Here is a 57,499-nt window from a genome sequence, read left to right as displayed (position 1 = left end):
CATCGCGCCGAAAACCACGAGCGGCAGAATGCCCGCGCGCAAGGTGACGAAACGATCCCGCCAGGTGATTTTATCCAGTTCTTCCTGCGGTAATGTCGGGCCGAGTTCGGGCTGGATACGGCAGCGAATATAGATATAGATCGCAAAAAGCGCGGCCATGAGAAGGCCGGGGCCGATACCGGCCAGCCAAAGCTGCAAAACGGGTTGCCGCGCAATCATCGCATAAAGCACCAGCACGACGCTGGGCGGGATCAGGATGCCGAGCGAACTGCCCGCCTGGATGACGCCCGTGACCATGACCTTGTTGTAGCGGCGCTTGAGAAGCTCCGGCATCGCCACGGTTGCGCCGATGGCCATGCCTGCGACGCTGAGGCCGTTCATGCAGGAAATGATGACCATCAGGCCGATCGTGCCGAGCGCGAGGCCGCCGCGAATGCCGCCGAACCAGACATGAAACATGCGATAAAGATTGCTGGCGATCCCCGATTCCGAAAGCATGTAGCCCATGAACACGAAGAAGGGCACGGTGATGAGCGGATACCAGTTCAACACCGCGAAGGTGGCGTTATACGGCATCTCGAATGAGCCCTTGCCCCAAAGCAGGAGCGCGGCAAGGGAACCCACAAAACCGATCACGCCGAAGACGCGCTGCCCCGTCATCAGCAGCACCATCATGGTTGCGAACATGAAGAGCGTAATGAATTCCGAGCTCATATGTGATGTCCTTCCTCAATGGCAGGACCCGCAAGGGTGCTGATCGGCTTTCCACGCAGGGAGGCCCAGTCCTTGAAGAAATTGGAGATGCATTGCAGCAGCAGCAGGAAGATGCCGACCGTCATGATGAGCTTGATCGGCCAGAGCAGCGGCGCCCAGGCGGTATAATTCTTCTGGTTGTAGGCAATGGCGTAATTGGTCGATGAAATCCCGCCTGCGACCATCACACCGAGATAGAAGATAATGAACAGGATGGTAATCATGTCCGTGATCATCTTCCGGCGTGGCGAAAGACGGTCGAAGAACAGGTCCATGCGCACATGCGCGCCCTGCTGCATGGCATAGGCCCCGCCGAGCAGGTAATAGGCGGAGAGCAGAAACTGGGACATTTCCAGGACCCAGTTCACCGGAATGCCCAGCACCACGCGCGAAAAGGTGGAATAGAGAAGGCAGCCGCCCAGCACGAAGAAAAGATACATCGCGAAGCGCCCGACATAATAGTTCAGCGCATCGACATATTTGACGAACAGTCTGATCGGCTTCGGCATTTCCGGCTCCTTCAGGCTTTCGGTTCGGTGTTGTGAGGGTCGATTGCTTTCGCAATCTCCTTCAATATCGCGGCCAGCCTTTTGGCCCAGATTGCCTGTGTCCGACTGTCGGTGATTTCATTGTTGCGGATTTCGATCATCACGCAGGGCGTATTGCGCGGACGGGCGTGCCGCTCCAGCGTGTAATAGACACGATCCGCTGGCGAATAAGGTTCGTTCACACCCACATCGAGGCCTTTATCCTGCCGGAGTGCGGCGATCAGCGGGCGGGCAATGCGGTCATCCTCGTCATGGATGATGCCGATCTGCCATGGCCGCGAAATACCGCGATAGACCGGCGTGAAGGAATGGATCGTCACGATCCAGGATGGCAGGCCGCGCGCTGTGCGCATCGCGATCATCTGCTCGACGGCGGTGTGGAATGGACGATGCGACAGATCGATGCGCGCCATGCGTTCGACCGTGTTAAGCCCGTGATTTCCGGGAACTGCGGTTGTTTCGCTGATTTCCGGGATGAGGTCGGGTGCGTCGAGCGGGCGGTTGCAATCGATCAAAAGGCGCGACAGCCCGGCTTCCACAAGGGGGGCATCCATCGCGGCACTCAATCCCCGCGCCACCTCGACAGCGCCGGGGTCCCAGGCAATATGCGCCTTCAGCGCTTCAGCATCGAGCCCAAGCCCGGCGAAGCTTTCCGGCATGTGATTGGAGGCATGTTCGCAAACGAGGAGATAGGGGCTTTCCCCTCCCTCGTTGACGATAAAAACCGGCTCGCACGAAGCCGTGCGATCTTCTCGCTCGTCCGCCATTCCCTCGGTTCCCCGCGCTGTAACTTATGTTACGTTTTTTCAGTTTATGCGCTATTGCGGATTATTTGATACGTCCTATGATGTTTTGTCAAACACAATTTCGCCAAAATTGGAAAAGAGCCGCCGGGATGGAAACTGCCGCATCGATGAGCGCGAGCGTCGCGGAACTGATCAATGAACGCATTGATGCCATGCCGCCGGGCGAGCGCAGCGCAGCCCAGACGCTGATTGCCAATTATCCGATGCTGGGCCTGAAGACGGTGGCGGAATTTTCCATGCAGGCGGGCGTCAGTTCGCCGACGATCCTGCGTTTCGTGAACCGTCTCGGTTTCCAGAACTATCCGGATTTTCAGGCCCGTTTACAGGATGAGCTGGCCGCGCAGCTTCAATCGCCGCATCATCGCAACGAGCAGCCGGACAAACGGCCCGACGCTGCCTATCCGGGCGTCGAACACACGTTGGAAAATATCTGCGAAACCTTCCGGCATCTGGGCGAAAGGCAGCTTCGGCAGGTGGTGACCGCACTGTCGCAGGCAAAGGGCAATGTCTATCTGATCGGCGGGCGTTTCACCGATCCGATCGCGCAATATATGACGGCGCATATGAGCATCGTGCGTCCGCGTGTGTTTCACCTCGGCGGGCAGGAAAGCATGTGGCGCGACCGCCTGCTCGACATGGGAAAACGCGACATTCTCGTGGTTTTCGACATCCGGCGCTATCAGGACAGCCTGTTGGCGCTGGCGGAAAAGGCGAGGGGCCGGGGCGTCGAGGTGGTGCTGGTGACGGACCAGTGGCTTTCGCCCATTGCGCGGGTGGCGCGCCATGTGCTGGCCGGCCGTATTGCGGTGCCTTCGGCCTGGGATTCCTCGGCTGCTCTCTTCGTGCTGGCCGAAACCATCATCCGCGAGATGACCCTTATGCTGGAAAAGGACAGCGCCGCACGCATCGCGGAACTGGAAGCCTTGCGATAGATCGTTGATTGCTTGCTTCCAGATATGTCTATTCGAGACCGCAGGCGCGCAAGAACAGCGTCGCGACTTCCCTTTCGATGCGCTCGATATCGAGCGGCTCCTCGGGGCCGACATCCATCATGCTGCGAACCTGCGCTTCAAAGTCGGCATAATGCTGTGTGACCGCCCAGATATGCATCTGGAAGAGCAGGGGATCGACGGGTTTGATGCGACCGTCATCCACCCATGACTGGATGAGCTTCACCGCATTATGCGTCGCCGAGACGTGTTTTTTCCAATGGCGGCTGAGATATGGCGCGCCATTGGCGATTTCCGTGGTGAAAAGACGCGAAGCCTTCGGGTTTTTCTGGCTATAGTCCAGCTTCGCCCGGATATAGTGCCGGATCACCCTGGCTGGATCGTCCTCGGTGTTCGCATCGAGGAAAATCTTTTCCCATTCGTCGAGAATGAAGACGATGATGTCCTCGTAAAGCTCTTCCTTGCTTGAAATATAATAGTGAAGCTGCGGCTTGGTGAGGCCCGCGCGCTGCGCAATGCCTTGCGTGGACGCACCCGCAAGGCCCTTTTCAGCAAATTCATCGATCGCGGCAGCGCGGATTGCGCCGAGAATGCGCCGCCTTCGGTCGAGAACCTTGTCCCGTCCGGTCGGCTCCGTATTGTCATTCTCGTCGTTTTTCATCCATACCTGCCGCGATTGAGGTGGCTTACTGGCCAAGCTTCTTCTTGATGTCGAGGCCCACGCCCTTGTTCACGAAGGTATCGGTCGCGACCTTGCTCATGTCCAGTTCGTCACCGCTGACGATGCCGGAGTTGCGCGCCAGATCGTAGAACGCCTTCACGCGGTTCATATCGATGGCGCCGATGCCCTTTTCGGCCGCGTCGCCGCTGTCGATGAGCTGCAACTGCTTGATGCGGGCAAGCTCGGCATCCAGCGTTTCCTTGCTCATATCCGGGTTGTCTTTGAGGATGAGGTCATAAGCCTTGGCATGGTCGCCATAGAGGAAATTCGTCCAGCCCTCAATAGAGGCGCTGACGAAGCGCTGCACCAGATCGGGGTTTTTCTCGATCAGATCCTGGCGCGTTTCGATGGTATTGCCGTAAGTGCTGTAGCCATAATCGGCCAGAAGATAGGTCGTAACCTTGGCGCCTTCCTTTTCGGCATAGAGCGGCTCTGCGGTGGCATAGGCCTGCTGCACCACCTTCTTGTCGTTCAGGAATTGCGCCAGGCTGTAGCCATAGGGGCGAAGCTGCTCTTCCTTGAAGCCGAACTCCTTCACCAGCCATGGCCAGAACGAAAACTGCGCGTCCTTGGAAAGCAGGATCGTTTCGGCATTGGTCAGATCCTTGAAGTCCTTGTATTCACCTTCATGGACCATCAGCGCCTGCGGATCTTTCTGATAGAAAGCGGCGACAACCGTGGTCGGCACGCCATTGGCCACATTGTTGAAGGAAAGAAGGAGATTGCCGGCCAGCAGGAAGTCGAGGCGGCCGGCCGCCAGCATGGGACGGTTATTGACTTGCGGACCGCCCATCTCGATTGCGACGTCGAGGCCGTATTTTTCATAGGTGCCGTCGGCCACCGCCTGATAGAAGCCGCCATGACCGGCTTGCGCCAGCCAATTGGTGCCAAGCGTCACCTTGTCGAGCGCATGGGCCATTTGCGCGGAAAGGCTGAGAGAAAGAACGGCAAGCGTTGCGGTCAGTGTCTTTTTCATGTTTTTGTTCCCCTTGGTTTTAATCGGTCAAAGCCATATCGGCGGTCCAGCCGCGCGTCTTGCCCGGATTGAGCAGGCCGTATGGGTCGGCCAGTTTCTTGAACGCGATCTGCACGCTGTCGATCTCCTTCATGCCGCCATCCTCGATGGTGTAGGCATGGGGATCATAGATGTCGCAGCCGTCAACCGTCTCCAGCTCCTCGATCAGCCGGTACATTGCCTCCCTGTCCGTGAAACGGACAAGGGGAAGCGCGAAAATCTGCACTTCGCCTTCAAGGCGGGCCATTTCGTGGTGCATATATTGCGTATCGCCATAGCGTTGCATCTGCCGGGCAACGAGTGCCGGATCGAAGGGGCGGGGATAGGCAACCTGTAGATAGGTCCAGCCTTCTTCCGCCTTCAGCGCCTGCAAGGTGGTGTGGTTCCAGCCGCATTCATAGGCGGGCTGGAGGCCGTTCTTGTGCAGTTCCTCCATCGTCATCGCGAAGGAGACACGGCCTGAAAATTCGGCTGCCAGTGCCGCGAACCGCTCCTGTTCCTCCGGCGCGATCATGGCGAAAACCGCATCCTTGTCGGACGGGAACAGATCGCCGAACTTGGTGTAGAAGCGCGCGAAGCGACGGTCCACCGTGGTCAGCAGATAGCAGTCGAGATTTTCTTCCAGCGCCTTGAGGCAGAAGTTGAGCGTTGCCTCGTAACTATCGAACAAGGCTGCGGTATGTATCCAGTCGGTCGCTCTGGTCAGCCCGATTTCCAGCTCCAGGATGATGCCGTTGGTGCCATAGGCATGCTGAACCTTGTGGATGTCGCGGCCCGTCAGTTCGATGATTTTCGGTTCCGGTTCGACCGTCAGAACCTTGACCGAATAGACATTGCCATCATCGCGCAGCATGCCGTGGCGCAGCGAGCCAATGCCGCCCGAACCGCCGGAGAAAAACCCGCCAATCGTGGCTATGCGGCGGGTGGACGGATACATGAGCAGTTCCTGTCCGGTCTCGCGCACCGCATCGTCCAGACGCGAAATGCGCGCGCCGCCTTCCACGCGAACCTTGCCCGGTTCGATGGAAATGATGCGGTCGAGCTTGGTCATGTCGAGGATGATGCCGCCCTCAAGCGGCACACACTGGCCGTAATTGCCGGTGCCGCCGCCGCGCACGGTGATGGGGATGCGCAGCTTCGCGGCGGCAGCGGCCACACGGCGCACTTCGTCCTGATCCTTGGGAATGACGACGAGATCGCCGACATAATGGCCGATATCTTGGGTGAGGATCGGGCTGTACCAGAAATAATCGCGCGAGCGCAGCTCGACCTGTTTGGGGTCGTCATAGATGCGGATGCCGTCGATTTCGGCGCGGAACGCGGCCCAGTCATGGATGCGCTGCGGAGCGGCAGAATTCATGGGTTTCTCCCGTTGTCTTGGGGCAAGGCGACACCGTCGCGCCAGATGGTGCGTGGGGCCTGCGGACGGCTGATGAGGTCGTTGAGGTCTTCGGCGTCATGCCAGATGAAATTTGCGGCACCGCCCGCCGACGGCACCTGCACACGCTCGCTTTTGATGAGGCGGGCGGGCAGGGTGGTGATGCTGTCCAGCCATTCCTGCGGCTCGAGATGGCAGACAGGTGCCGCAAGGCGCAGGATCGCGAACGGATCATAGTCGCCATAGGGGTAAAAGGCATCGCGCACATTGTCGGAGCCGAGCATGACATTCATGCCCGCGGCGCGCGCCTCTTTCAGCGGCGCGATGCCGCGCAGGCGCGGTGATTTTCCGCCAAGCCGGTCTTGCAGATAGAGGTTTGTCGTGGGCAGCGCGACGAGCGCGACATCCGCTGCGGCTGCGGCATCGAGAATGCGTGCGAGCTCATCAGGCCCGCGCAAGGATAGCGAACAGGCGTGGCCGCACAGCACTTTGCCGCCCATGGAATGGCGGCGGGTCGCATCCACGATCAAGGAGAAACCATCGGCTTCGACATCCAGACCTTCATCGACGTGAAAGTCGAGGTCGAGCCCGTGTGAAGCTGCAAGCCGGACGGTTTCCTCGATCTTCGCCGCAATGTCCACATTGCGATAGAAGAATGCGCCCAATACGCCGCCATCCCGCGCCACGCGGGCCGCAATCGGCTGGCCCGCTTCGGGTACCAGGTCGCCACGAACAAGGGCTGCAAGCTGAAGATCGATCCGGCCCTCCCATTCCTCGCGCAGTTCGTTCAGAACAGGCCACGCCGTCGGCACTTTCGGCGTTATCCAGTCCACATGGCTGCGCATCGCGCCGACCCCTTGTGCAAATGCTGCCGCAAGGCCGCGTGTGGCGCGGGCGCGAATATCATCCGCGGTCCAGTTTCGCCGGTCGGTATTCATCAGGTCGATGGCATCGAACAGGCATTCGACCTTTGCCGGACCGTTTTGCGCAATGCGCGGTATGGTGAACGTCTTGTCGAGATGCACATGCACATCGGCGAAAAGCGGTGTCACCAACCCGCCGCCGGTGGCACGGGACGGTGTGATCGAGGCGATGCGGTTTGCCTCGATGCGCATGTCGTGGTGGCCGGGAAGCCCGGTTACGGCGACGCCGTTCAGCATGTCAGCGCTCCCGGCGGATTTCGCTTTCGTGCCAGCGCCCGAGGACAAGGCGCGACAGCCAGCTTGTGATGAGAAAGATCACGATGCCGAGCAGCGAGACGAGAAAAAGTGCCGCGAACATGCGCGGAATTTCGTTGCGGAAGCTCGATTCCAGAATGCGCGAGGCAAGGCCGGTGCTTTGGCCGGCCGTGCCGGCGACAAACTCCGCCACCACCGCGCCGATGAGCGACAGGCCGCCCGCGATTTTCAGCGCCGCCATGAAATAGGGCAATGCACTTGGCGCCAGCAGATAGCGCAGCCGCTGCCATGGCGAGGCACGGTAGAGCTTGAATAGGTCGCGCAGATTGTGATCGGCGCTGCGAAGCCCGATCACCGTATTGGAAAGGATCGGGAAGAAGGCGACGATCCACGCGCAGATCAGAAGGGCCGAGAAGGTATCGCGCACATAGATCAGGATCAGCGGTGCGATGGCGATCACCGGCGTCACCTGAAGGATGACGGCAAAGGGGAAGAAAGCCATTTCAACCGGCCGCGACAGGGCAAACACCATGCCGAGCAGCACGCCGCCGACAATGGCGCAGGCAAGCGAGATCAGCGTCAGCTTTACCGTGAACCACATGGAGGCCATCAGGGAAGGGCCGTCCTTGACCAGCGTTTCCGCAACCAGCGAGGGGGCGGGGATCAGGTAATGCGGCACCTGATAATAGCGCACCAGACCTTCCCATATGCCAAGTGCGATGACGATCGCGAGTGTCGGCATGAGGATGCGCAAAGTGCGTTCACGCCGGGCAAGGCGCATCTGTTCGACATTCAGGACCGGCAACTCGTTTTGAACCTGGTTCATTGGCATGTCCTCAGTGATCTATATCTTCAGAGGAAAGCGTCGCGGTCAGCGCGTCGGAAACCTTGGCGCAATATTTCGCGTAAGACTCCGTCGTTCTGTAATTTTGCGCGCGCGGATAAGGTCCGATGATGGGAATATCGCCCACCACGCGACCGGGCCGTGCGGCCATCACGATCACGCGGTTGGAGAGATAAACGGACTCATAGACGCTATGGGTGACGAAGATCACCGTCAGCCCATGTTCCTGCCACAGCCGCAACACGTCATTATTGAGCTTGAAGCGCGTCATCTCGTCGAGCGCGGCAAAGGGTTCATCCATCAGCAGGAGACGCGGGCGTGTGACCAAGGCGCGGGCGATGGAAACACGCATCTTCATGCCGCCGGACAATTCACGCGGGAATGCCCTGGCGAAACGCGAAAGACCGACCTGCGCCAGCACTTCCTCGACGCGCGGTGTCGCTTGCCCGCGCGACAGGCCGGAAAGGCGCAGCGGCAGATAGACATTGTCGAAGACGCTCGCCCAGGGCATCAGCGTCGGTTCCTGAAACACGAAACCGATATCCTGCGCGCCGACAGGGCCTTTGCCGGGAGCATGACCGTTGACGCGGATTTCTCCGGCGGAAATGGATTCAAGCCCCGCGATCATGCGCAGCGCCGTGCTTTTGCCGCATCCCGAAGGGCCGAGAAAGCTGACGAACTGGCCTTGCTCAATTCTGAGCGACATGTCGCTCACGGCCATGACGCCGGTGCCGTACTGTTTGTAGACACGGTCTATTTCGATGAGGGAGGAAGGGGAAGAGTGCGAGTTGGGGGCCACGCTCATTGTCCTTTCCTACCAGCCCGGCCTGTTGTCGAGCCAGGCGAGCGGCGCTCGCTCGATTTCCGCCAGCACCTCGACCAGCCGGTCTGCGGCAAAGTCGATGGTCTTGCGGCCCTTTTCGGCGGTCGCAAGCGTTGCATTGCCTGCCGCGCCGTGCGGGTTGATATCCTGTATCTGCCAGGCGGGCTTGGCACCGCCGCTCAGCGAAAGATGTTTGAAATCGCTTGCGAAAGTTTCCGTAAGGGTGCGGAAATCCTGCGCTTTCGACATGTCCACCAGATCGGGATGCATTTCCAGCATCACGGAGGTTTCCATATCGCCCGCGTGGATGCCGTGCTTCAGGTCGTGCGCGCTGTAAACGCCTTCCGGCATTCCAAGGCCGAACCAGTTGATGCTGACCACCATCATATTGTGGCGGATGCGCAATTCGCGCGCCACGATATCCATGACGCTGATCTGTCCGCCATGGCTGTTGAGCAGCGCCATCTTGCGGACGCCGCTTGCTGCCACGCAAGCGCCGATTTCGCACCACATGCGGATTATGGTTTCCGCCGAAAAGGTCAGTGTGCCGGGGTAGAGGCTGTGTTCATTGCTCTTGCCGATGGCCTGCGTCGGGAGAAAAAGCGCATGGCTGGTTTCCGGCAGGCGGGCGATGGTTTCCTTTACCATCCCTTCGACAATGGCGGCATCGACCGCAAGCGGCAGGTGGGGTCCGTGCTGCTCGATCGCACCGACCGGCAGAACCGCCACGATCTTCTCGCGATCGAGGCGTGAAAACGCTTCGCTCGTATAATCGGACCAATATCGTTTCAAGATTGCAACTCCTACACGCTCGGGCCAAGGGCGTTGGGGCCATCCTACTAAACAATCTGACCGATCGGTCAAACTAAATGTTTAAAATATGCCGATTGCGTGCAATTAAGATGTGAATCCGTGACCGATAGGCCACGCGATGGGCCGCGACGCGTCTATGATGCGCGGAAATTTCGGAGGTCCTATGGACGACAGATGCATTATCATTGGGGCCGGCCATGCCGGTTCGCAGGCCGCGATCAGCCTTCGCCAGGAAGGTTATGCAGGCGACATCATTCTCATCAATGACGAAACGGATATTCCCTACCACAAGCCGCCGCTTTCCAAATCCTATCTGAAAGCACCGGAAGGGGGCGGCCTGGTCCTGCGGCCGGAAGCGACCTATCGCGACAATAATATCGAGATGCTTTTTGGCGCGCATGTCGATGCGGTGTCCATTGCGGAGCGGACGGTAACGCTTGCCGATGGCCGTGTGCTGCCCTGGTCCGAACTTGTCTTCGCAACGGGTGCGCGGGCGCGCATTCCCGATGTGCCCGGCATCGGGCTTGAAGGCGTCGTGACACTGCGGCGCATGGCGGATGCGCGCCGGATCGCGGCCATGATGCCGGACGTGCGCAACATCGTGATTATCGGCGGCGGCTTCATCGGGCTCGAAATGGCGCATAGCGCCATAGCGCTCGGCAAGAAGACGGTGTTGATCGAGGCCGCTCCCCGCGTCCTTGGCCGTTCGGTCGCGATGCCGGTTTCTGCCCATATGGAAGCGCGAAGCCGCGCCGCGGATATCACCCTTTTGACGGGGCTCGGCGTTGCCGCCATCGAAGGCGAGAACGGGCGTGCAACGGGCGTGACGGCTTCCGACGGCACATTTTTCCCGGCTGATCTCGTGGTGATCGGCACCGGCGCGGTTCCGAATGTCGAGCTGGCGGCGGAAGCTGGTCTTGGTATTGATAACGGGATTGTGGTGGACGAACATATGCGCACCTCCGCGCCCCACGTCTATGCGATCGGCGATTGCGCGAGCTACGATCATTTTCATGCGGGGCGTCGGGTGCGCCTGGAATCGGTGCAGAACGCCACCGATCAGGCAAAACATGTGGCGCGCACTATTGTCGGACGGGAAGCGCCCTATCGCGAGATTGCCTGGTTCTGGTCCGATCAGGGCGACATGAAGCTCCAGACCGCTGGTCTTTCCTTCGATGCCGACCGGCATATCCTGTCCGGCAAGCCGGAAGAAAACGCCTTCTCGGTGTTTCATTTCAAGGGCGACAGGCTGGTCGCGGTCGATTCCATCAACCGCCCGGCGGATCATATGATTGCGCGACGCCTGCTTGCGGCGGGGATCAATCCGGGCGAGGCCGATATTGCGGCCGGTGCGGCGCGCCTGAAAGAATTGCTGGCTGCTGCGCCGAAACCATGAGGATTCACGATGAACACTTTGAAACATCTTCTGCCACAGGACATGGCGGCTCCCTTCGCCGCCTATAGTCATGGCGTGAAAGTGAAGGCCGGGGCGGAAATGATCTTTTGCTCGGGCCAGTTGGGCATGGCGCCGGATACCAGTGTTCCGCAGGATGCGGGGGCACAGGCCGAGCTTTGCTTCGAGAATATCCGGCGCATCCTGCGTGATGGCGGCATGGACTTGGGTGACGTGGTGCGCATCAACGCCTATGTGACGGACCGCGCCCACATGCGGCCTTATATGGACGTGCGCGACAGGCTGTTTCCGCAGCCGGCACCGGCCTCGACGCTGATGATCGTTTCCGGTTTCACGCGGGAGGAGTTCAAGGTCGAGATCGAGGTGGTCGCGGCGCGGTAGGGCGCTTTCAAGGGGCGCGTGCGGCGGGTTTGCATGGCCTAAAAACAAAACACCTGTCGCGGGAGGAGGGCGACGGGTGTTTTATGGGAAAGACCGGATTGGGAGGAGGATATCCGGTCTTTGATCGCCGAGGGAACGGGAGGAGGAGAAAACCCCACGGCGATATTCTGGAAACTGTAGGATCGCGCGGTTGATGGGGTCGCGATCCTGAAAGAAGGCTGGAGGGCCTTCTTTAGGGTCTTAGGGGGCAGCGCTATTAGCGAGCAGCGGCCTTGCGTGCGACGAACGGGATTTCCGAAGGCAGGATGCCGAGGTCGTTCAGTTCACGTGGGCTCAGGCGGCTCAGTTCGTTTACGGTGTTGCGGTAACGGCGCCAATTGTTGTACGAGCGGATCAGGTTCATTTCTCTCACCAAGTCAAAATCTTATCTCTTTGTTGCAAACAGCATATAGGCTCGAAGCATTTCGAATTGGAGAGACAGATTTGCATAGCTGCAATGCGTTAAAGCTTGTCGATTGCACGGCTTTTGCGCCAGTCCGTCATCGTAAAATCACAATCATCTGTCCAAGTGGGGAAATCGCCGCAATTTAGTTGCTTGGGCGGCTGACTGGTTAAAACTTCTTTAAAAATTTGCTTGCCGAAAAACATCTCCACAAAAAATGGCGAATACATATGCATATAGGGGCTATGCGGGGGGAATTGCGTGGTCTCGCCCGCGCCGCAATATGCATATATGATCAGGTATGAATCTGAACCTCCCATCCGCTTTCAATCTTGTCGCAAAAGTCCGGGAAATCGTCGGTTAAAGACAACAATTCCACATGACTTGTGAGCCGGATTGGGTTAAGGGAGTTCCGTCGGGTGCCGGGACGTCATATCGTATGGTGTTCTTGCACTGTCTGTCTGCGGGAGAGAGCCGTCAAGGCCGCCGAAGGGGAAATCGCCCGAAATCTCTCAGGTACAAGGAACCGCAGACGGGTAAGACAACTCTGGAAAGTCGGGGGAAACCCCGCGCCGAAGGTGTAAGTGTGGCTTTATATAGCCATGCGAGTCTCTCAGGCCTGAGACAGAGGGGCACGAAGCAACCGCATTTTGCGGAGGCACACGTGCGACTCTGGAGTTGTTATGGGCGATACCGCACATCTGAATACCCTGCCTTTGCAGGACCTGCATGAAAAGGCTGGCGCGCGCTTCGGCGGCTTTGCCGGCTGGAACATGCCAATCACCTATCCCCTGGGCGTGATGAAGGAACATCTTCATACGCGCGACCATGCGGGCCTCTTCGATATTTCCCACATGAAGCTGGTGGAAGTTTCCGGCGCGGATGCCGCAGCACTCCTGGCCGAGACCTGCCCGCTCGATCCGACGATCCTGAAGACGGGCCAGTCGAAATATACGTTCTTCCTCAATGATAAGGGCGGCGTGCTGGACGATCTCATCGTCACGCGCCTTGGCGAAGATCGCTTCATGGTCGTCGCCAATGCAGGCAACGCCGATGCCGATATCGAGCACCTCAACGAAGCCGCGTCGGGCAAGGACGTAAAGGTCGATCCGCTCGACCGTGTTTTCCTTGCGTTGCAGGGACCGGAAGCCGAAGCCGTCATCACCGCAGCCGGTCTGCCGGGCGCCGATCTTGCCTTCATGAGCGGTTTTGAGCCGAAGCAGGGCTGGTTCATGACCCGCTCGGGCTATACAGGCGAAGACGGTTTCGAGATCGGCCTGCCTGCCGATGAAGCCCGTACGCTGGCCGAAAAGCTTCTTGCCGACGAGCGTGTCGAATGGATCGGCCTTGCTGCCCGCGATTCCTTGCGCCTTGAAGCGGGCCTCTGCCTGCACGGCCAGGACATCACGCCGGAAACCGATCCGGTTTCGGCGGGCCTCACCTGGGCGATCACCAAGGCCGTGCGCGAAAAGGCCGCCTTCAACGGCGCGAAAGCCGTTCTCGACGCCATTGCCAGGGGCGCCAGCGCCAAGCGCGTCGGCCTCAAGCCGGAAGGCCGCCAGCCGGTACGCGCCGGTGCCGACCTTTTCGACGAAAGCGGCCGCCAGATCGGCACCGTCACCTCGGGCGGCTTTGGTCCTTCCGCCGGTTTCCCGGTCGCCATGGGCTATGTCGAGGCAAGCCTCGCCGCCCCCGGCACCCGTGTTTTTGCAGATGTTCGCGGCAACAAGGTTCCCGTTGACGTCCACGCACTTCCCTTCACACCGCATCGCTATCGCAAAGGATGATTTCCATGGCCAATATCCTGTTCACCGAAGATCACGAGTGGATCAACGTCGATAACGGCGTCGCCACTGTCGGCATCACGATCCACGCACAGGAACAACTGGGCGACCTCGTTTTCGTCGAACTGCCGGAAGTGGGCCGCACCGTTTCCAAGGGCGATGGCGTGGTGGTCGTGGAGTCGGTCAAGGCCGCTTCCGATGTCTATGCGCCGGTCGATGGCGAAGTGGTGGAAGTCAACGACGCCGTCGCAAGCGATCCTTCCCTTATCAATCAGGCTGCCGAAGGCGAAGGCTGGCTGTTCAAGCTGAAGCTTGCCGATGAAGGCCAGCTCACGGGCCTGCTCGACAAGGCCGGTTATGAAAAGCTGATCGGGTGATCGAATGACTGAGCTTCTTCCCTTTGTGGCCCGCCATATCGGGCCGAGACATGAAGACGAGCGCGCCATGCTGGCGGCGCTCGGCCTTCCTTCCATGGAAACCCTCATCACGCAGGCTGTTCCGGCTTCCATTCGCCTGAACCGCGCGCTGGACCTGCCTGCTCCGCTCAGCGAAGCGGATGCGCTTGCGGAGCTTGGCGCAATCATGGGCCGCAACGTGGTGAAGAAGAGCTTCATCGGCGCGGGCTATCACGGCGTTCACACGCCGCCGGTCATCCAGCGCAACCTGTTTGAAAACCCGGCCTGGTACACGGCTTACACGCCCTACCAGTCGGAAATCAGCCAGGGCCGTCTTGAGCTTCTGTTCCATTTCCAGACGCTGGTTGCGGAACTGACCGGTCTGCCGGTTGCCTGCGCCTCGCTGCTCGATGAAGCGACTGCCGTTGCCGAAGCCATCGGCGTTGCCTGCCGCCATCACCGCGACAAGCGCAGCCGCATCCTGCTTGCGGGCGAATTGCATCCGCAGACGGTCGACGTGGTGAATACCCGCGCCGAACCGCTCGGCTGGGAGATCGCCACCGGCAGCGTTGTTGACGACAACACCGCCGCAATCGTGGTTCCGTGGCCGGATACATGCGGCGTCTATGGCGATTTCGCCAAGGTCATCGCCGATGCCAAGGCCAAGGGGGCGCTGGTCATTGCCGTTGCCGATCCGCTGGCGCTCACCATCATGGAAGCACCTGCCAAGTGGGGCGCGGACATGGCCGTCGGTTCCATGCAGCGCTATGGCGTGCCGATGGGCTTTGGCGGTCCGCATGCTGCTTATCTCGCAGTGTCCGAGCCGCTTACCCGCATCATTCCGGGCCGCATCGTCGGCCAGTCGGTCGATGCGCATGGCCGTCCGGCCTATCGTCTGGCGCTCCAGACCCGTGAGCAGCACATCCGCCGCGACAAGGCGACCTCCAATATCTGCACCGCGCAGGCGCTTCTGGCCAATATGGCCGCAGCCTTCGCGATCTGGCATGGTCCGTCCGGCTTGCAGACGATTGCAACGCGCGTGGCCGCTTTGGCCGCCCGTTTCGCTGCCGCGCTCAAGGCGGCGGGTGTTGAAATCGCCGGTGAAAGCCTGTTTGACACCGTAACCGCCAAGGTGCCGGGCAAGGCTGCGGCAATCGCTGCCGAAGCCGACAAGGATGGCCGCCTGCTTCGCGTCATCGATGCGGGCACGCTCGGCGTCACCTTCGACGAAACCTCGACCGAGGACGATCTGGCGGCGCTGGCATCGCTCTTCGGTGCGAAGGCAGGCGCGGGCGACACGGTTCTCGTTCCGGGCAAGGGACGTGGTGAAGGCTTTCTCACGCAGGAAGTGTTCCATTCGCACCGTTCCGAAACGGAGATGATGCGCTTCCTGCGTCGTCTGGCCGACAAGGATCTGGCGCTCGACCGCGCGATGATCCCGCTCGGTTCCTGCACGATGAAGCTCAATGCGGCGGCAGAAATGATGCCGGTGAGCTGGAACACTGTCGCCAATCTGCATCCTTTCGCGCCTGCGGAACAGGTGCAGGGTTATGCGAAGATGACGTCCGATGTCGAAGACTGGCTTTGCGAAGTGACCGGCTTTGCGGGCGTTTCATTGCAGCCGAATGCCGGTAGCCAGGGTGAATATGCCGGCCTTCTGGCCATTCGTCACTATCATCAGGCGCGTGGCGAAGGTCATCGCAATATCTGCCTGATCCCGTCCTCGGCGCATGGCACCAATCCGGCCAGCGCCTCCATGGCGGGCATGAGCGTCGTCGTCGTTAATTGCCGTCCGGATGGCGATATCGATATTGACGACCTCAAGGCCAAGGCGGAAAAGCATCGCGATAATCTCGCCGCCTTCATGATTACCTATCCGTCCACTTATGGCGTGTTCGAGGAAGGCATCAAGGCTTTCTGCGAGATCGTGCATGAAAATGGCGGTCAGGTCTATTTCGACGGTGCGAACCTCAATGCGCTGGTCGGCCTTGCCCGTCCTTGCGATATTGGCGCCGACGTCTGCCACATGAACCTGCACAAGACCTTCTGCATCCCGCATGGCGGCGGTGGTCCGGGTGTTGGACCGATTGGCGTTGCCAAGCATCTGGTGCCTTACCTGCCGGGTCATGTGGATATCGGCTCCAAGCACGCGGTTTCGGCCGCACCGTTTGGCAGCGCATCCATTTTGGTCATCACGTGGATGTATATCCGCATGATGGGCGGAGCCGGCCTGAAGAAGGCGACGGAAGCTGCAATCCTCAATGCCAACTACATTGCGCATCGCCTGAAAGATGTTTACCCGATCCTTTATACCGGCGCGCATGATCGCGTGGCGCATGAGTGCATCGTGGATACCCGCGTGCTCAAGGACAAGGCAGGCATTACCGTTGAAGACGTGGCCAAGCGCCTGATCGACTATGGCTTCCATGCGCCGACCATGTCATGGCCGGTTGCCGGAACGCTGATGATCGAGCCGACCGAATCCGAGCCGAAGTCGGAAATCGATCGTCTTTGCGATGCAATGATTGCCATTGCGGGCGAGGCGAGGAAGGTTGCCGATGGCGTCTGGCCTGCGGACGACAATCCGCTTGCCAATGCACCGCATACGGCAGGCGATACGCTGGCAACGGAATGGACGCATCCTTACTCTCGTGAGGAAGCGGTATTCCCCGGCGGTGATTTCGATCCGACCGCGAAATATTGGCCGCCGGTCAGCCGCGTCGACAATGTCGGCGGCGACAGGAACCTCATCTGCTCCTGCCCGCCCGTCGCGGCCTATGGCTGACACAAGGGGCCGTTGAAGTGAATGGAAGCGCCGCGGAAACGCGGCGCTTTTTCGTTAACTGCAATTCAGTTAATTATTCGACGATGACGTAACTTATTACGAAAGACATGCCATTCGTTTTTTAAACAGCAGCTTATGATGCGTAACGCTTTTCAGCGAAAAGAACTAAAACCAGAAATCCGGACAAAAAAAGAGCCGGACTGGGAAGTCCGGCTTAGTTATGAAGGTGCCACATCGGGCAAACCTCCAGAGGGGAACACTTACCGCGCGCAATGGGAGGAGGCACAGCGGTAAGTGACCGTGATATGGATCAGCTGGCCCCAATCTTCAACCCCTAAACTGCAAAATTTTTGACCATTTCGGAAAATATTGAAATTTCGCACAATTCTGTGTGAAATCCGCGTCAGAAACGCGATTGTTTCGCTCCGTTCCGGGACGTGGGCGACCAGAAAAATCCCAAGTTATTTCCAATAGATAAGGCGCATAATTGAATTCTGTGGACCGGTGGTTTGCCGCCGGTACCGGGCGGTTGCGATCTAAACATATGAAATCATTAGAACAATTCTAAAACATTCCAATCAATGTCAAGTTCATTTGTCTTGCAGCGGTGGCTGTGCAGATATAAAAGGTGAGCAAATGACGAAGGCTTCGCGTCGGCGTTGAAGAGAAATGACTGGAGCCAGGCCGATTTTCCGGTCTGTTGGATGTTGGAATGCTTGTACCATTTCTAATCATGTTTCGCGAAGGCGTGGAAGCCGCGCTGATCGTCGGAATCATCGCCAGCTATCTTCATCAGACCGGCCGCAGCGCCTGGATGCCCGTCGTCTGGATCGGCATATTGCTGGCGCTGGCCATGTCGCTGGCGGTTGGTGCCATCCTGCAACTTTTGAGCGCGGAATTTCCGCAGAAGGCGCAGGAACTGTTCGAAGCCATTATCGGCCTGATTGCGGTCTTTGTTCTGACATCCATGGTGTTCTGGATGCGCAAGGCGGCCCGTTCCATCAAGGCGGAACTGCACCACTCTATCGATGCGGCCTTTCAGACGCCGACGCATAAAGGTTTTGGCCTCATTCTGATGGTCTTCTTCGCGGTTGCACGCGAGGGGCTGGAATCGGTCTTTTTCCTGCTTGCCGCATTCCAGCAGAGCGAGGGAGCGGCCGCGCCGCTCGGCGCGCTTTTGGGTGTCCTGCTCGCAGCTGCGGTCGGCTATGGCATCTACAAGGGTGGTTTGAAACTCAACCTGCGCCGCTTCTTCCGCTGGACCGGCGTTTTCATTCTCGTCATCGCGGCGGGCATTCTGGCCAATTCGGTCATGGCGCTGCATGAAGCGGGCTTGTGGAACCACTTCCAGGCAGTCGTTTTCGATACGAGCGACATTCTTCCACTCGACAGCACGCTCGGTTCGGTGCTTGCCGGTATCTTCGGTTATATCGCCACGCCGACTGTCAGCGAGGTTGTGGCCTATGTCGGCTTCCTCGTGCCTGCGCTCATTCTGTTCCTGATGCCTGCGGCAACGCCGCAAAACAGCCGGATCAAGCAAAGTGCGCAGTAAAAAAAGAGATTTTTCATGACGAGCCAAAAATCCGCAGAACCCTTTTCGCACAATCTGGTCCGCATCGGGCTGTTCTTCGCCGTGCTGTTGCTCGTCGGGGCAGGTGCGGCTTTCTATTATGCCTCGCGCGTTTCGGACAAGGCACGCCACGCGGAAGCCGGCAACAAGATACAGGTCGCAATCAACGGTAAAAGCTGTGAGCCGAACGAACTGACTGTCCCGGCGGGGCGCGCGGTTTTCGAGATCGTCAATCAATCCGATCGGACCGTGGAATGGGAAATTCTGGATGGCGTGATGGTGCTGGAGGAGCGCGAGAACATCGCTCCCGGCTTCAAGCAGACGCTTGCCGCCAGGCTTGCGCCCGGTGAATACCAGATCACCTGCGGCCTACTGTCCAATCCGCGGGGCAAGCTGATCGTTACGCCAACTGCAGCCAGCGAAGCGGAAAAGGGCAAGCTGCCGCTCACCGCCTTCATCGGCGCTCTGGCGGAATATCAGATTTATCTCGGCACCGAGGTAGCGGAGTTCCAGAAGGCGGCTTCCATCCTTTCAGACGCGATTGCAGGTGGCAATCTGGAAGCGGCCCAGGCTGCCTACGGTCCGGCGCGCAGTGCTTATGCGCGTATTGCGCCGGTTTCGGAATCGTTCTCCGATCTCGATACGGCAATCAATGCGCGGGCCGATTATTTCGAAAAGCGTGAGCAGGATCCGGATTTCGGCGGTCTGCATCGCATTGAGTACGGTCTTTTCGAACAAAAATCGGTCGATGGCCTTGCGCCAGTCGCGGCAAAACTGGTGCAGGATGCGGGCACGTTGAAGGAGCGTATTCGCAGCCTTCGCATTTCGCCCGATCGTATGATGGCCGGTACGGCCTCGGCGCTGAACCGCTTCGCCGCGACTGCTGCCGATGCGGGTGACGACCGTTATGCCCACACCGATTTGCAGGCTTTTGCCGGACTTCTGGACGGTTCGGGCAAGACCGCCGATGTGCTGCGCCCCATCGTTGCCAAGGTTGATCCAAAGGCCTTCGAGGGCATCGACAAGGATGCGGCTTCATTGAAGGCGCTTCTGGATGGCGCTGTCGCAGACGGTTCCTTCAAGGCATATGATGCCCTGTCATCCGGTGAAAAGGCGAAGATCAAGGACGGGGCTGCCGCACTTGCCGCGCAATTTACAAAACTCCGCGATCAGTTGGGGGGGGAATGATGACCAGAAAATTTTTGAAAACCGATAAGTCCATTTCGGACGAACCCCTTTCGCAGACCCGCCGTGCACTTCTGCTTGGCGCGGGCGCGACCGGCGTTGCAGGCGCTGTCGCAGGGCTGATGACGCCGCAGCCCGCCCATGCGCTTTCATCCGAAAGCGTGACCAATGCGCCCGAAAGCGACAAGATTCATGAAAGCCAGCCTTTCTATGGCAAACATCAGCCCGGTATCGTCACGCCGCGCCCTGCTGCCGGTCTGGTCGTTGCCTTCGACGTTCTGGCGAGCGATCGTGCCGGGCTTGAACGCCTGTTCAGGCTTCTGACCGAGCGCACCGCTTTCCTGATGAAGGGCGGCGAGCCGCCGCAGCTCGATCCGAAATTTCCGCCGTCGGATTCCGGCATTCTGGGGCCGGTCGTGACGCCAGACAATCTCACCATCACAGTCGGTGTTGGCCCCTCGCTTTTCGACGACCGCTTCGGCCTGAAACCGCTGAAGCCCAGACAGCTCCAGCGCATGACGGCCTTTCCGAACGACGCCTTGCAGAAGGATTTCTGCCATGGCGATCTGGTCATCCAGTTCTGCTCCAATACGCCGGACACCAATATCCACGCGCTGCGCGACATCATGAAAAACATGCCGGACCTTCTGTTCGTGCGCTGGAAGCAGGAGGGCTCGGTGCCGGTGCAGCCGCCGCATTCGCCAAAGGCGAAGGAAAGCGCGCGCAATTTCCTTGGTTTCCGCGATGGCTCGGCCAACCCGGATGCCTCCGACGCGGCGCTGATGGACCGCGTGGTCTGGGTGCAGAAGGAAAGCGACGAACCGGACTGGGCCGCGAATGGCAGCTACATGGCCGTGCGCATCATCCGCAATTTTGTGGAACGCTGGGACCGCACGCCCTTGCAGGAGCAGGAAGCGATTTTCGGACGCGTCAAGGATAGCGGCGCGCCCTTTGACGGCAAGACGGAAACCGATGTGCCGGATTATTCCAGGGACCCAGACGGCAAGGTGACGCCGCTGGATTCCCATATCCGCCTCGCCAATCCCCGCGATGCGAATGCGGAGCAGCATCTGATCCTGCGCCGCCCGTTCAACTATTCCAACGGTGTTACGAAATCCGGCCAGCTCGACATGGGATTGCTGTTTATCGCGTTCCAGGCCGATCTCGAAAAGGGGTTCATCACCGTTCAGAACCGGCTCAACGGTGAGCCTCTGGAAGAATATCTGAAGCCCATCGGCGGGGGCTATTTCTTCGCTCTGCCCGGCGTTCAGGACCAAAAGGACTATTACGCGCGTGCGCTTCTGGACGAGACAGGCCCCCAGAATGCACGTGGGTGAAAAGGCATTATCACCACGGAGAGGCTACACATGAAATATCGTCTGCCATTGTTTGCATCGGCTTGCGCCGTCGCGCTTTCGCTCAGCTTCGGTGCCGCCAAGGCTGAAGTTTCGCCGCTGGACCTCGTTCAGCCAATCGCTGACTACAAGGTCTATGTGCAGGAGAACCTCGATATTCTGGTGAAGGACACAAAGGCTTTCACCGACGCGATCAAGGCAGGCGAACTTGAAAAAGCCAAGGAATTGTATCCGTCTTCGCGCGTCGCTTATGAAAAGATCGAGCCGATTGCCGAGCTTTTTGCCGATCTGGATGCTTCCATCGACAGCCGTGCCGACGATCATGAAAATGGTGAGAAGTCGGAAGATTTCACTGGCTTCCACCGGCTCGAATATGGCCTGTTTGCGCAGAACACGACCGAAGGCCTGGCTCCCTATGCCGACAAACTCTATACGGATGTGCTGGAACTGCAAAAGCGCGTGAAAGACCTCACCGTTCCGCCAGAAAAGGTTGTCGGCGGTGCGGCAGCCCTGCTTGAAGAAGTGGCGGCAACCAAGATTTCGGGCGAGGAAGATCGTTACAGCCACACCGACCTCTGGGATTTCAAGGCCAATGTCGATGGCGCGCAGAAGATCGTCGAACTGTTCAAGCCATTGCTTGAAAAGGAAAACCCGGACCTCGTGAAGAAGGTGGAAGCCAACTTCAAGACGGTCGACGACATTCTTACCAAATACAAGAAGGGCGACGGCTACGAATCTTACGATAAGCTTTCCGAAGCCGATCGCAAGGCGCTTGCGGGTCCGGTGACGACGCTCGCCGAAGATCTTTCCACGCTGCGCGGCACGCTCGGCCTGAACTGACGAATGGAAATGAAAATGGCGGGGCAACCCGCCATTTTCATGCGCTCATGCGCAGCTTGATTTCCGCATTCAGCAAAATGCGCTGGGTCTCCGGCAGCGGGCATGTGACGGAAGATGCCGCGTGGCGGCTATGGAGGATATTTTTTGGATCGCTACCTTGCGAGCGAACCGTTATAGGAACGATCACAGCGCGCCGGGATAGACCCTGACCGGGCGGTTGTCCTTCACGGATTCCATCACCACGAAAGTCGACGTGCTTGCCACATTGGGCAGGCTCGAAATCTTCTCACCCAGCACCTCGCGGTACCTCCGGATATTGGGCGTGCGTACTTTCAGGAGATAGTCGAAGGAGCTGGCGATCATGTGGCACTCCTCGACTTCGCGTATTTTGCGCACAGCCGTATTGAATGCTTCAAGTGCCGCTTCGCGCGTGTCGGATAATTTGACCGTCGTAAAGGCGATGTGGTCGAGGCCGAGCTTTTCCGGGTCAATAGCTGCACGAAAGCCGACAATATAGCCTTCATCGACCAGCCTTTTCAGCCTCGCCTGACACGGTGTCTTGGAAAGGCCGACTTTTTTCGAAAGCTCCGTGACGGGAATGCGCCCATCTTCACTCAAGACTTCCAGTATGCGCCGGTCGAACTGATCCAGATCGTCTACAGAGTCTATCTTTCGCATTCATTAAGCCTTCATTGGAGCCTATAATAAGATCGATATTCCTTCATATGAAGCAAATGAAGGCAGAATGCAATTTGCACAAATGATAGTGTGCGCCCACATAAAGCAGAGCTAAACTGGGCACAGACGCTCTGGGCTGTTTTCATTTGCGAGCATTGCACCATGACCGACACCATACCCGCTCCCACCCATCCGGTTTTCCAGAATTTTGCGCCGCCGATCCGCGAGCAGAGCGTGCTGCGTCAGGCGATCACCGCCGCCTATCGCCGCCCCGAAGCCGAGTGCGTTTCGGCGCTTGCCGAACAGGCCAGCTTGCCGGAAGAGATGCGCAAGCAGATACGCTCAACCGCCCGCAAGCTGATCGAGGCGCTGCGCGCCAAGCACAAGGGCACCGGCGTTGAAGGTCTGGTGCACGAATATTCGCTGTCGAGCCAGGAGGGCGTGGCGCTGATGTGCCTCGCTGAAGCGTTGCTGCGCATTCCCGATATGGCCACGCGCGATGCGCTGATCCGCGACAAGATTTCGAATGGCGACTGGAAATCCCACATTGGCGGCGGGCGTTCGCTTTTCGTCAATGCTGCGACATGGGGCCTGGTCGTTACCGGCAAGCTCACCAACACCGTCAATGATCGCGGCCTTTCCGCCGCTCTCACTCGGCTCATCGCCCGCTGCGGCGAGCCGGTCATCCGTCGCGGCGTGGACATGGCCATGCGCATGATGGGCGAGCAGTTCGTCACCGGCGAAACCATCGACGAAGCGTTGAAGCGCGCCAAGGCGCTGGAAGAGCGCGGTTTCCGCTATTCCTACGACATGCTGGGCGAGGCCGCGACAACCGCCGCCGATGCGGAGCGCTACTACAAGGATTATGAAACCGCGATCCACGCTATCGGGCGCGCGTCCGCGGGGCGTGGCATTTATGATGGTCCCGGTATTTCCATCAAGCTTTCAGCGCTTCACCCGCGTTATACCCGCGCGCAGAGCGAACGTGTCATGGGCGAGCTTCTGCCGAAGGTGAAAGCGCTCGCGGCCATCGCCAAGTCCTATAATATCGGCCTCAATATCGACGCCGAGGAAGCCGACCGTCTGGAGCTGTCGCTCGATCTGTTGCAAAGCCTTTGCGAAGACCCTGATCTGGCTGGCTGGGACGGCATCGGTTTTGTGGTGCAGGCTTATGGCAAGCGCTGCCCCTTCGTGCTTGATTTCATCATCGATCTGGCCCGCCGCACCAACCGCCGTGTCATGGTGCGTCTGGTGAAGGGGGCCTATTGGGATGCGGAGATCAAGCGCGCGCAGGTGGATGGACTGGAAGATTTCCCGGTCTATACCCGCAAGGTGCACACCGACGTTTCCTATATTGCTTGCGCGCGCAAGCTTCTCGCCGCGACGGATGTGATCTTTCCGCAATTTGCGACCCACAACGCGCAGACGCTCGCCACCATTTATCATCTGGCCGGGCCGGATTTCAAAACCGGTAAGTTCGAGTTCCAATGCCTGCACGGCATGGGCGAGCCGCTTTACGATGAAGTCGTAGGCCCCGAAAAGCTCGGTCGCCCGGCTCGCATCTATGCGCCGGTCGGCACGCATGAAACGCTGCTCGCTTATCTCGTCCGCCGCCTTCTTGAAAACGGTGCGAACTCCTCCTTCGTCAATCGCATTGGCGACAAAAGCGTCTCTGTCGATGAGCTGATCGCCGATCCGGTGGAAGTCGTCCGATCGATGGCTGTTGTCGGCGCACGTCACGACCAGATTGCGCTGCCGGAAAATCTCTATGGCGCGCGCCGCAACTCCGCGGGCTTCGACCTTTCCAATGAAGTGACGCTTGCGGAACTGAGCAAGACCTTGAAGGAAACCGCAGGCCGCGCATGGACCGCCGAACCGCAGGTGGCGGGCGCAAAGGTGAAGGGTGTCGGCCGTCCGGTCCTCAATCCCGGCGACCGCAACGATATTGTCGGCACCGTCACGGAAATCGCGGAGGCCGATGTGGCGAAGGCGATGAAGACGGCACAGAAGGCGACTGCAAGCTGGTCGGCGGTTGCGCCCGGCGAGCGCGCCGCCTGTCTGGAGCGTGCAGCCGATATCATGCAGCGTGATATGCCGGTTCTGCTGGGCCTCGTCATGCGCGAGGCTGGCAAGTCCATGCCGAACGCCATTGCCGAAGTGCGCGAAGCTATCGATTTCCTGCGCTATTATGCCGAACAGACCCGCCGCACGCTCGGCGTCGGTCACAAGGCGCTCGGCCCCATAGTCTGCATCAGCCCGTGGAACTTTCCGCTGGCGATCTTCACCGGCCAGATCGCGGCTGCACTTGTCGCGGGCAATCCCGTTCTGGCGAAGCCCGCCGAGGAAACCCCGCTGATCGCCGCTGAGGGCGTGCGCATTCTGCACGAGGCAGGCATTCCGGCAGATGCGCTCCAGCTTCTGCCCGGCGATGGCCGCATTGGTGCCGCGCTGGTTGCCGCGCCTGAAACCTGCGGCGTGATGTTCACCGGCTCGACCGAGGTGGCGCGCCTCATCCAGGCACAGCTTGCCGTGCGCCTGCTGCCGAACGGCAAACCGATCCCGCTTATCGCGGAAACCGGCGGCCAGAATGCCATGATCGTGGATTCTTCCGCGCTTGCCGAACAGGTGGTGTTCGATGTCATCGCTTCGGCTTTCGATAGTGCCGGCCAGCGCTGCTCGGCGCTGCGCGTACTCTGTTTGCAGGAAGATGTGGCCGACCGCATCCTCACCATGCTCAAGGGTGCCTTGCGCGAGCTTTCCATCGGTCGAACGGACCAGCTGAAGGTTGATATCGGTCCGGTCATCACCGATGAAGCGAAGAACATCATTGAGAAGCATATTGAGGCCATGCGCGATCTTGGTCGCAAGGTGGAACAGCTTCCCCTTGGCCCGGAAACGCAGAACGGCACTTTCGTCGCGCCAACCATCATCGAGATTGAATCGCTCCGCGATCTCAAGCGCGAAGTGTTTGGCCCGGTCCTGCATGTGGTCCGCTACAGGCGCGACGACATGGAACGCCTGATCGACGATATCAACTCCACCGGCTATGGGCTTACTTTTGGTTTGCATACGCGCCTTGACGAGACAATCGCCAATGTCGCGGACCGCATCCGCGTCGGCAATATCTATATCAACCGCAACATTATCGGCGCCGTGGTGGGCGTGCAGCCATTCGGCGGTCGTGGCCTTTCCGGCACCGGCCCGAAGGCGGGCGGTCCGCTCTATCTTGGCCGTCTGGTCGAAACCGCGCCGATCCCGCCGCGCCACGCTTCAGTCCATACCGATGCGGCGCTGAAGGATTTTGCCCGCTGGCTCGGCAATCGTGGCATGAACGATCTGGCGCAGGCCGCGCGCGATACGGGTAGCGCTTCTGCGCTGGGTTTGGATCTCGAACTGCCGGGCCCGGTCGGCGAGCGCAATCTCTATGCCCTCCATCCGCGCGGGCGCGTGCTTCTGGTCCCCCAGACTGAAATCGGCCTCTATCGTCAGTTGACGGCGGTGTTGGCGACAGGCAACACGGCGGTTATTGATGAGGCTTGTGGTCTGCGCGCCGTATTGAAGGATTTACCCGAAACGGTTGCCGCCCGCGCCATCTGGACGGGCGACTGGCAGGCCGATGCGCCTTTTGCCGGGGCGCTCATCGAGGGCGACAGCGCGCGCATCAAGAAGGTGAATGCCAAGATCGCCGCGCTGCCGGGGCCAATCGTACTCACACAGGCGGCATCGCCGGAAGAACTTGCAGCCAATCAGGATGCTTATTGCCTCGACTGGCTGCTTGAGGAAGTCTCGACCTCCATCAACACCACGGCAGCAGGCGGCAATGCCAGCCTGATGGCGATCGGGTAATTTCTTCGCAAATGTGAGGCAGAGAAGGCGGCTTTCGGGCCGCCTTTTCTTTATGCCACGCAGGGTTTGCCTGGCTGTGCAGAAAAGCTGACAACAGAATGATTAGATTATTTTCTGCAAAATCGGAATAAAATTTACAACGTGATTGACAGCCCGGTTTAAAAGGCGAAGACTATACACGCGCTTGCAAAAGCGCCGGCGTGGAGGCGCTGCATAAAGGGAGGAAAACAATGCGTTCAGCATTCATGGTTGCGGCGCTGGCCGCTGGGGTATCGTCATTCGCATTCTCGGCCGAGGCCGCAGGCAATCTCAATCTCATCTGTTCGGCGGATGTCGTCATTTGCGAGCAGATGAAGAATATGTTCGAGAAAGACACCGGGATCAAGGTCAATATGGTGCGCCTTTCTTCCGGTGAAACCTATGCGAAGGTGCGCGCCGAAGCGCGCAATCCGAAGACCGATATCTGGTGGGCGGGTACGGGCGATCCCCATTTGCAGGCTGCCGCCGAAGGGCTGACGCTTGAATATAAATCGCCGATGCTCGACCAGTTGAATGACTGGGCCAAGAAACAGGCCGAAAGTTCCGGCTTCCGCACAGTCGGGGTTTATGCAGGCGCGCTCGGCTGGGGGTACAACACCGACATTCTCGCCAAGAAGAACCTGAAGGAACCGAAGTGCTGGGCCGACCTTCTGGACCCGTCCTATAAGGGCGAAATCCAGATGGCCAATCCGAACTCCTCCGGCACGGCCTATACGGCGCTTGCCACGCTGGTCCAGATCATGGGCGAAGACAAGGCCTATGATTATCTGAAGAAGCTCAACGCGAATGTCTCGCAATATACCAAGTCCGGTTCCGCGCCGGTAAAGTCGGCGGCCCGCGGCGAAACGGGCATCGGGATCGTCTTCATGCATGATGCGGTTGCGATGACGGCGGAAGGTTTCCCGATCAAGTCAGTCGCGCCATGCGAGGGCACCGGCTATGAAATCGGCTCCATGTCCATCATCAAGGGCGCGAAGAACCTTGAGAATGCCAAGAAATGGTATGACTGGGCGCTGACCGCCGAAGTGCAGTCGCATATGAAGGACGCCAAATCCTTCCAGCTTCCATCCAACAAGTCTGCCGAGGTTCCAAAGGAATCGCCGCGCTTCGAGGATATCAAGCTCATCGATTACGATTTCAAGACCTATGGCGAACCTGCCAAGCGCAAGGAATTGCTGGAGCGCTGGGACAAGGAAATCGGCGCAGCCGCCAACTGATCGATCCATTGTGAAGGCTCGCCGCACATGTGTCGTGGCGGGCTGTCCCGGATGGCGGAACGCCCGGCTTGACCGGGCGCACGCTATCCTTTTCCCGGAAATCGGCCCGGTAGAGAGGGGAAGCGGACGCACCCATGAAACAGCATAACCGCAGACTGGATGCCATTCTGGCAATCGCGCTGATCGCCTTCGCCCTGCTGCCCTGGTATCGCATCGAAGATGGTTTCCTGCATTTTGGCTGGATCGAAGGGCTGTTCAGCGAAAGCGCCGAGGCACCCGGCATCCTGCAAATCTTCGTCTTCGGACGCCCGTGGATCGGCGCGATTGCGCTTTTGATGCTGATCTGCGCCTTTGCGCGCTTTGTCCTGCCTGTCGGAAAGCGCAGTGGCGTTCTCATCGCCGCAAGCCTGATCGGGTTCGTTTTTCTGGCTTTGCAAGGCTTGGCAATTGGTTTTTCCGGCTGGAACTGGACAATCAGCGAAACGCTTTTCGGGCCGCTTTCCGATGGCCAGCCATCCTTCGGCGCAGGCGCGATCCTGACCGGCCTCTGCTTTCTCCTGATCTTTTCTTTCGGGCTTGCCGAACGCGGCGTGATGAAGGGCGACGCTTTCGTTGTTTCCTCGATCACGTTACTCGTGGCGCTCGTCGGTGTCTTTGTCTTCTATCCGGTGCTCAGCATGTTTGTTGGCTCGGTGCAGGATTTTGACGGTTCGTTCAACCCGGACGGGTTCATCGGTAATATTCAGGATTCCTCCATCTGGAGCCTAGCATGCGTGGTGGACGAGGGCCGCTGCGGTGTGGCATGGCGCACGCTTTGGCTGGCGCTGATGACGGCGACCGGCTCCACGGTTCTGGGCCTCGCTTTTGCCCTCGTCGCCACTCGCACCGGCTTTCCCTTCAAGAAGGGGCTGCGGCTTCTCACCATTCTTCCGATCATCACGCCGCCCTTCGTGGTGGGCCTTGCGCTGACGCTTCTCTTCGGGCGCGCGGGCGTGGTAACGGAACAGATTTCGAGCATTTTCGGCGTCGAGCCAGGCCGCTGGCTCTATGGCCTTACCGGCATCTGGATTGCGCAGGTTCTCTCCTTCACGCCCATCTCTTTCCTCGTGCTGATCGGGGTTGTCGAAGGCGTCTCTCCCTCGATGGAGGAGGCATCGCAAACGCTTCGCGCCGACCGCTGGCGCACTTTCAAACGCGTTTCGCTGCCATTGATGGCACCGGGCCTTGCCAATGCCTTTCTGATCGCCTTCATCGAGAGCATGGCCGATTTCGGCAATCCCATGGTGCTGGGCGGAAGCCATGGCGTTCTCTCGACCGAGATTTTCTTCGCTGTCGTCGGCGCGCAGAACGACCCATCGCGCGCGGCTGTTCTCGCCATTGTGCTGCTCTGCTTCACCCTGTCGGCCTTCCTCGTCCAGCGGATTTGGCTTTCGGGCAAGAACTTCGCCACTGTCACTGGCAAAGGCGATTCCGGCATTCATGCCGGCCTGCCGCGCGGGTTGAAGATCGGCGTCTATGCGCTTGTCATTCCGTGGATGTTCTTCACCGTGGTCGTTTATGTGATGATTCTTGTCGGCGGTTTCGTGCGCCAGTGGGGTCTCGATAATACGCTGACGCTGGAACATTATACGCGCGCCTTCTCTGTCTCATGGACCGATGGCGGGCTGGCCTGGACCGGTGTTGCGTGGAACTCGTTCTGGACGACGATGGAAATCTCGCTCATGTCCGCGCCGCTCACCGCCGCCGTTGGCCTGCTTACGGCCTATCTGATCGTGCGGCAGCGTTTCGTCGGGCGCAACGTGTTCGAATTTGCGCTGATGCTGAGCTTTGCCATTCCCGGTACTGTTATCGGCGTCAGCTACATCATGGCCTTCAATCTGCCGCCGCTGGAAATGACCGGCACGGCGCTGATCCTCATCGCCTGTTTCGTGTTCCGCAATATGCCTGTCGGCGTGCGTGGCGGCATCGCGGCGATGAGCCAGCTCGACCGAAGCCTCGATGAAGCCTCGCTCACGCTGCGCGCAGGCAGTTTTCGCACCATCCGCAAGGTGATCCTGCCTTTGCTGCGTCCTGCTATCACGGCGGCGCTGGTCTATTCCTTCGTGCGCGCCATCACATCCATCAGCGCCGTGATCTTCCTTGTTTCGGCCCAGTACAATATGGCGACCGCTTATATTGTCGGACTGGTGGAGAACGGTGAATTCGGCGTGGCGATTGCCTATTCCTCTATGCTGATCGTGGTGATGGTCATCGTCATAACCGGCTTCCAGCTTCTTGTGGGTGAACGCAGGCTGCGGCGCGAAAACCGCGTTGCGGCGGCTGCGCCCGTCAAATCCGTCCATCAGGAGAAAACCGCATGACTGCGATCCGTCCCGGCTCCGTAACCTTTGAAAATGTCACCAAGAAATTCGGCAATTTCACTGCCTTGCCCGGCCTGTCGCTGACGGTGGAACCCGGCACGCTGGTCACGCTGCTGGGACCTTCCGGCTGCGGCAAGACCACGACGCTGCGCCTGCTTGCCGGTCTGGAACACCCGACTGCGGGCCGCATCCTCATCGGCGGCAAGGATGTCACCAATCTGCCTGCCAATGAACGTGATGTGTCGATGGTCTTCCAGTCCTATGCGCTCTTTCCACACATGACCTCGGTTGGAAATGTCGCCTATGGGCTTGAATCCTCCGGCTTCAAGAAGAATGAGGCGCGCGAGCGTGCCGAAGAAGGGCTGAAGCTCGTGGGCCTCGGAGGGATGGGGCATCGCCTGCCGGCCGAGTTGTCCGGCGGGCAGCAGCAGCGCGTTGCCGTTGCCCGTGCACTCGTGCTGGAGCCGCAGGTTCTGCTTCTGGATGAGCCGCTTTCCAATCTCGATGCACGCCTTCGCCGCCGCGTGCGCACGGAAATCCGCGAATTGCAGCAACGGCTTGGCTTTACCGCCGTCTATGTAACGCACGATCAGGACGAAGCGCTTGCCGTTTCGGATACGATCATCGTCATGAAGGAGGGCGAAATTGCCCAGAAGGGCAGCCCGCGTGATCTTTACGAGGCTCCGGCTTCCGCCTTCATCGCCGATTTCATGGGGGAAGCCAATGTCGTGCCCTGCGAGGTGATGAGCGCGGAAGGTGGCGAGGCCGTCATCCGCGTTGCTGGCCTTACCCATCGCGTGCCAACGCGCAATGCACGGCCCGGACCGGCGCAGCTTGCCATCCGGCCCAATGCCGTCACCTTGCAGCCGCAGGCGGGTGGCGGGTTTTCCGGCCGCGTTGCGCATTCGGCTTATCTCGGCGATCACATCGAATATGAAATCGAGACCGAACACGGCAAGCTCTTCATCGTCGATCCGGCGGTGGAGCAGGCCTTGCCGCCGCAAACGGATGTTTCTATCGAGTTCAAGACACGCGGCCTTGCCATCATCAACCAATAAGCACAGCGGAAGCCATCATGACAGCCCATTCCCGACAGGACCTCGAAACACGGCTGGCGCTGGCCGAAAGGATCGCGCGAGAGGCGGGTGCCAAGGCGCTCGACTATTTCAATCGCCGTGAAACACTGGTCATCGAAACCAAGCGCGATCCGCAGGACGTGGTATCGATTGCCGACCGGGAGGTGGAACAACTCATCCGCGCCCGTGTGTCGGAAAGCTTTCCGCAGGATGGTTTTCTGGGCGAGGAATATGGGCTGAATGCCGGTTCGTCCGGCTATACCTGGGTGGTCGATCCCATCGATGGCACCAGTCCCTTTGTCAACGGCATGCCCAACTGGTGTGTTTCTATCGCCGTGCTGAAAGATGGCGAGCCGGTCGTGGGCGTCATTCAGGCGCCGTGCTTCGATGAGCTTTATGCCTCCGCCAAGGAGCAGGGCGCGACGCTCAACGGCAGAAAGCTTGCGCTCGATCCGTCGCGCAATATTCGCAACGCGGTGACGGGCATCGGCGCGAACAATTACGTTACGCCGCAACTGGTGGCCAAGATTGTCGAAAACCTGCTGGAGGCGGGCGGCACTTTCATCCGCAACGGTTCCGGTGCGCTGATGATCGCCTATGTCGCGGCGGGGAGGCTGGTCGGCTACTACGAACCCTATATGCACGCCTGGGACTGCATGGCGGGCTTCTGTCTCGTGCGCGAGGCCGGTGGCTATATCCATCCATTCCCGACAGATGGCGAAAATCTCACCAAGGGCAACAGGGTTTTCGCCGCCGCGCCCGGTGCGGTGGACGACCTGAAGAAAGTCGCTGGTCTGTGAGAAAGGCCCCGGTTTTCGGGGGCTTATTTTGTCCAGCCGAATTCGGAATAGGTCTCGCCGCGTGCGGCGCAAAGAAGCGCCTGCCGGACATAGAGGATGGTATTCTCAGGCAGGGCTGCGAGACTGCACCACCGGAGATCCGCGTGCTTGTCCGGCTCGCATATGGTGGGCGTGCCGCTCCATTCGTCAGCGCGGAAGAAATGGCCAAGCCATGTATTGCCGCCCGTCAAGCTGTGAAGCGTGTGAACAGGCACCAGCTTTTCCGGCAGAATGCGCACCCCCGTCTCCTCGTAGGCTTCGCGTGCGGCGGCCGCGCGGATCGTTTCACCCGCGTCGAGGCCGCCTGCGGGGATGCTGAATGAGCCATCCATCCAGCCGGTGCCTTTCCGCTGCAATATGCAGATTTCCTCGCCGCGTGTCAGAATAACAAACACCGCAGATGATAATTGGAAACGCACGCGTTCGTTCACCAGCCCCTCCCAAGCAAACAGGCAAGCCCATTTTGGACTTGCCGAGAGCTTACATGAGTCGGCTTTCCCGGCGAGACTAATCAAGGATTATCGCGCTTGAAAATCCAGTCATGATCGGGATGATTCTTGAACCGCCATTTGCGCAACGGCCCGGCCATGACGTTGAGATAATACATCTCGTAGCCATAGGGCGCGCCGCATGGATGGTGGCCTTTGGGCACCAGAACCACGTCGCCATCGGCAACGGCCATTGTCTCGTCAAGGCTGCCGTCTTCAGTGAAGACGCGTTGGAAGCCAAAACCCTGCGCCGGGTTGAGCCGGTGGTAATAGGTTTCTTCCAGATAGGTCATATCCGGGAAATTGTCCTCATCATGCCGGTGCGGCGGATAGGACGACCAATTGCCTTGTGGCGTGAACACCTCCGTCACCAGAAGGCTTTCGGCAACATCGCGGCCTTCCATCGCGATATTGTGGATGAAACGGGTATTGGCGCCCTTGCCGCGCTGTTCGAGCGTCAGGCCTTCCGGGCCGAGCTTCTGCGCCTTGCGGCCGGGTTTACCCGGCGCGGTGCAGACGGCCAGCACGCAATCGGTGGTGGCCGTCGCGCTCCATTCGCTTTCAGCGGGAACATAAAGGCAGTGCGGCGGCAGCTTTTCGAACACGCTCATGCGTTCGCCCATTTCGCCGAAGGTTTCGCCGGAGGCGGAAATCTCCGCCTTGCCTTCCACCAGAACGAGGATCACTTCCGTCGCGCCGGTTTTTTCCGCAGCACTTTCACCGGCCTTCAGGCGGTAGAGGCCAAAACCGACATAGCCCCAACCGGCGTTTTCTGGCGTGATGTCGTGAACCTTGCCATTCGTACCCTTCGGTTTGCGCAGAAGATCGGCCATGTCCTAAACTCCCTTGTCGAGTCCTGCCTCACGCGCGAATGCCTTCAGGGATTTCAGCCCAAGCGACTGATATTCAAAAGGATTGCGCACATCAGGGTCCTGTTCGGCTTCGATAACGAGCCAGCCCAGATAGCCATGCTCGGCGGCAATTTTCAGCACGGGCACGAAATCTACTGAGCCTTCCGTATCGCCCGGCACGGTGAAGACGCCGCGCCGCACACCTTCCAGGAACGAAAGGCTCTGGTCACGCACGTCATGCGCTATATCCCGGCGGATATTCTTGGCATGGATATGGCCGACGCGCGCCATGTGCTTTTTCGCAACCCGTTCAGGATTGCCTCGTCCGAACAGGCAATGGCCGGTATCGAGCAGCAGCCTGGTGTACGGCCCGGTGAAACGCATCAGACGGTCGATTTCGTCTTCCGTTTCGACGATTGTACCCATGTGGTGATGATAGACAAGCGTGATGCCCTGTGCGGCAGCGTATTCGGCGAGCGCTTCTACGCCGAGGCCGAACGTCTCCCAGCGGGCATCTTCCAGAATAGGGCGCTCTTCCAACGGCTTGTCATTGTCGCCGTGAATGGCGTTTGACGTTTCGCAGACGATGATAACCTTCGAGCCCATAGCCTTCAGAAGATCAAGTGCTGGCTGCATGGCAGCCTTTTCTTCCTCGACGGAATTGACCAGCAGGTTGAGCGAATGCCAGCCGGAGACATAGCGCAGGCCGCGCGGTTCCAGCACTGCTTTAAGAGCGGCAGCTTCCTGCGGGAATTTATGACCTTTTTCGATCCCGTCGAAGCCGATTTTCGCCGCTTCGTCGAGGCATTGATCGAGCGTGATATGCGCGCCGAGGGTCCGGTCGTCGTCGTTCGACCAGGCAATGGGATTGGTGCCATAGAGGATCATCGATCAGTTTCTTTCTTTGATCTGGGCTTCATAGTTTTTGCGTGCGGCGCGCACCTCGTCGCGTTCCGAGACTTCCGGTACGGCGACGTCCCACCACCAGCCGCCGGTTTCCGGCGTGGCGTAAGGGTCAGTGTCAATGACAATGACGGTTGTGCTGAGGCTGTTGCGTGCTTCGGCCAGTGCGTCTTCCAGTTCGCGGATGGAGCCGACTTTCTTTGCGTCCGCGCCCATGGCGGCAGCGTGCGCGGCAAAATCGATTTGCGACGGGTTCACATGGGCTGCATGGTCGAGCAGATTGTTGAATTCTGCGCCGCCGGTCGCCATTTGCAGCCGGTTGATACAGCCGAAACCGCGATTGTCGGTCAGAACGACGGTGATTTTCTGCCCCATCATGATGCTGGTGGCCAGTTCGGAATTGGCCATCATATAGGAGCCGTCGCCAACCATCACGATCACGTCGCGTTCGGGTTCGGCCATCTTGATGCCAAGGCCGCCGGCAATCTCATAGCCCATGCAGGAGAAGCCATATTCCATGTGATAGGACATGGGGCGCCCGGCCTTCCAGAGCTGGTGCAGCTCGCCCGGCATGGTGCCTGCCGCGCACATGACGACAGAATTTTCGCGGGCCTGACGCTGAACCGCGCCGATAACCTGCATGTCGGTCGGCAGCGCGTTGCCGTCACTGGGCGCGGCGGTGAAACGGTCCGCTGCCGCAAACCATTTTGTTTTGAGACTGGTATCGACGGGTTGACGCTTGTAGACGCCGACGGCCCTGGAAAGCGCTTCAAGCCCGATCTTCGCATCCGCCACGAGCGGCAGCGAATTATGCTTGGACCCGTCATAAGGCTGTACATTGAGCGAAAGAAGTCGGCGTCCGGGATGTTTGAACAGGGCCCATGAGCCGGTGGTGAAATCCTGAAAGCGCGTGCCGACGCCAATCACGAGATCGGCTTCCGCCGCCACCGCATTGGCGCTGTCAGCGCCGGTCACACCGACAGGGCCGAAATTCAGCGGATGATCCCATGGCAGTGCGGATTTGCCAGCCTGCGTTTCAATGACGGGAATGCCATGCGTTTCGGCAAAGGTCCGCAGCGCCTCATGCGCGCCGGAATAATGCACGCCGCCGCCCGCCACGATGGCGGGTTTCAGCGCGCTTTTGATGGCGGCGGCAGCGGTTTCCAGTTCGTGCTCGTCCGGCGGCGGCCTGCGCCAATGCCAGACCTTCGGCGCGAAGAATTCTTCCGGCCAGTCATAGGCTTCCGCCTGCACATCCTGACAGAAGGCGAGCGTCACCGGGCCGCAATCAGCGGGGTCGGTCATGGTGCGAAAGGCGCGGGGAAGGGCGGTGAGAAGTTGTTCCGGCCGGGTGATGCGGTCGAAATAGCGGCTCACCGGGCGGAAACAGTCGTTGACGGTCATGGTGCCATCGTTGAAATCCTCGATCTGCTGGAGAACCGGATCGGGACCGCGATTGGCGAAGACATCGCCTGGAATGAACAGCACGGGCAGGCGGTTCACATGGGCGAGCGCTGCTGCCGTTACCATATTGGTTGCGCCGGGGCCGATGGAGGATGTGACGGCGCAGGCGCGCTTGCGGCCAAGCTGCTTGGTATAGGCGATGGCCGCATGAGCCATGGTCTGCTCGTTATGGCCACGCCAGGTCGGCATATGCTCGCGAGCGCCGTAGAGCGCCTCGCCAAGCCCCGCCACATTGCCATGCCCGAAAATGGCCCAGACGCCCGCGATGAAGGTGTCACCCTCCGGGGTCATCTGGTTGGCCAGATAGCGCACCAGTGCCTGCGCGGCGGTCAGTCGAACGGTTTTCATGTCTCCTCCATCCCTCCCGACGGAAAGTGTTCAGTATGAGCGCGCCTTGTCCCAGATGTCGCAAAGACTTTGGTAGCGCGCGGCCATTTCGGCGACGGCTTCCGCATCATCGATCGCACCGCCCAGCCATTTGCGCGCGGATTCTCCGAAAATCGTGCGGCCCACGGCAAAACCTTTCACAAGATCGAAACCCGCCGCAACCCCAAGGCTTTCCTCAAGCTCCTCCGCCGGGGCGTCGAGACCCAAAACCACGATGCCGCGTGTGTTCGGGTCGTTGCGGGTTATGGCGTCGCAGGCATTGGCCCATGCGGCCTTTGTCTTCAGTGGTTCCAGCTTCCACCAGTCGGGATAAACGCCGATGTCATAGAAGCGTTCGATCACGCGCGCAGTCGTCATGTCATCGACGGGGCCGGCCTTGGATGGAATGATTTCCAGAAGGAATTCCAGCCGGTTACGCCGCGCGGCTGTGAAAAGACGTTGAACCGTCTCTTCCTGTCCAGTCCGCACTTCCACCGGATCGTCCGGGTGGTAGAAGCACAGGAGCTTCACCACATGTTCCACCGGCCATTCCACAAGGCCACCGCAATCGGGGCCGAGTTCTGGTTCAAGCTTCAACGGACGCGAACCCGGCCATTCGGTGGGACGTCCGATCCAGAGGCCCGTGCCCGCCGCGCGATAAAGGGCGTCGCGGCCAAGCCGTCCGTCGCACAGGATACCATAGCCTTCCGCGCCACCTGCAACCTTCAGGGCCGCATCAAGGCAGAGTTGCTTGAATTCGCTGATCTTTTCCGTCGGGACACCTGCTTCCGCCGCCATTTCCTCCAGCTGGATGCGATGATCGAAGGCAAAAACGCGCATATGCGGCCAGTTGCCATTGCGGTTGGTGGACCAGTGCACCTGTTCCAGCTCCGCATCCTTGCGCAGCGCCTTGTTGCGAATGCCGCGCCGCAGGAAGAATTGCAGTTCCTCCCAGCTTGGATAGGCAGGCGTGCAGCCATGACGCGACACCGCGAAAGCGCCGCAGGCATTGGCGAATTTCAGGCTGGTCGGCCAGTCTTCGCCCTTGAGCCAGCCGCGAAGCAGGCCGGACATGAAACCATCGCCCGCGCCCAGCACGTTGAAAACTTCGATAGGAAAGCCCTGTCCGCTCTGCCCTTTGTCCAGGTCGTCCGGAATATCGCCCTCGAAAACCACTGCGCCCATCGGCCCGCGCTTGCAGACCAGCGCCGCCTTCGTGACCTTGCGCACGGCCTTGAGCGCGTCCAGCGTGTCGGTCGAGCCGCCAGCTATGTGAAACTCTTCTTCCGTACCGACGATCAGATCGAAAAGGTGCAGTGTCGATTGCAGCTTTTCGGTGACGGACGCACTTTCGATGAAGCGGTTTTCGCCATCGCCATGGCCGGAAAGCCCCCAGAGGTTGGGGCGGTAATCAATATCGAGCGCCGTGCGGCTGCCATTCTTGCGGGCAAGCCGCAGCGCCTTCAAAACGGCGGCTTCCGTGCGCGGATGCGACAGGTGCGTACCGGTGGCCAGAACGCAGCCAGCCTCCGCGATGAAACCCGGGTCGATATCGTCTTCACATAGCGCCATGTCGGCGCAATTTTCGCGATAGAAGATGAGCGGAAAATGCTGCTGATCGCGGATGCCGAGAATGACGAGCGCCGTAAGCCGTTCAGTGTCGGTTACGATGCCGCGCGTGTCGACACCTTCGCGTTCCAGTTCACGCAGCAGGAAGCGCCCCATATGTTCGTCGCCGACACGGGTGATGAGCGCCGATTTGAGACCCAGCCGCGCCGTTCCGGTCGCGATATTGGTGGGGGAGCCGCCGACATATTTGTTGAACGAAGCCATATCTTCGAGGAGGCCGCCAATCTGTGCGCCGTAGAGATCCACCGAAGATCGGCCAATCGTTATCAGGTCCAGCCGCTTCACTCCTGTCCTCCCTCAATATTTTCTTATTGCTGCCGATCGATGCGTGCGATTCAGTGCATATAGCAGTTATTCCATTTTCGATTAAAATGGATTTATTATTCTATTTCAACTGAAAAATGGAACGGGACAGAAAGAATGATTATTCGACCTGACGTGCCGTCCCCACCGCGACGGCCAGCGCGATAGCCAGACATAGTGTGGCCGAGAGCGAACGGAACGCACCGAAATCCACTTCAGAAACGAGCAATGTCTGTTTGGCGGGTTTACTCATGGGGCTGACGAACGTGTCGGTGATGCCGACGACATCGATACCCCGCGCGGCAACGGTTTCTGCCATTGCGATTGTTTCGGGCGAATAGGGCGAGAAACTGATTGCCAGCAGCACATCGCCTTCGCGGATGGCATGCAGGTTTTCCAGTTTGCCGACCGCGCTGTGGAGCATGGCGGGAACCTGCATCTTCTCCAGCGCATAAGCCAGATAGCTTGCGACGGGAAAAGCACGTCGGATTCCGATAATGTGGATTGTTTTTGCGCTGGCGAGAAGCTGAACGGCTTTTTCGAGCGCTTCCGGATCAATGGTTTTGAGCAAACCTTCAAGGGACGTGCGGCCTGCTTCGGCAAATTCGGCGAGGAGGGCGGGAGCGCTGCCTGTTGCCGTTTCTCGCAAATGCTGCAATCTGGTTGAGTAGTCAGGCCAGCCGCCCGCATAGGATTCCCGGAAAAGCTTCTGCATTTCCGAAAAGCCGGAAAAGCCCATGATCTGGCAAAAGCGCATGAAGGCTGAGCTTTGTACACCTGCGCCCTCGGCCATCTCGGCCACGGTCGATACGGCGATGCGATCCTGATTGGCCGCAACGAAATCCGCGCACTGTTTGAGCCGCTTCGGCAGACGATCGGAAACCTCAAGCAGCTTTGCTTCGAATTCCTTGATATTCGCCGGGACACTGATTGATGACGGGGCAGGGGAATCCATCAGGGGCCTTTCAATATGGTCTCTTGACAATCTTTATGCCACATTCTAGCAAAATAGAATAAATATTCCACATCGTAATCTCCATTCATTGAAAATGGCCGTTTCCTGGGAGGATGAGGCAATGGTGACACGTCTGGCACTGCTCGGCGCGGGCCGTATCGGCAAGGTTCATGCAGGCGCAATCGCTGCGGACAAGAGGGCCCGGCTGATTGCTGTCGCGGACGCCAACGAGGAAGCGGCGCGGGCAATTGCTGATTCTGCGGGTGCGGAGGTTCGCACCATCGACGCTATCGAAAAATCCGACGACATAGATGCGGTGTTGATTTGTACGCCGACGAACACCCATGCCGATCTTATTGAACGGTTTTCGCGCGCGGGCAAGGCTGTTTTCTGTGAGAAACCCATTGATCTCGATATTGCGCGCGTTCGGGCCTGCCTTGATGTCATCCGCGAAACGGGTGCGAAGGTGATGCTGGGTTTCAACCGCCGTTTCGATCCGCATTTTGCGGCGGTTCGTCAAGCCATCGACGACGGGCGCATCGGGAAGGTTGAAATGGTAACGATCACCAGCCGCGATCCGGGCGCGCCGCCCGCGGAATATATCAAGGTTTCAGGCGGCATTTTCCGCGATATGACCATCCATGATTTCGACATGGCGCGCTTTCTTCTGGGCGAGGAGATTGACAGCGTTGCGGCTTCCGCTTCGGTTCTGGTCGATCCGAAGATCGGCGAGCTTGGCGATTATGATAGCGCAAGCGTCATTTTGACGACTCCCTCCGGGCGTCAGTGCGTGATTTCCAATTCGCGCCGTGCTTCCTACGGTTACGACCAACGTATCGAAGTGCATGGTTCGCTTGGGGCCGTTTCGGCTGAAAACCAGCGGCCCGTTTCCATCGAGATCGCTTCAAAGGATGGTTATAACCGTCCGCCATTGCACGACTTTTTCATGACACGTTATACGGCTGCCTACGCCGCCGAAATCGCGTCGTTCATCGATGCACTCGATACAGGCAAGGCGCCGCACCCCTCGGCCGAGGACGGTTTGCAAGCTCTGGCGCTCGCTGAAGCTGCGCTTCGTTCGGTCAAGGAGGGACGCGTGGTCAAAGTTGCGGAAGTTCTTGGATAGACGGTAAATTCGTTTGCCTTTTCCCGCGATCGGCTGCGATATGCGGGATATGGCCTACAAGATTGATGATTTGCCGTTGGAAGCGTTTTTCGTCCCCGTAAGCAAGGCGACGGCGGCTTTGGTGCGGCTTGACGAGAGGCTCTCACGATCGCCCATTCGCGAAGGCATGATCGAGCGGATGCACATGCATGATGCCGTCGCTTCGATGTGGCTTGAGGGCGAACTGGTGCATATGGAAGATCTGGTCCTGCACGATGCCCTGATGGACAGTCGGATGCCAAGCCACGCACTGACTATCGCGCATGCGACATTGCGCATGCGTCGGCAGATTGCCGGAAGGCATGCGGATTGGGCCCTTGGTCCGGCAGGTTTGCGGCGGTTGCTGGGGGGCGCAGCCGATACAACGCCATCTGCAATAGAAGCGTCTGAAGCCGTTGAGGACGGGGGCGATCCGCTGCTCGATGACATCGATAACCTGCTTGCGCGAACGGATGCGCTTTTGAAGGGAGCCGCTGCTGACAAGTCCAGGCGGCAGACCGCCGCACGCGACGCGCTGCTTTATGACGACGATTGGGATGAGGATGCGCGTTTGCAGGAATGGCAGGATTGCCTTGCTGCGACACGGCATCTGCCGCCACTTATGCGGGCGGCATTGATCCATGATGCCTGGTTTTCTCTGGATGTTGTGCAGCGCTCATCCTGGATCGGGCGGTTGCTGACTGCGGCCTTCCTGCGACAGAGCGGCTTGGCAACCGGTCATTTACCGGTAATCAGTCTTGGTCTTCGCGCAAAGAGGCCGGATGAACGGCGTTCGCCCGACCGTCTGATCCGTCTCAAGGTGTTTTTCGAAAGCGTTGAAGATGCCGTCGACACAATCTTGAAGGAACATGACCGGCTGCTTCTGGCGCGTGAACAGATGCAGCGCAAACTTAAAGGGCGAAGATCCAATTCGCGATTGCCGCAACTGATGGAGATGGTTTTGCGCAGCCCCGTTATTTCCAGCCTGATGGTGGAAAAGGAGCTGCACGTCACGCAACAGGGCGCGCTGACGCTGATTTCGGAGCTGAACCTTAGAGAAATTACCGGACGCGGACGGTTTCGTGCCTGGGGAATTTTTTAGGCGATTTTCATGCATTTGCCACGAAGATGGTCGGCAAAAAGCTGAAACTCGTTGCGGCGGGCGGCGTTCGAGCGCCAGACAAGGACCAGGGACCGGTAATTGTTCTTGCCCTCATAAGGGACGATACTCAGTTGCGTTCCGCGCGTAACCCCGGCCTTGACGGCCACTTCGGGTAAAAGTGTAACGCCCATGCCGAAATCGACCAGTTGCACCAATGTCATGATGGATGTCGCATGCACGTCGCCGCCCGCCTGTGCCGGAGTGGAGCCTATGGCGGCCATGACGTGCTCTCGAAGGCAATGCCCGGTTTCCAGCAGAAGAAACGGCTGTTCCTGCAAGTCATCTGCTTCGACTTGATCGCGATTGGCCAGCGCGTGATCGCGCCGCACGGCCAGATAAAATGGATCCTGGCCAAGCTCGGCCACTTCGAATTCATCCAGATCATAGGGATGGGCGACAAGCGCGACATCAAGCGACCCTGAACGCAGGCTGTCGAGCAGGGAGCGCGTGAGACCTTCGCGAATAGTCAATTGCAATTCGGGAAAAGCCTTGGCGGTGGTCGGCAGCACCTTAGGCAGCAAAAAAGGTGCTATCGACGGGATGACGCCCATGCGCAATCTGGTCGTAAGCGGGCGCTCTGCCTGCCGTGCATGTTCCGGCAATTCTTCAATGAGGGCGACGATGGTTCGGGCACGGGCCAAAAAATCCTCACCCGCAGGCAGTAGCTGCATTCTGCGGCCCGAACGATCGATCAGCGTTACGCCAAGTTCCGACTCCAGTGCCTGTATCGCCGCACTCAGCGTCGATTGGGTAACACCCACGACTTCAGCTGCTCGGGAAAAAGAGCCAGCCTTGACGAGGGCCATAAAATAATGGAGCTGGCGGACGCTGATATTGAGCATGGGTCTTCTGAATCTGTTTCATCGTTAAAATCGATGGATTTGATCGTTATAATCGCTTTGACCGATTTAACAAGAATCTCTATAGATGGATTGCAGGCGGAAATTTCTGAAAATTCAGAAATTCTCGCATAACAATTGAATTTACAGGCAGGTATGAAATGCTCGGTATTGGCGACAAGCTCCCCTCCTTCAAAGTCACCGGCGTAAAGCCCGGCTTCAACCATCACGAAGAGAACGGCGTTTCGGCGTTTGAAGACATTACCGAAGCAAGCTTTGCGGGCAAGTGGAAGGTTATCTTCTTCTACCCGAAGGATTTCACCTTCGTTTGCCCGACGGAAATCGCCGAATTTGCGCGTCTTGCTTCCGATTTCGAAGACCGTGACGCAGTCGTTCTGGGCGGTTCGACCGACAACGAATTCGTGAAGCTCGCATGGCGTCGCGATCACAAGGATCTCGACAAGCTGCCGATCTGGTCGTTCGCCGATACCAACGGCTCGCTGGTCGATGGACTTGGCGTTCGTTCGCCCGATGGCGTGGCATACCGCTACACCTTTGTTGTCGATCCCGACAACACGATCCAGCACGTTTACGCAACCAATCTCAACGTTGGTCGCGCTCCGAAGGATACGCTGCGCGTTCTCGATGCATTGCAGACCGACGAACTGTGCCCATGCAACCGCGAAGTCGGTGGCGAGACGCTCAAGGCTGCCTGATTGGCCCTGATTATCGACGAAAAGGCGGGTTCAGGCCCGCCTTTCTTGTATTGAGTATCCAAAATGACAGATAAAGAGGGTTTCCATGTCCATTGATGATCTGAAATCAAAGATCCCGGATTTCGCCAAGGATGTTCGTCTCAATCTTTCGTCCATGGCAAGCGACGAAACACTGACGCCGCAACAGAAATACGGCCTGTTCGTCGCCTGCGGCATTGCCTCCCGCAATGCCGATGTGCGCAAGGCACTTGTTGCTGAAGCCGCCGCCAAGGTGGACGCCTCCGTCATTCAGGCGGCAAAGTCGGCAGCATCGATCATGGGCATGAACAATGTCTATTACCGCTTCGTACATCTTGCGACCAACAAGGATTATCGCACCATGCCGGCGAAGCTGCGCATGAATGTGATCGGCAATCCGGGCGTCGACAAGGTTGACTTTGAACTCTGGTCGCTGGCCGTGTCCGCGATCAATGGTTGCGGCATGTGCATCGATGCGCATGAGGATGTCCTGCGCAAGGCCAATGTGACGTCGGAAAAGATCCAGACGGCTGTGCGTTTTGCATCGATTATCCAGTCTGTGGCTATCGCCCTGGAAGCTGCGGACGCCGATTAAGAGCGGCAAGTTCTCTAAAAGAAAAACCCGCGCGGATCGCTCCGCGCGGTTTTTTTGATTTGGGCCGGTTATTATTCGCCGCGCTTGAACGAAATGAAGACAAAGCCGATCAGCGAGACGACTGCGGCAACAGACATGTAATATCCGACATAGTCGAAGCTGTAGTGCGTGGCGAGCCAGGTCGCGATGTAAGGTGCAACCGAAGCACCGAGAATGCCCGCCAGATTGAACGTCAGTGAAGCGCCGGTGTAGCGAACCGAAGTCGGGAATGGCTCGGCGAGCGCTGCACCGATCGGGCCATAGGTCAGCCCCATCAAGCCGAAACCGATGATGAGAAAGGCGAGAACGCCAGCCGTGCCAGCCATGAACAAGGGCGCCATGATGAAGCCGTAGAGACCGATCAGGACGGTGACGATGATCATGACCGGGCGCATGCCGAAACGGTCGGACAGCAGTGCTGCCACTGGAATCATGAGGCCGAAGAAGATCACGCCGACCATCTGGAGGATAAGGAATTCCTCGCGGGTGTAACCAAGGGCCCGCGTACCCCAACCCAGCGAAAAGACCGTCATGAGATAGAACAGCACGAAGGTTGCGACGGCACCGATGGTGCCGAGGAAAAGGCTGGTCTTGTGCTGCTTGAACAGCGTCGCGACCGGCACTTCCACACGTTCTGCCTTATCGATTGCTTTCTGGAATTCCGGTGTTTCGGCAATTTTCAGGCGAATGAAAAGGCCAACGCCGACCAGAAGGGCGCTCGCGATGAATGGAATACGCCAGCCAAAAGCGAAAAACTGTTCTTCGGTGAGAGCTTCAGCCAGACCAAGAAAGATACCGGTTGCCAGAATGAAGCCGACCGGTGCGCCGAGCTGCGGGAACATTCCATACCATGTACGCTTGCCTTCCGGAGCATTTTCAGTTGCGAGCAATACAGCCCCACCCCATTCGCCCCCAAGGCCAAGCCCCTGACCCAGGCGGCAGAGGGCCAGCAGGAGCGCCGCCCAGACACCGATCGAGTCATAGGTTGGCAGGAAGCCGATGGCGACCGTGGAAATGCCCATGGTCATGAGGGCCGCGACCAGTGTCGCCTTGCGGCCGACCTTATCGCCGAAGTGGCCGAAGAGTGCGCCGCCGATGGGACGGGCAAAGAAGGCAATCGCGAAAGTCGCGAGAGACTGGAGCAGCGCGGAATTGCCGTCGCTCTCGGGGAAGAAGAGATGCGGAAATACGATCACCGCAGCGGTGGCGTAAATATAGAAATCGAAGAATTCGATCGTGGTGCCGATCATGCTGGCGGCCAGAACACGGCGCGCGGAATTTTTCTGCGGGGAAACCGCTACAGCGACAGTCATTGTTTCAAATCCACTATTTGCGGGCCGTCTAAATTAGGGGGAGGAGCCCGAGATATGATTTCTTTAAAACCGCGGGATATGGAATCGCAAGCGGAAAACGGCTTTTGAGCAACTTTATGATTTCGAACAGGCTGTTTTCGAAAGAAAAGTGAAAGTGAATAAAATTCCCATCATCGCTCCGCTTGGCCTTTCAATTGTCGTAGCGGACGACTAGATTTTCCATGTCGTCGTTTGGAAACAAATATGTATCGAGCAAGGTACGATATCGGGGTGAGGCATAGAGCACGAGGCCATGCGGTCTTGCGCCTGCCTTCCCGTGTGCTGGTGACGGCGCTCTCGTTCCTGTTTCTCGTTTCCACTCAGCTCTGTTACGCGATGGCGCATGACACGCCGTCGGTGCCGACGGTTTCCGAATGTCATGTGAATATGCCGCATCCTATGGACGGCGCGTCCATATCGAAGGGCAAGGCCGCGCCCATGGATCACGGTGCAAAAACACCAAACGCCTGCGTCATGATGACATGTGGCTGTGTTGTGCAGTTGGCGGCGGATTTGCGCGCTTCTGTTCCTGCACAGGATTTTGGTTTGCCGCCGTGTGTTGCAGCGCTGAATGGCAAGTCTCCAAATGGGGATCTGCGGCCTCCCATATCGCTTCAGGCTTGATCTCAAAATCGCCGTCGCCGTTGTGACGGCCATCATGATTATTGTCTGGAGACTTACCATGTCTGGAATTACACGCCGCCGCCTGCTTGTCCTTGGGGCAGGGACAGCCTTTATGGCTGTCATTCACCCTTTCGACAGCAGGGCCCAAAACGCACATCAGCATATGGACCACGGTGCATCGGCCCCATCAACGGCTCAATCCGGTCGCCCGCTGCCTTTGCCACCGCTCCTCGAACCCGATGCATCAGGTGTCGTCAAACTCAAGGTCCAGACGGGGCGGCATAGTTTTGAAGAGGGAAGCGAAGCAGCCTCGGCTGGCATCAATGGTGCCTATCTTGGCCCGCTGGTGCGCTTGAAGAATGGTGAAACAGTCACTCTCGCCGTCGAAAACGGCATGGATGAAGAGACGACGCTTCATTGGCACGGACTTTTCGTTCCGTCCGTGCTTGATGGCGGGCCACATAATCTGATTGCTGCGGGCGCAGCGTGGAAGCCGAAAGTCACGGTTAATCAGCCGGCTTCGTTCAACTGGTTCCATCCGCATCTGCACGGAAACACGGCCCGCCAGGCGCATATGGGTATTGCGGGTTTGATGGTGGTGACTGACGGCAAGGACGCCGAACGTGGCCTGCCGGAGGATTACGGTGTGGACGATATTCCGCTGGTGCTTCAGGACCGGCGGGTAATTGAGGGCGATAAGGTCTACCAGCCCGATATCATGGATCTGATGCACGGTTTCCGTGGCGACAGGCTTATCGTGAACGGTGTCGTTTCACCGCAGGCACGTGTTCCGGCATCCATTGTCCGTCTGCGCATCCTGAACGGTGCCAATGCGCGGAACTTCCATATCCGTCTAAGCGACAATAGGCCCTTGCTTGTTATTGCATCGGACGGCGGTTTCATTGGAAAACCGGAACCGGTTGAAAGGCTGACCATCAGCCCCGGCGAGCGCTACGAAGTTCTGGTTGATTTTTCCAGGGGCGAAGCGGCTGATTTGCTGACCTACGGTGGTGATAGCGGCGGTGACGATCTGCCTTTGATGCGGTTTGTCGTGGACGCTGCATTGCAAGGAAAGATCACGACCCTTCCAGATCGTCTCGATGGTCCCGACGCGCCGGATGAAAAACTTTCCGCAAGGCGCCGTTCATTCTTCTTCGACGAGCGGACGGCGGAAAACATGAAGCTGATGATGGCAAAACCGTCAGCCGATCCCCATGCCGGGCATAATATGGGCAATATGGACATGGGTTCGATGCCGGCGGGCGCGATGGATCATGATATGCATGGCGCCAGAAGTTCCGCCGATGCCGGGCCTGCGCTTGAAGCTTTGACCTCGGGCGTGGAAATGGCAATTGCGGGCAAGCCGTTCGATATGGAGCGCATTGATGTCGAGGCCAAGCTTGGGTCCTGGGAAATATGGGAGCTCGCGACGAAAGAGATGGCGCATCCATTTCATATCCATGGCGCGTCATTTCGCATTCTTTCGTTGAACGGCAAGGCCCCGCCCGCGCACCAATCCGGATGGAAGGATACCGCTTTGATCGATGGTCGGGCCGAAATATTGGTCCATTTCGACCGTGAAGCGGCGAAAAGCCATCCATTCATGTTTCATTGCCACGTTCTGGAACATGAAGATGTGGGCATGATGGCGCAGTTCGTAACGGTATAGGCTTACGGGCCGCGTCATTATAGCCAGGCGCTTTTTTACGCGGCCCTTCCTTCATCAAAATTATTTTTCGAACAATTTTACGCGTTGTGCGTTGTCTCTTCGTCGCGAATTGTCGCGACTAGAGTGATTCCGGTTAAAACGGAATCGCTGGAACGGCTCTAACTATTTGTTTCGTCGCATTTGCCTCACGCAAAACCGCTTCGCACTTTTGCTGGAAATGCTCTAGGAGAAAAATATGCAGCAGCTATTGATTGCTTCCACGATGATGCTTCTGACAGTGCCCGCTTTCGCAGCCGATACGAGTGTCAAACTCTACGAAGCCTTGCCGACGGGACAGGGGAAGGAAATCGGCACCGTCACGATCTCCCAAACTGCCGATGGATTACAGTTCAAGGCTGATTTGCATGGCCTTCCTGCCGGTGAGCATGGTTTTCATGTTCACGAGAATGGAAGTTGTGCACCCGGTGAACAGGACGGAAAAATTGTTCCGGCCTTGGCTGCCGGTGGACATTTCGACCCCTCGCATTCCAAGCATCATATGGGGCCGGAAGGCGAGGGGCATCTTGGTGACTTGCCTTTTCTCAAGGCCGATGCTGACGGCAATGTAAGGGAAACCGTCACGGCTCCGCGCCTCAAGACATTGGATGAAATCAAGGGCAGGGCTTTGATGGTCCATGTTGGCGGCGACAATTATTCCGACGAGCCCAAACCGCTTGGCGGTGGTGGGGCACGCTTGGCCTGTGGTGTGATCGAATAATCCGGAACGAAAACCTATCCCCAGTTTTCGATGCGGATTTTGGAGCCATCTGAAAAACGCGATATGTGAAACGCCGCAGGATCAACAACCGGCGTTTCACCCGTCACCATATCCGCGACAAGCTTGCCGGCGCCGGGACCAATACCGAAGCCATGGCCTGAAAAGCCTGTGGCGACAATCAGTCCTTCGACGCCCGGAATGGGGGAAATAACCGGGATGACATCCGGCATCGTGTCGATGAGTCCAGCCCATTCCTGCGCTATTGCAGCCGATGCGAAAGACGGGATTGCCTGCTTCAGCTTCGCGAGTACTTGAGCATTGGCCGCCTTATGTGGGGCAGGGTCAAGTGTGCGGATTTTCTCGAAGATGGAGACCTGATCGGCCGGGCGAAGCTTCCATTGGAAAGCCTCCTCGAAGAAGCGCTCGCCAAACCTGAAGCGCAATGATCGCCATTCGGTCGAAAGCGATGGTAGAAAATCACGGAAGAACCGGAAGCTGTCAGGCACGATATCGGCGATGGAGCCTCCAAGGCTTGCAACCGTATAGCCGCCATCCAATCTTTTGCGCAGCGCAAAGTCTGAAAACGCAATTGCAGGCTCAACACCGGCATCGATGGGTGCGGTCCGGAATACGGAAGAACGCACTTTCAATTGCGGCAGATGGGTGTCGAAGGCAGAGACAATCAGTCTGGACCAGGCACCGCCAGCAACGACCACCGCCTCACAGCGCAGTCGCCCTTTTTCAGTGAGGACCGCCGTGACGCGGCCATTGGTCGTTTCGATGCCGCGTACGGCACAGTTTTGCAGAATGACGGCACCACTCTCTTGCGCTTTTGCAGCAAATGCCGGGACAGCCTTTTGCGGTTCCGCGCGGCCGTCGAGCGGAGTAATCATGCCGCCTGCAAGACGGCGATTGATACCCGGTGCAAGTGCGCCAGCCTGCCTGGCATTGAGAAGTTCTGTTTTAATACCATGCTCGCGCGCTATGTTGATCCATTCGGCATAGAGCGCCATTTGTTCTTCTTTTTCAGCCGTATAGGCAATTCCGGTAATGCGGAAACCGGTTTCGCGACCTGTGCGCTCATTCATGCCTTCCCACAGTCGCATGCTCTCGACGATAAGCGGCATTTCGCGGCTGTCACGCCCGGTGCGCCGACACCAGCCCCAGTTGCGGCTGGACTGTTCGCCAGCGATCTCCCCCTTCTCAAGGAGTGTGACGGGAATACCGCGTTCCGCCAGAAACAGGGCGGTGGAAACACCAATCACGCCGCCGCCGATAATCGCGATTTTAGTTTCCTGCGGCAAGCTGTCGGCTGTCGCCACCTTATCCGTGACCGGCCCCATTTCGGTATTCTCCTGCGGTGTGATTGGGTGATTTGGGCATGTGGAAGCGCTGCGAACATGGCGCGCTTTTCGTCGGCAATCAACCAGTTAACGCATTCAAGAAATACTTAATCGCGATATTCATGAGATAATTCATCCTGTTTAGGTAGCTTTCTGGAGAATGTGTCTCTATATCCGCTAAAACAGCAATCTGGACACGCGATCTTGCTTATGGATGCACGCAACCCGCACGATGAAAGACAGGTTTCCGGCCATTCCGGTCCGGCGCTCGTTTTGTCCGGTATCGGCCGTCAGTTTGGTGCGGTGCATGCGCTTGATGGCGTTTCGCTCGATGTGCATGCGGGCGAGATTATTTGCCTTGTTGGCCACTCCGGCTGCGGCAAGACTTCCCTGTTGCGTATCATCGCGGGCATCGATGCTCCAGACCGTGGCACACTCACGATGGGGGGCAAGATGCTTGTTGGCCCTTCTGTTTTTATTGAGCCGGAAAAGCGGAACGTGGGAGTTGTCTTTCAGGATTATGCCCTGTTTCCGCATCTGACAGTCAGGGAAAACATTCTGTTCGGTTTGCGGAAAATGCCGCGCGACGAAGCAAATGCACGGGCCGAAGAACTTCTCAAACTGGTTTCCCTTTCACACATGGCGGATCGCTATCCGCACATGCTGTCAGGCGGCGAACAGCAACGTGTTGCCCTTATCCGCGCCCTCGCTCCAAAACCGCATCTTCTTTTGATGGACGAGCCTTTTTCGAACCTTGATAGAGGTCTGCGGGCCAGGGTTCGTCGCGAGACGGTGGCTTTGCTAAGAGACGTCGGGACGACGGCGATTATCGTGACGCACGAAGCTGAAGAAGCGCTCTCCACAGGGGACCGCGTGGTGTTGATGCGATCGGGCGCGATCGTCCAGAGCGGGCCCGCACGTGAACTCCATGACCAGCCGGTGAACCGCTACGCGGCAGATTTCTTCTGTGACTTCAATACAATACCGGGAAAGGTCGAAGGCGGGCAGTTGGTCACTCCCTTTGGAGCCTTTGCAATAGCCGAACAGCTTGAACCCAATGCCGAAGCGTTTGTTTACCTGCGCCCGCGTGATTTCACCATTCTGCCCGACGCTGCGTCCAGCGATGCTTTACTGCATGGCCGTATCGAAACGCGCACCTTCCTCGGTGATATTGAGGAACTGGTTGTGCGGGTGGGGGATGCGGCTCCGCCCTTGCGCGTGCGCGCAGATTTGCGACTTCCACCGGTTGCCACTGATATCTTTCTCCGCCCGCACTGGGAAAAGGCGCTCATCTTCCCAAAGGATGGCAAATATGACGCGTCAACCTTACCCGAACGATTGACCGTCTGCGATCCGCCTCGTATAACTTGATTAGTGCACTCATAATTCGGAATGAAATAGGTCCATCTGGAGGTAAAATGTCGAAATTCGCGCGTTCTGGTCTTGCTCTCGTTGCCGCCACGCTTCTAGCAGGCGCTGCCCACGCAAATGAGGTGAACATTTACACGACGCGCGAGCCGGGCCTCATTCAGCCCCTGCTTGATGCTTTCAAATCGTCCACGGGGATCACCGTCAATACGGTCTTTCTGAAGGATGGTCTGGCAGAGCGAGTGGCCTCCGAAGGCGCGAATTCTCCTGCCGATATTCTCATGACGGTCGATGCCGGCAATCTGGTCGATCTGGTTGACAAGGGCCTTACCCAGCCGATCGATTCCAAAATATTGAAGGATGCTGTCCCTGAGCAGCTTCGCGATGCGAAGGATAATTGGTTTGCACTCTCCATGCGCGCACGGGTGGTTTATGCGGATAAGGATCTCGAACTCGACGAGATTACTTATGAGGATCTTTCCGATCCGAAGTGGAAGGGGAAGATTTGCATCCGCGCTGGCCAGCATCCCTATAATACGGCCCTTTTCGCCGATTATATCGCGCATCATGGTGTCGAAAAGACTGAGGAATGGCTGACAGGTCTCAAGGGCAATCTTGCGCGCAAGGCCGCAGGCGGCGACCGTGACGGTGCCAAGGACATCGTAGGCGGTATCTGCGATATCGCCGTGGCAAATTCCTACTATGTCGGTCTGATGCGTTCGGGCAAGGGTGGCGACGAACAGAAGGCCTGGGGCGAGGGCATCAAGGTTTTGCTGCCGACCTTCAAGGATGGCGGCACGCAGGTCAATATCAGCGGTGCCGCTGTTGCTAAGCACGCGCCGCATAAGGAGGAAGCGGTCAAGCTGCTGGAATATCTGGTCTCCGATGAGGCGCAGCAGATTTACGCAAAGGCCAATTACGAATATCCGGTCAAGCCCGGTGCGCCGCTTGATCCGATCGTGAAATCCTTCGGGGAGCTGAAGATCGACAGCGTCCCGCTGTCCGAAATCGTCAGCCATCGCAAGCAGGCGAGCGAACTGGTCGACAAAGTTGGCTTCGATAATTAAAAGCCGAATGAACTGAGAAAAATAGCGCCGGTGCATTTGATGCGCCGGCGTCGCACTATAGAGAGGCCAATGGAAATTCTTCCAGCCATGCGGAAACAGATTTTGCAGCCGGCAAGGGCGGGACGCAACTGGCTATGGCTCTCGGCCTTTGTCGCAACTCTGGTTTTGCTGCCGGTTCTTGCACTGGCATGGGAGGCCACCCGAGGATCGGCGGGCTTGTGGGCGCATTTGTTTGCCACCAGCCTGCCCACCGCATTTCTCGAAACGGTCATTTTGCTCACCGGGGTCGGTCTCATCGCTGCCGTCGTGGGAACGTCGACAGCGTGGCTGGTAACGGCATTCGATTTCCGTGGGCGGGGCGTGCTGGAATGGGCGCTTCTGCTGCCATTGGCCGTGCCGACCTATATTATTGCCTATGCCTATCTTGATATCCTGCATCCCGTCGGCCCAGTCCAGGGGGCGGTTCGTTTCGTGCTGGGATATGATAGTCCGCGTCAGTTCCGCCTGCCCGACATTCGTTCGATGGCCGGATGCATCATTCTTCTGGGCTTTGTTCTCTACCCCTATGTCTATATCCCGACAAGGGCGATGTTTCTCACCCAGTCCGCCAGCCTCATTGAGGCAGCCAGGACGCTGGGCGTCAGTCGCAAAGGCATTTTCTGGCGCGTTGCATTGCCGCTTGCCCGGCCCGCAGTGGCGGTTGGTGTCAGCCTGGCCTTGATGGAAACGCTGAACGATGTGGGCGCTGCCGAGTTTCTGGGCGTTCGCACATTGACCGTTTCGATCTATACGACATGGATAACGCGTTCGGATTTGCCGGGAGCGGCACAATTGGCGCTCGCTCTGCTGTTTCTGGTCGTCGGCCTCGTTTCAATGGAGCGCTGGGCGCGGCGCAAACAGCGCTTTGCGTCCAATATTCGTCATTCGCGCGGTTTTGAGCCGCTGAAAGTCAGGAGAGGACGCGCCGCCTGGCTGTTCTGTCTCTGCTCGCTGCCGATTATTATCGGATTTATTGTGCCTGCAATCTATCTGGTCGTGGAGGCCATGAAACGCATTCGCTTTGCCGGAATTTCCCCCCGGCTGGTCGGTGAAGCTTTCAACACGGTCACCCTGGCTTCGGTGGCGACAGTTCTGGTGCTGTTTTGCGGTGTGCTTGTTGCCTATGCAGTCCGGCTTTTTCCGGGGGCGATTGCCCGCTGGTCTTATCGCCTGTCGACAATGGGTTATGCGGCGCCCGGAACGGTGATCGCTATCGGCATTCTGGTTGTCGCTGGCGGTTTTGACCGTCTCCTCAATCAGTTTACGTCACATTTCCTTGGATTTTCAGCAGGATTGGTGCTGATCGGAACAGGTACGGCTGTTATCTATGCCTATGTCGTGCGTTTCCTAGCAATCTCCGCTGGTGGCATGGATTCAGGGCTGCAGCGCATACCCCCGTCTCTGGATCACGCGTCGCGCACGTTGGGGCGAGGGGTGACACAAACATTCTTGGCGGTTCACCTACCGTTATCCAGAACAGCCATCGTGGCGGCTGGCCTGCTCGTATTCGTTGACTGCGTGAAAGAACTGCCAGCGACGCTTTTGCTGCGCCCACTCAATGTCGAAACTTTCGCGACGCATCTTTATGGAGAAGCCGCGCGCGGAACCTATGAGGAAGCGTCCATTGCAGCGCTCGCCATCGTGGTGGTCGGGATTCTGCCCGTGATATTGCTTGCCCGGATCGGAAGGCGCTTCGGAAAGTAGCCGAGCGTGCGGTTCTATAGATGTACTGGAGATCGTGCGTAATTCAGAATTGCTTAAATACCTACTGATAACTTTATCCAGGGAACAAAACATAGTCCGGGTGATGCTTCTGCTTGTGATTTTATAAGAAGTACACCCCGGGCAGGCGCAGGGGGGCGGCATGTTCCAGGTTCTGGAGTGCGTAACGGTCCAGCACGATCAACCTTTCGTGGTCTTGGCCGCATCGATTTCATTCGCGAGCATGTTCGCCTTTTTCCTGCTGTTTGCCCGCGCACGGGAATGCACGGAAAGTCGGCGTAACAATTGGCTGGCGACGAGCGCCTTTGCAGGCGGGTTGGGCGTGTGGGCCACTCATTTTGTGGCCATGCTTGCCTATCGCGGGACCGTGGCGATCGAGTTTGATTTCACAACGACCGTACTCTCGGCGGCGATAGCCGTATTGGGCTTCTGGCTAAGCCTCCACTTTCTCAAGGGGCCTGCATTCAAATATGTTCTGACCGCTGCCATTTCTGCGACGCTATCAATCGTGGCGATGCACTTTACCGGTATGAGCGCAATCAAGGCGGCAGCCAATATCGAGTATGAAACTCTACCCATTATAATAGGCGGTGCGGTAACGGTTGTGTTTCTGCTGGTTGCATTCTGGTTTGTCATGAATGCTTCGGGCTGGAGGCGGGTTCTGCCTCCGACTGTGGGGGGAATTCTGGCTGTCTGCACGCTCCATTTCACCGCGGTTGCGTCAACCAGGTTGGTTGCGAACCCGACCCTTCCAGCGGCCGATCCTCTGGGGAGCAGTCGTCTCTGGTTGATCGGCGCGATAGCCGCCGTTGTTTGTGTCGTGGCGCTGACGACGATTGTTGCTGTATTTGTCGACCGTTACATGACAGACCTCAAAGGATTTGCGAATGCCACACTGGATGGTTTGGCCGTGATCCGGGATGGGAAAATCGTTGAGGTGAATGCTCGTTTTTCCGATCTCATGCGCTGTAGTGAAAAGGCGCTGGCCGGTGTTGCACCGGATAGCCTGTTGCTCGCGGCTGATGGGCTTTCCGTTTGTTCTCCCCGTTCGGAAGCGATTGAAGCGGCTCCCCGGTTCCCGAATGATGAGCGCATTTTTGAGCTTGCTGTCCACACGATCGAATATCAGGGGCGTCCGTGCGAGGTTCTGGCGGTCCGGGATCTTACTGAAAAGCGGGCGGCTCAGCGCCAGATTGAACATATGGCGCGGCATGATGCACTGACGGATTTGCCCAATCGCATGTTCTTTGAGGAGCGCCTAGCAAATGCTGTTGCGCGGCGCAGCCGCGAGCCTTTTGCGGTGTTGGCGCTTGATCTGGATCGGTTCAAGGCTGTGAACGACATTTTTGGCCACGCCGAAGGCGATCGGGTGTTGAAAACCGTTTCCAGCATCTTGAAGCGTTCCATCAACGGTATCGACACGGCGGCACGTATCGGCGGCGATGAGTTCCTTGTTTTACAGGCAGGGGTGCCGCAACCCAAAGGCGCAAGAACACTGTCCGATAAAATTCTGGATATTTTCCGGTCGGAAATGAACACGGTGCTCGATCCTACCGCGGTCGGCGTCAGCATCGGCGTGGCCATATATCCGAATGACGGCAAGGACGCCGAAACAATTCGCCACGCGGCGGATATCGCCCTTTACCGGGCGAAGACGGAAGGGCGTGGCAGGGTCGCGTTCTATTCACCGGAAATGGATCGCGAGATCAGGGAGCGCCGTCAGATGGAGGCAGATCTGCGCCACGCGATGGTTCGAGGACAGATCGCCGTTGCCTATCAACCATTGTTTGCGACTGCCGATGGCAGTTGCACCGGCTATGAGGCGCTGGTTCGCTGGAACCATCCTGAACGCGGCCAGATACCACCGGAGGTATTCGTCCCTATCGCTGAGGAAACAGGCGCAATCGTAGCATTGGGCGAGTGGGTTTTGCGCGAGGCTTGCCGCGCGGCCGCCGGGTGGGAAAAGCATCTGACTATTGCAGTCAACCTGTCACCGGTACAGTTCCGGCTCGTTAATCTGCCCGATATAGTCCATTCGGTTCTGGCGGAGACAGGCCTCGATCCGACGAGGCTGGAGTTGGAGGTAACGGAATCTGCTCTGATGAAGGATCGTTCGACGACGCTTGAACTGCTGCGTCGCATGAAGAAATTGGGTGTCCGTATTGTCATGGACGATTTCGGCACCGGTTATTCGTCACTCAGCAATCTGCAGAGCTTCCCCTTCGACAAGATCAAGATCGACCGCAGTTTTATAACCAGCATGGAAACAGATGTCAGCGCGCGGGCCATTGTGCGCGCCATTGTCGGATTGGGCCGCAGCCTGGATCTGCCGGTGGTGGCTGAGGGCATAGAAACCTTTGATCAGCATCGCATGGTGATCGAAGAAGGCTGTGAGCAGGTTCAGGGTTTCCTGTTCGGGCGGCCTGCCAATGTGCCAGCTTTTGTAGGCCCATCTTCGACGTCTCACAGCAAAATGGATGGCGCGCAAGTAAAAGCCGGTTAATAAGCTCCAAGCTTGTGAATAACGGCGTAGTTCTGGCCTTTCCGGGCCTCTATTTTCTATGCCGAATTGTTACAGAGCTGTTACCCAGCGCAGCCGTGAACAAAATTTGCAGCCGGCTGCTCGGGTCTTGCAACCGCAAATTCCCTAGACTCTGGAAGGGGTTGCATTGCGTACCGGGGTGCTTGCCACCACGAATAGAGTAATGTTTTCAACACGATATTTCGCGTGAACGCAATAATAAGTGAATTTATCCCAAGGAGCTTTCCGTGCTTCTAACACGTTGCGGCCACAAAGCGAAAGCTGAATGGGACGAACAGTAACAATAGTTGGGATCGTAAAGATAAACCGAATAATGGGTTTTCTCGATACGGATCTTGGTTAAGTGGATGATGGAAACGATGCTCACTTCGCAACAATGGCTTCCGGTCGAGTTGCTCAATATCGGGTTGGCCGCGGCCCTGTTTTTCGCATGTCTTGTTCACTCATTGTGGAAGGCCGTCTTCGACGAGCTCAATCCGGTATTCTGGCGCCGTACTGCGGCCCTGTTATGGGCCGGTATCTTTATTGTGGCGCTGAGCGGCGGGATTGAAAGTTTCAATTGGCCACAGGCCATTGGCTGGCTTTTCGTTCTGGGCGGTGTGGCCGCCACGGTCACTCGTACCGGCATGAGCTACTATCGCCAATACTGCGCTCATACCGCGCGTGGTATGCATTCGGGTCGGACCCGACTTTCAGGACGGTGAGCACCATGTTTGCAAAGACTGTCGAAATGCCTTTGCGGCTTCACCGCCCCCATAGCCTGCGCTCATTCTTTATCCGCGCTTTTGCTGCTGCACGATTCCGTAAATATTCGTAGAGCGGGCACCTGACCGGCAGTAACCAAGAACAGGGCCTTCGGCTTCGTCGAGGGCTGCTGCCATGGCATCGACATCGTCCTGCGTCATCTGCCCGCCAACGACCGGGATATAATAGGCTGCAAGTCCGGCTTTTTCAGCGACCCGTGCAATTTCGCTGAATGCGGGCTGTTCAGGTCCGCCTTCTCCATCGGGCCGATTGCAGATGATCGTTCGAAATCCCTCCGCAGCAATATCGCGCAGGTCATCTGGCTCAATCTGGCCCGAGACCGAAAAATTGTCGTCTATCTGGCGAATATCCATCTTTTCCTCGCTTGCCGTCCAAATTGCGATGGCTTTTCCGGTGGCACCTTACATAAAAGTTTCAGGCGTTTTGTAAGATACTGTTTCTGTTGTGTTATTTTTGACGCTTCCCTAACCTTGTTTATTGGTTAGGGAATAGCTTGTTCGCGGCACGTTCCGCAAGCCGGTTTTTATCCGCCTTCCTGGTGTAGACTTCCGCCATCTGTGTCGATGCCCATCCATACATTGCCGCAAGCTCATGCGATGTTGTCCCATTTTCTGCCCTGAATAGCCCCTAGATTTGTGGACGCTTTCTTCCCTATTTTTGAGGCAAGGAGGCCATGATGGGGTCTGGCAATTTCAGTGACGAGTTCAAGCGCGATGCTGTCGCGCAGATTACCGAGCGCGGCTA

Annotated in this window: 49 protein-coding genes, 1 pseudogene and 1 riboswitch (1 of these 51 cut by a window edge); of the genes and pseudogenes, 27 read left to right on the top strand and 23 right to left on the bottom strand. The window is 58.2% G+C overall.

The features are described from left to right. The 3 genes in view from AVM02_RS15065 to AVM02_RS15055 are tightly spaced (at most 11 nt apart) and all read right to left on the bottom strand, a layout consistent with a single transcriptional unit that may run on beyond the window. On the bottom strand, positions 1-714 hold the 5' portion of the coding sequence (locus AVM02_RS15065) for a TRAP transporter large permease (protein WP_411507736.1). 612 nt of this gene lie to the left of the window's left edge; 714 of the gene's 1,326 nt are visible here — the first part of the coding sequence; the start codon lies at positions 712-714; its stop codon lies beyond the left edge, outside the window. Beyond that, positions 711-1,262, bottom strand: a complete 552-nt coding sequence (locus AVM02_RS15060; RefSeq protein ID WP_411507735.1) for a TRAP transporter small permease subunit — start codon at positions 1,260-1,262, stop codon at positions 711-713. Before AVM02_RS15060 ends, AVM02_RS15065 begins: the two co-directional genes overlap by 4 nt. 11 nt (positions 1,263-1,273) lie before the next feature. Beyond that, positions 1,274-2,068: an N-formylglutamate amidohydrolase gene (locus AVM02_RS15055; protein WP_411507734.1), complete on the bottom strand. Its 795-nt coding sequence runs from the start codon at positions 2,066-2,068 to the stop codon at positions 1,274-1,276. Positions 2,069-2,196: 128 nt separating this feature from the next. On the opposite strand from AVM02_RS15055, the gene AVM02_RS15050 reads away from it, so the two are divergent. Then, positions 2,197-3,039 carry a MurR/RpiR family transcriptional regulator gene (locus tag AVM02_RS15050; protein WP_411507733.1) on the top strand — a complete coding sequence of 281 codons (843 nt, stop codon included), beginning with the start codon at positions 2,197-2,199 and terminating at the stop codon, positions 3,037-3,039. Positions 3,040-3,067: 28 nt separating this feature from the next. On the opposite strand, the gene AVM02_RS15045 is transcribed toward AVM02_RS15050, so the two are convergent. Genes AVM02_RS15045 through AVM02_RS15015 form a run of 7 tightly spaced genes read right to left on the bottom strand, consistent with a single transcriptional unit; the run spans position 3,068 to position 9,808 of the window. Further along, a complete protein-coding gene (locus tag AVM02_RS15045; protein ID WP_411507732.1) occupies positions 3,068-3,718 on the bottom strand; it encodes a TetR family transcriptional regulator C-terminal domain-containing protein in 651 nt (216 codons plus the stop codon). A 25-nt stretch (positions 3,719-3,743) separates the two neighbouring features. After that, on the bottom strand, positions 3,744-4,754 hold the full coding sequence (locus AVM02_RS15040; RefSeq protein WP_411507731.1) for an ABC transporter substrate-binding protein: 1,011 nt from the start codon (positions 4,752-4,754) through the stop codon (positions 3,744-3,746). Positions 4,755-4,773: 19 nt separating this feature from the next. After that, complete coding sequence (locus AVM02_RS15035; protein ID WP_411507730.1) at positions 4,774-6,153, bottom strand: FAD-binding oxidoreductase; 1,380 nt, start codon at positions 6,151-6,153, stop codon at positions 4,774-4,776. After that, entirely contained in the window at positions 6,150-7,331 is a 1,182-nt protein-coding gene (locus AVM02_RS15030; protein ID WP_411507729.1) for an amidohydrolase family protein, read from the bottom strand. Before AVM02_RS15030 ends, AVM02_RS15035 begins: the two co-directional genes overlap by 4 nt. Before the next feature lies 1 nt (position 7,332). Continuing rightward, positions 7,333-8,175: an ABC transporter permease gene (locus AVM02_RS15025; RefSeq protein WP_411507728.1), complete on the bottom strand. Its 843-nt coding sequence runs from the start codon at positions 8,173-8,175 to the stop codon at positions 7,333-7,335. A 10-nt stretch (positions 8,176-8,185) separates the two neighbouring features. Then, on the bottom strand, positions 8,186-8,998 hold the full coding sequence (locus tag AVM02_RS15020) for an ABC transporter ATP-binding protein (RefSeq protein ID WP_411507727.1): 813 nt from the start codon (positions 8,996-8,998) through the stop codon (positions 8,186-8,188). Positions 8,999-9,007: 9 nt separating this feature from the next. Then, entirely contained in the window at positions 9,008-9,808 is an 801-nt protein-coding gene (locus AVM02_RS15015) for a creatininase family protein (RefSeq protein WP_411507726.1), read from the bottom strand. Positions 9,809-9,992: 184 nt separating this feature from the next. On the opposite strand from AVM02_RS15015, the gene AVM02_RS15010 reads away from it, so the two are divergent. Further along, positions 9,993-11,225 carry an NAD(P)/FAD-dependent oxidoreductase gene (locus AVM02_RS15010; protein ID WP_411507725.1) on the top strand — a complete coding sequence of 411 codons (1,233 nt, stop codon included), beginning with the start codon at positions 9,993-9,995 and terminating at the stop codon, positions 11,223-11,225. 9 nt (positions 11,226-11,234) lie between these two features. After that, positions 11,235-11,624 carry a RidA family protein gene (locus tag AVM02_RS15005; protein ID WP_411507724.1) on the top strand — a complete coding sequence of 130 codons (390 nt, stop codon included), beginning with the start codon at positions 11,235-11,237 and terminating at the stop codon, positions 11,622-11,624. A gap of 256 nt (positions 11,625-11,880) precedes the next feature. Here the strand turns inward: AVM02_RS15005 and AVM02_RS15000 are convergent, their stop codons facing one another. Further along, entirely contained in the window at positions 11,881-12,027 is a 147-nt protein-coding gene (locus AVM02_RS15000; RefSeq protein WP_002965914.1) for a DUF1127 domain-containing protein, read from the bottom strand. A gap of 98 nt (positions 12,028-12,125) precedes the next feature. Next, positions 12,126-12,386: a hypothetical protein gene (locus AVM02_RS14995; protein ID WP_411507723.1), complete on the bottom strand. Its 261-nt coding sequence runs from the start codon at positions 12,384-12,386 to the stop codon at positions 12,126-12,128. Between the two features lie 134 nt (positions 12,387-12,520). Continuing rightward, positions 12,521-12,605, top strand: a riboswitch (glycine riboswitch). Between the two features lie 144 nt (positions 12,606-12,749). On the opposite strand from AVM02_RS14995, the gene gcvT reads away from it, so the two are divergent. The 7 genes from gcvT to efeO (AVM02_RS14960) all read left to right on the top strand — a co-directional run bounded on the left by gcvT (position 12,750) and on the right by efeO (AVM02_RS14960) (position 21,980). Continuing rightward, on the top strand, positions 12,750-13,853 hold the full coding sequence (gcvT, locus tag AVM02_RS14990) for a glycine cleavage system aminomethyltransferase GcvT (protein ID WP_411507722.1): 1,104 nt from the start codon (positions 12,750-12,752) through the stop codon (positions 13,851-13,853). A 5-nt stretch (positions 13,854-13,858) separates the two neighbouring features. Next, positions 13,859-14,227: a glycine cleavage system protein GcvH gene (gene gcvH / locus AVM02_RS14985; RefSeq protein WP_411507721.1), complete on the top strand. Its 369-nt coding sequence runs from the start codon at positions 13,859-13,861 to the stop codon at positions 14,225-14,227. A 4-nt stretch (positions 14,228-14,231) separates the two neighbouring features. Then, positions 14,232-17,030: an aminomethyl-transferring glycine dehydrogenase gene (gcvP, locus tag AVM02_RS14980; RefSeq protein WP_411507720.1), complete on the top strand. Its 2,799-nt coding sequence runs from the start codon at positions 14,232-14,234 to the stop codon at positions 17,028-17,030. A gap of 712 nt (positions 17,031-17,742) precedes the next feature. Next, a complete protein-coding gene (efeU, locus tag AVM02_RS14975) occupies positions 17,743-18,582 on the top strand; it encodes an iron uptake transporter permease EfeU (protein WP_411507719.1) in 840 nt (279 codons plus the stop codon). A 15-nt stretch (positions 18,583-18,597) separates the two neighbouring features. Further along, on the top strand, positions 18,598-19,788 hold the full coding sequence (gene efeO, locus AVM02_RS14970; protein WP_411507718.1) for an iron uptake system protein EfeO: 1,191 nt from the start codon (positions 18,598-18,600) through the stop codon (positions 19,786-19,788). After that, positions 19,788-21,122 carry an iron uptake transporter deferrochelatase/peroxidase subunit gene (gene efeB / locus AVM02_RS14965; protein ID WP_411507882.1) on the top strand — a complete coding sequence of 445 codons (1,335 nt, stop codon included), beginning with the start codon at positions 19,788-19,790 and terminating at the stop codon, positions 21,120-21,122. The genes efeO (AVM02_RS14970) and efeB overlap by 1 nt, the downstream gene beginning before the upstream one ends. A gap of 30 nt (positions 21,123-21,152) precedes the next feature. Next, on the top strand, positions 21,153-21,980 hold the full coding sequence (gene efeO, locus AVM02_RS14960; protein ID WP_411507717.1) for an iron uptake system protein EfeO: 828 nt from the start codon (positions 21,153-21,155) through the stop codon (positions 21,978-21,980). Positions 21,981-22,163: 183 nt separating this feature from the next. Here efeO (AVM02_RS14960) and AVM02_RS14955 read toward each other — a convergent pair whose 3' ends face one another. After that, positions 22,164-22,658, bottom strand: a complete 495-nt coding sequence (locus AVM02_RS14955) for an Lrp/AsnC family transcriptional regulator (RefSeq protein WP_010659033.1) — start codon at positions 22,656-22,658, stop codon at positions 22,164-22,166. Positions 22,659-22,820: 162 nt separating this feature from the next. Here AVM02_RS14955 and putA point away from each other — a divergent pair, with 162 nt between their 5' ends. From putA to AVM02_RS14930, 5 genes are all read left to right on the top strand, one after another. Beyond that, a complete protein-coding gene (putA, locus tag AVM02_RS14950; RefSeq protein ID WP_411507716.1) occupies positions 22,821-26,504 on the top strand; it encodes a trifunctional transcriptional regulator/proline dehydrogenase/L-glutamate gamma-semialdehyde dehydrogenase in 3,684 nt (1,227 codons plus the stop codon). A gap of 230 nt (positions 26,505-26,734) precedes the next feature. Beyond that, positions 26,735-27,760, top strand: coding sequence for an ABC transporter substrate-binding protein (locus AVM02_RS14945; RefSeq protein WP_411507715.1), 1,026 nt, complete (start codon positions 26,735-26,737; stop codon positions 27,758-27,760). Between the two features lie 134 nt (positions 27,761-27,894). Then, positions 27,895-30,120, top strand: coding sequence for an ABC transporter permease (locus AVM02_RS14940; RefSeq protein ID WP_411507714.1), 2,226 nt, complete (start codon positions 27,895-27,897; stop codon positions 30,118-30,120). Then, positions 30,117-31,178, top strand: coding sequence for an ABC transporter ATP-binding protein (locus AVM02_RS14935; RefSeq protein WP_411507713.1), 1,062 nt, complete (start codon positions 30,117-30,119; stop codon positions 31,176-31,178). Before AVM02_RS14940 ends, AVM02_RS14935 begins: the two co-directional genes overlap by 4 nt. A gap of 17 nt (positions 31,179-31,195) precedes the next feature. Then, positions 31,196-31,996 carry an inositol monophosphatase family protein gene (locus AVM02_RS14930; RefSeq protein ID WP_411507712.1) on the top strand — a complete coding sequence of 267 codons (801 nt, stop codon included), beginning with the start codon at positions 31,196-31,198 and terminating at the stop codon, positions 31,994-31,996. A gap of 23 nt (positions 31,997-32,019) precedes the next feature. Here AVM02_RS14930 and AVM02_RS14925 read toward each other — a convergent pair whose 3' ends face one another. The 6 genes from AVM02_RS14925 to AVM02_RS14900 all read right to left on the bottom strand — a co-directional run bounded on the left by AVM02_RS14925 (position 32,020) and on the right by AVM02_RS14900 (position 38,994). After that, complete coding sequence (locus tag AVM02_RS14925) at positions 32,020-32,466, bottom strand: NUDIX hydrolase (RefSeq protein WP_411507711.1); 447 nt, start codon at positions 32,464-32,466, stop codon at positions 32,020-32,022. 80 nt (positions 32,467-32,546) lie between these two features. Continuing rightward, a complete protein-coding gene (iolB, locus tag AVM02_RS14920) occupies positions 32,547-33,356 on the bottom strand; it encodes a 5-deoxy-glucuronate isomerase (RefSeq protein WP_411507710.1) in 810 nt (269 codons plus the stop codon). 3 nt (positions 33,357-33,359) lie between these two features. Further along, positions 33,360-34,262, bottom strand: coding sequence for a myo-inosose-2 dehydratase (gene iolE / locus AVM02_RS14915; protein WP_411507709.1), 903 nt, complete (start codon positions 34,260-34,262; stop codon positions 33,360-33,362). 3 nt (positions 34,263-34,265) lie between these two features. Then, positions 34,266-36,089 (bottom strand): 3D-(3,5/4)-trihydroxycyclohexane-1,2-dione acylhydrolase (decyclizing), encoded by a 1,824-nt coding sequence (gene iolD, locus AVM02_RS14910; protein ID WP_411507708.1) that lies wholly within the window; start codon positions 36,087-36,089, stop codon positions 34,266-34,268. Positions 36,090-36,119: 30 nt separating this feature from the next. Beyond that, positions 36,120-38,021 carry a bifunctional 5-dehydro-2-deoxygluconokinase/5-dehydro-2-deoxyphosphogluconate aldolase gene (locus AVM02_RS14905; protein WP_411507707.1) on the bottom strand — a complete coding sequence of 634 codons (1,902 nt, stop codon included), beginning with the start codon at positions 38,019-38,021 and terminating at the stop codon, positions 36,120-36,122. 139 nt (positions 38,022-38,160) lie between these two features. Beyond that, entirely contained in the window at positions 38,161-38,994 is an 834-nt protein-coding gene (locus AVM02_RS14900) for a MurR/RpiR family transcriptional regulator (RefSeq protein ID WP_411507706.1), read from the bottom strand. A gap of 121 nt (positions 38,995-39,115) precedes the next feature. Between AVM02_RS14900 and iolG the strand changes: the two genes are divergently transcribed. Continuing rightward, positions 39,116-40,120, top strand: a complete 1,005-nt coding sequence (gene iolG, locus AVM02_RS14895) for an inositol 2-dehydrogenase (RefSeq protein ID WP_411507705.1) — start codon at positions 39,116-39,118, stop codon at positions 40,118-40,120. 49 nt (positions 40,121-40,169) lie between these two features. Next, positions 40,170-41,240, top strand: a complete 1,071-nt coding sequence (locus AVM02_RS14890) for an RHE_PE00001 family protein (RefSeq protein ID WP_411507704.1) — start codon at positions 40,170-40,172, stop codon at positions 41,238-41,240. Here AVM02_RS14890 and AVM02_RS14885 read toward each other — a convergent pair. Further along, entirely contained in the window at positions 41,237-42,142 is a 906-nt protein-coding gene (locus AVM02_RS14885; protein ID WP_411507703.1) for a hydrogen peroxide-inducible genes activator, read from the bottom strand. The two genes, AVM02_RS14890 and AVM02_RS14885, sit on opposite strands and share 4 nt — an antisense overlap. 158 nt (positions 42,143-42,300) lie before the next feature. Here AVM02_RS14885 and AVM02_RS14880 point away from each other — a divergent pair, with 158 nt between their 5' ends. Together AVM02_RS14880 and AVM02_RS14875 are read left to right on the top strand one after the other, a co-directional pair. Next, positions 42,301-42,855: a peroxiredoxin gene (locus tag AVM02_RS14880; protein WP_411507702.1), complete on the top strand. Its 555-nt coding sequence runs from the start codon at positions 42,301-42,303 to the stop codon at positions 42,853-42,855. 85 nt (positions 42,856-42,940) lie between these two features. Continuing rightward, positions 42,941-43,468, top strand: a complete 528-nt coding sequence (locus tag AVM02_RS14875) for a carboxymuconolactone decarboxylase family protein (protein ID WP_411507701.1) — start codon at positions 42,941-42,943, stop codon at positions 43,466-43,468. 71 nt (positions 43,469-43,539) lie between these two features. Here the strand turns inward: AVM02_RS14875 and AVM02_RS14870 are convergent, their stop codons facing one another. Beyond that, positions 43,540-44,820 (bottom strand): MFS transporter, encoded by a 1,281-nt coding sequence (locus tag AVM02_RS14870; RefSeq protein WP_411507700.1) that lies wholly within the window; start codon positions 44,818-44,820, stop codon positions 43,540-43,542. A 243-nt stretch (positions 44,821-45,063) separates the two neighbouring features. Between AVM02_RS14870 and AVM02_RS14865 the strand changes: the two genes are divergently transcribed. The 3 genes from AVM02_RS14865 to sodC all read left to right on the top strand — a co-directional run bounded on the left by AVM02_RS14865 (position 45,064) and on the right by sodC (position 47,909). After that, positions 45,064-45,483 carry a hypothetical protein gene (locus AVM02_RS14865; protein WP_411507699.1) on the top strand — a complete coding sequence of 140 codons (420 nt, stop codon included), beginning with the start codon at positions 45,064-45,066 and terminating at the stop codon, positions 45,481-45,483. A 58-nt stretch (positions 45,484-45,541) separates the two neighbouring features. Then, positions 45,542-47,152, top strand: coding sequence for a multicopper oxidase CueO (gene cueO, locus AVM02_RS14860; protein WP_411507698.1), 1,611 nt, complete (start codon positions 45,542-45,544; stop codon positions 47,150-47,152). Between the two features lie 235 nt (positions 47,153-47,387). After that, positions 47,388-47,909, top strand: coding sequence for a superoxide dismutase [Cu-Zn] SodC (gene sodC / locus AVM02_RS14855; RefSeq protein WP_411507697.1), 522 nt, complete (start codon positions 47,388-47,390; stop codon positions 47,907-47,909). A 14-nt stretch (positions 47,910-47,923) separates the two neighbouring features. Here sodC and AVM02_RS14850 read toward each other — a convergent pair whose 3' ends face one another. Continuing rightward, positions 47,924-49,252, bottom strand: coding sequence for an NAD(P)/FAD-dependent oxidoreductase (locus AVM02_RS14850; RefSeq protein ID WP_411507696.1), 1,329 nt, complete (start codon positions 49,250-49,252; stop codon positions 47,924-47,926). A 210-nt stretch (positions 49,253-49,462) separates the two neighbouring features. Here AVM02_RS14850 and AVM02_RS14845 point away from each other — a divergent pair. From AVM02_RS14845 to AVM02_RS14825, 5 genes and pseudogenes are all read left to right on the top strand, one after another. Beyond that, positions 49,463-50,551: pseudogene (locus AVM02_RS14845) on the top strand (ABC transporter ATP-binding protein); the annotation flags it as partial. A gap of 119 nt (positions 50,552-50,670) precedes the next feature. After that, positions 50,671-51,687, top strand: coding sequence for a Fe(3+) ABC transporter substrate-binding protein (locus AVM02_RS14840; protein ID WP_411507695.1), 1,017 nt, complete (start codon positions 50,671-50,673; stop codon positions 51,685-51,687). A 69-nt stretch (positions 51,688-51,756) separates the two neighbouring features. Further along, positions 51,757-53,430 (top strand): ABC transporter permease, encoded by a 1,674-nt coding sequence (locus AVM02_RS14835; protein WP_411507694.1) that lies wholly within the window; start codon positions 51,757-51,759, stop codon positions 53,428-53,430. 160 nt (positions 53,431-53,590) lie between these two features. After that, positions 53,591-55,951, top strand: coding sequence for an EAL domain-containing protein (locus tag AVM02_RS14830; protein WP_411507693.1), 2,361 nt, complete (start codon positions 53,591-53,593; stop codon positions 55,949-55,951). A 386-nt stretch (positions 55,952-56,337) separates the two neighbouring features. Next, positions 56,338-56,694, top strand: coding sequence for a hypothetical protein (locus tag AVM02_RS14825; RefSeq protein WP_411507692.1), 357 nt, complete (start codon positions 56,338-56,340; stop codon positions 56,692-56,694). 69 nt (positions 56,695-56,763) lie between these two features. Here the strand turns inward: AVM02_RS14825 and AVM02_RS14820 are convergent, their stop codons facing one another. After that, positions 56,764-57,108 carry a TIGR01244 family sulfur transferase gene (locus AVM02_RS14820; protein ID WP_411507691.1) on the bottom strand — a complete coding sequence of 115 codons (345 nt, stop codon included), beginning with the start codon at positions 57,106-57,108 and terminating at the stop codon, positions 56,764-56,766. Between the last annotated feature and the right edge of the window lie 391 nt (positions 57,109-57,499).

This window comes from Brucella anthropi, from assembly GCF_046630315.1.
Taxonomy (GTDB): domain Bacteria; phylum Pseudomonadota; class Alphaproteobacteria; order Rhizobiales; family Rhizobiaceae; genus Brucella; species Brucella anthropi_A.
The sequence above is the reverse complement of the archived record's forward strand: the minus strand, read 5'-3'. Positions and strand labels throughout refer to the sequence as shown.

What these genes read in the sequence shown, in the direction of transcription:
- AVM02_RS15060 (WP_411507735.1), bottom strand. Translation starts at nt 1,262, where the DNA reads ATGCCGAAGCCGATCAGACTGTTCGTCAAATATGTCGATGCGCTGAAC.
- AVM02_RS15055 (WP_411507734.1), bottom strand. Translation starts at nt 2,068, where the DNA reads ATGGCGGACGAGCGAGAAGATCGCACGGCTTCGTGCGAGCCGGTTTTT.
- AVM02_RS15050 (WP_411507733.1), top strand. Translation starts at nt 2,197, where the DNA reads ATGGAAACTGCCGCATCGATGAGCGCGAGCGTCGCGGAACTGATCAAT.
- AVM02_RS15045 (WP_411507732.1), bottom strand. Translation starts at nt 3,718, where the DNA reads ATGAAAAACGACGAGAATGACAATACGGAGCCGACCGGACGGGACAAG.
- AVM02_RS15040 (WP_411507731.1), bottom strand. Translation starts at nt 4,754, where the DNA reads ATGAAAAAGACACTGACCGCAACGCTTGCCGTTCTTTCTCTCAGCCTT.
- AVM02_RS15035 (WP_411507730.1), bottom strand. Translation starts at nt 6,153, where the DNA reads ATGAATTCTGCCGCTCCGCAGCGCATCCATGACTGGGCCGCGTTCCGC.
- AVM02_RS15030 (WP_411507729.1), bottom strand. Translation starts at nt 7,331, where the DNA reads ATGCTGAACGGCGTCGCCGTAACCGGGCTTCCCGGCCACCACGACATG.
- AVM02_RS15025 (WP_411507728.1), bottom strand. Translation starts at nt 8,175, where the DNA reads ATGAACCAGGTTCAAAACGAGTTGCCGGTCCTGAATGTCGAACAGATG.
- AVM02_RS15020 (WP_411507727.1), bottom strand. Translation starts at nt 8,998, where the DNA reads ATGAGCGTGGCCCCCAACTCGCACTCTTCCCCTTCCTCCCTCATCGAA.
- AVM02_RS15010 (WP_411507725.1), top strand. Translation starts at nt 9,993, where the DNA reads ATGGACGACAGATGCATTATCATTGGGGCCGGCCATGCCGGTTCGCAG.
- AVM02_RS15005 (WP_411507724.1), top strand. Translation starts at nt 11,235, where the DNA reads ATGAACACTTTGAAACATCTTCTGCCACAGGACATGGCGGCTCCCTTC.
- AVM02_RS15000 (WP_002965914.1), bottom strand. Translation starts at nt 12,027, where the DNA reads ATGAACCTGATCCGCTCGTACAACAATTGGCGCCGTTACCGCAACACC.
- AVM02_RS14995 (WP_411507723.1), bottom strand. Translation starts at nt 12,386, where the DNA reads ATGGGAGGTTCAGATTCATACCTGATCATATATGCATATTGCGGCGCG.
- gcvT (WP_411507722.1), top strand. Translation starts at nt 12,750, where the DNA reads ATGGGCGATACCGCACATCTGAATACCCTGCCTTTGCAGGACCTGCAT.
- gcvH (WP_411507721.1), top strand. Translation starts at nt 13,859, where the DNA reads ATGGCCAATATCCTGTTCACCGAAGATCACGAGTGGATCAACGTCGAT.
- gcvP (WP_411507720.1), top strand. Translation starts at nt 14,232, where the DNA reads ATGACTGAGCTTCTTCCCTTTGTGGCCCGCCATATCGGGCCGAGACAT.
- efeU (WP_411507719.1), top strand. Translation starts at nt 17,743, where the DNA reads ATGCTTGTACCATTTCTAATCATGTTTCGCGAAGGCGTGGAAGCCGCG.
- efeO (WP_411507718.1), top strand. Translation starts at nt 18,598, where the DNA reads ATGACGAGCCAAAAATCCGCAGAACCCTTTTCGCACAATCTGGTCCGC.
- efeB (WP_411507882.1), top strand. Translation starts at nt 19,788, where the DNA reads ATGACCAGAAAATTTTTGAAAACCGATAAGTCCATTTCGGACGAACCC.
- efeO (WP_411507717.1), top strand. Translation starts at nt 21,153, where the DNA reads ATGAAATATCGTCTGCCATTGTTTGCATCGGCTTGCGCCGTCGCGCTT.
- AVM02_RS14955 (WP_010659033.1), bottom strand. Translation starts at nt 22,658, where the DNA reads ATGCGAAAGATAGACTCTGTAGACGATCTGGATCAGTTCGACCGGCGC.
- putA (WP_411507716.1), top strand. Translation starts at nt 22,821, where the DNA reads ATGACCGACACCATACCCGCTCCCACCCATCCGGTTTTCCAGAATTTT.
- AVM02_RS14945 (WP_411507715.1), top strand. Translation starts at nt 26,735, where the DNA reads ATGCGTTCAGCATTCATGGTTGCGGCGCTGGCCGCTGGGGTATCGTCA.
- AVM02_RS14940 (WP_411507714.1), top strand. Translation starts at nt 27,895, where the DNA reads ATGAAACAGCATAACCGCAGACTGGATGCCATTCTGGCAATCGCGCTG.
- AVM02_RS14935 (WP_411507713.1), top strand. Translation starts at nt 30,117, where the DNA reads ATGACTGCGATCCGTCCCGGCTCCGTAACCTTTGAAAATGTCACCAAG.
- AVM02_RS14930 (WP_411507712.1), top strand. Translation starts at nt 31,196, where the DNA reads ATGACAGCCCATTCCCGACAGGACCTCGAAACACGGCTGGCGCTGGCC.
- iolB (WP_411507710.1), bottom strand. Translation starts at nt 33,356, where the DNA reads ATGGCCGATCTTCTGCGCAAACCGAAGGGTACGAATGGCAAGGTTCAC.
- iolE (WP_411507709.1), bottom strand. Translation starts at nt 34,262, where the DNA reads ATGATCCTCTATGGCACCAATCCCATTGCCTGGTCGAACGACGACGAC.
- iolD (WP_411507708.1), bottom strand. Translation starts at nt 36,089, where the DNA reads ATGAAAACCGTTCGACTGACCGCCGCGCAGGCACTGGTGCGCTATCTG.
- AVM02_RS14900 (WP_411507706.1), bottom strand. Translation starts at nt 38,994, where the DNA reads ATGGATTCCCCTGCCCCGTCATCAATCAGTGTCCCGGCGAATATCAAG.
- iolG (WP_411507705.1), top strand. Translation starts at nt 39,116, where the DNA reads ATGGTGACACGTCTGGCACTGCTCGGCGCGGGCCGTATCGGCAAGGTT.
- AVM02_RS14890 (WP_411507704.1), top strand. Translation starts at nt 40,170, where the DNA reads ATGGCCTACAAGATTGATGATTTGCCGTTGGAAGCGTTTTTCGTCCCC.
- AVM02_RS14885 (WP_411507703.1), bottom strand. Translation starts at nt 42,142, where the DNA reads ATGCTCAATATCAGCGTCCGCCAGCTCCATTATTTTATGGCCCTCGTC.
- AVM02_RS14880 (WP_411507702.1), top strand. Translation starts at nt 42,301, where the DNA reads ATGCTCGGTATTGGCGACAAGCTCCCCTCCTTCAAAGTCACCGGCGTA.
- AVM02_RS14875 (WP_411507701.1), top strand. Translation starts at nt 42,941, where the DNA reads ATGTCCATTGATGATCTGAAATCAAAGATCCCGGATTTCGCCAAGGAT.
- AVM02_RS14870 (WP_411507700.1), bottom strand. Translation starts at nt 44,820, where the DNA reads ATGACTGTCGCTGTAGCGGTTTCCCCGCAGAAAAATTCCGCGCGCCGT.
- AVM02_RS14865 (WP_411507699.1), top strand. Translation starts at nt 45,064, where the DNA reads ATGTATCGAGCAAGGTACGATATCGGGGTGAGGCATAGAGCACGAGGC.
- cueO (WP_411507698.1), top strand. Translation starts at nt 45,542, where the DNA reads ATGTCTGGAATTACACGCCGCCGCCTGCTTGTCCTTGGGGCAGGGACA.
- sodC (WP_411507697.1), top strand. Translation starts at nt 47,388, where the DNA reads ATGCAGCAGCTATTGATTGCTTCCACGATGATGCTTCTGACAGTGCCC.
- AVM02_RS14850 (WP_411507696.1), bottom strand. Translation starts at nt 49,252, where the DNA reads ATGGGGCCGGTCACGGATAAGGTGGCGACAGCCGACAGCTTGCCGCAG.
- AVM02_RS14840 (WP_411507695.1), top strand. Translation starts at nt 50,671, where the DNA reads ATGTCGAAATTCGCGCGTTCTGGTCTTGCTCTCGTTGCCGCCACGCTT.
- AVM02_RS14835 (WP_411507694.1), top strand. Translation starts at nt 51,757, where the DNA reads ATGGAAATTCTTCCAGCCATGCGGAAACAGATTTTGCAGCCGGCAAGG.
- AVM02_RS14830 (WP_411507693.1), top strand. Translation starts at nt 53,591, where the DNA reads ATGTTCCAGGTTCTGGAGTGCGTAACGGTCCAGCACGATCAACCTTTC.
- AVM02_RS14825 (WP_411507692.1), top strand. Translation starts at nt 56,338, where the DNA reads ATGATGGAAACGATGCTCACTTCGCAACAATGGCTTCCGGTCGAGTTG.
- AVM02_RS14820 (WP_411507691.1), bottom strand. Translation starts at nt 57,108, where the DNA reads ATGGATATTCGCCAGATAGACGACAATTTTTCGGTCTCGGGCCAGATT.